At 65.3% G+C, this 47,945-nt stretch carries 50 protein-coding genes, 1 tRNA gene and 1 pseudogene (1 of these 52 only partly in view); 29 read left to right on the forward strand and 23 right to left on the reverse strand.

The features are described from left to right. Positions 1 to 56: the beginning of a rhomboid family intramembrane serine protease gene (locus tag ACFSCT_RS15750; RefSeq protein ID WP_379144282.1), read on the reverse strand. It extends 670 nt beyond the left edge of the window; only the first 56 of its 726 coding nucleotides appear in the window; its start codon is at positions 54 to 56; the stop codon falls past the left edge of the window. A 349-nt stretch (positions 57 to 405) separates the two neighbouring features. Here ACFSCT_RS15750 and ACFSCT_RS15755 point away from each other — a divergent pair, with 349 nt between their 5' ends. Then, a complete protein-coding gene (locus tag ACFSCT_RS15755) occupies positions 406 to 1,674 on the forward strand; it encodes a 4-aminobutyrate--2-oxoglutarate transaminase (protein WP_379144283.1) in 1,269 nt (422 codons plus the stop codon). A gap of 120 nt (positions 1,675 to 1,794) precedes the next feature. Here the strand turns inward: ACFSCT_RS15755 and rocF are convergent, their stop codons facing one another. Then, entirely contained in the window at positions 1,795 to 2,718 is a 924-nt protein-coding gene (rocF, locus tag ACFSCT_RS15760) for an arginase (RefSeq protein WP_379144285.1), read from the reverse strand. A 27-nt stretch (positions 2,719 to 2,745) separates the two neighbouring features. After that, positions 2,746 to 4,464 carry a methionine--tRNA ligase gene (gene metG, locus ACFSCT_RS15765; protein ID WP_379144287.1) on the reverse strand — a complete coding sequence of 573 codons (1,719 nt, stop codon included), beginning with the start codon at positions 4,462 to 4,464 and terminating at the stop codon, positions 2,746 to 2,748. 109 nt (positions 4,465 to 4,573) lie between these two features. Between metG and ACFSCT_RS15770 the strand changes: the two genes are divergently transcribed. Then, positions 4,574 to 4,659 (forward strand) — tRNA-Leu (locus tag ACFSCT_RS15770). Positions 4,660 to 4,675: 16 nt separating this feature from the next. Here ACFSCT_RS15770 and ACFSCT_RS15775 read toward each other — a convergent pair. Then, positions 4,676 to 4,999 (reverse strand): AzlD domain-containing protein, encoded by a 324-nt coding sequence (locus tag ACFSCT_RS15775; RefSeq protein WP_379144288.1) that lies wholly within the window; start codon positions 4,997 to 4,999, stop codon positions 4,676 to 4,678. Further along, on the reverse strand, positions 4,996 to 5,823 hold the full coding sequence (locus tag ACFSCT_RS15780; RefSeq protein ID WP_379144291.1) for an AzlC family ABC transporter permease: 828 nt from the start codon (positions 5,821 to 5,823) through the stop codon (positions 4,996 to 4,998). Before ACFSCT_RS15780 ends, ACFSCT_RS15775 begins: the two co-directional genes overlap by 4 nt. 34 nt (positions 5,824 to 5,857) lie before the next feature. On the opposite strand from ACFSCT_RS15780, the gene ACFSCT_RS15785 reads away from it, so the two are divergent. Next, positions 5,858 to 6,523, forward strand: a complete 666-nt coding sequence (locus ACFSCT_RS15785; RefSeq protein WP_379144293.1) for a GNAT family N-acetyltransferase — start codon at positions 5,858 to 5,860, stop codon at positions 6,521 to 6,523. 33 nt (positions 6,524 to 6,556) lie between these two features. Here ACFSCT_RS15785 and ACFSCT_RS15790 read toward each other — a convergent pair whose 3' ends face one another. Further along, positions 6,557 to 7,549 carry a hypothetical protein gene (locus tag ACFSCT_RS15790; RefSeq protein ID WP_379144296.1) on the reverse strand — a complete coding sequence of 331 codons (993 nt, stop codon included), beginning with the start codon at positions 7,547 to 7,549 and terminating at the stop codon, positions 6,557 to 6,559. A 63-nt stretch (positions 7,550 to 7,612) separates the two neighbouring features. Then, entirely contained in the window at positions 7,613 to 8,083 is a 471-nt protein-coding gene (gene greA / locus ACFSCT_RS15795) for a transcription elongation factor GreA (protein WP_379144297.1), read from the reverse strand. Between the two features lie 267 nt (positions 8,084 to 8,350). On the opposite strand from greA, the gene ACFSCT_RS15800 reads away from it, so the two are divergent. The 12 genes from ACFSCT_RS15800 (at position 8,351) to rarD (ending at position 19,643) form a co-directional block, all read left to right on the forward strand. Then, the gene (locus ACFSCT_RS15800) at positions 8,351 to 9,997 is read left to right on the forward strand and encodes an electron transfer flavoprotein-ubiquinone oxidoreductase (protein WP_379144299.1); all 1,647 of its coding nucleotides are present in this window, start codon (positions 8,351 to 8,353) and stop codon (positions 9,995 to 9,997) included. 99 nt (positions 9,998 to 10,096) lie between these two features. Further along, entirely contained in the window at positions 10,097 to 12,175 is a 2,079-nt protein-coding gene (locus tag ACFSCT_RS15805) for a tetratricopeptide repeat protein (protein ID WP_379144301.1), read from the forward strand. Next, the gene (locus ACFSCT_RS15810) at positions 12,165 to 13,031 is read left to right on the forward strand and encodes a 4-(cytidine 5'-diphospho)-2-C-methyl-D-erythritol kinase (RefSeq protein WP_379144303.1); all 867 of its coding nucleotides are present in this window, start codon (positions 12,165 to 12,167) and stop codon (positions 13,029 to 13,031) included. Before ACFSCT_RS15805 ends, ACFSCT_RS15810 begins: the two co-directional genes overlap by 11 nt. A 37-nt stretch (positions 13,032 to 13,068) precedes the next feature. Beyond that, a complete protein-coding gene (locus tag ACFSCT_RS15815; RefSeq protein WP_379144305.1) occupies positions 13,069 to 13,809 on the forward strand; it encodes a pyridoxine 5'-phosphate synthase in 741 nt (246 codons plus the stop codon). Further along, positions 13,806 to 14,285, forward strand: a complete 480-nt coding sequence (locus tag ACFSCT_RS15820) for a hypothetical protein (RefSeq protein WP_379144307.1) — start codon at positions 13,806 to 13,808, stop codon at positions 14,283 to 14,285. Before ACFSCT_RS15815 ends, ACFSCT_RS15820 begins: the two co-directional genes overlap by 4 nt. Positions 14,286 to 14,298: 13 nt before the next feature. Continuing rightward, positions 14,299 to 14,709, forward strand: a complete 411-nt coding sequence (gene acpS, locus ACFSCT_RS15825) for a holo-ACP synthase (protein ID WP_379144309.1) — start codon at positions 14,299 to 14,301, stop codon at positions 14,707 to 14,709. Between the two features lie 99 nt (positions 14,710 to 14,808). After that, positions 14,809 to 15,612, forward strand: a complete 804-nt coding sequence (gene lepB / locus ACFSCT_RS15830) for a signal peptidase I (protein WP_379144311.1) — start codon at positions 14,809 to 14,811, stop codon at positions 15,610 to 15,612. A 9-nt stretch (positions 15,613 to 15,621) separates the two neighbouring features. Continuing rightward, a complete protein-coding gene (gene lepB / locus ACFSCT_RS15835; RefSeq protein ID WP_379144313.1) occupies positions 15,622 to 16,701 on the forward strand; it encodes a signal peptidase I in 1,080 nt (359 codons plus the stop codon). Continuing rightward, complete coding sequence (gene rnc / locus ACFSCT_RS15840; protein ID WP_379144316.1) at positions 16,701 to 17,402, forward strand: ribonuclease III; 702 nt, start codon at positions 16,701 to 16,703, stop codon at positions 17,400 to 17,402. Before lepB (ACFSCT_RS15835) ends, rnc begins: the two co-directional genes overlap by 1 nt. Then, a complete protein-coding gene (era, locus tag ACFSCT_RS15845; protein WP_379144317.1) occupies positions 17,395 to 18,306 on the forward strand; it encodes a GTPase Era in 912 nt (303 codons plus the stop codon). Before rnc ends, era begins: the two co-directional genes overlap by 8 nt. Next, a complete protein-coding gene (locus ACFSCT_RS15850) occupies positions 18,296 to 18,634 on the forward strand; it encodes a DUF1491 family protein (protein ID WP_379144319.1) in 339 nt (112 codons plus the stop codon). The genes era and ACFSCT_RS15850 overlap by 11 nt, the downstream gene beginning before the upstream one ends. 79 nt (positions 18,635 to 18,713) lie before the next feature. Then, positions 18,714 to 19,643 (forward strand): EamA family transporter RarD, encoded by a 930-nt coding sequence (gene rarD / locus ACFSCT_RS15855; RefSeq protein WP_379144321.1) that lies wholly within the window; start codon positions 18,714 to 18,716, stop codon positions 19,641 to 19,643. On the opposite strand, the gene ACFSCT_RS15860 is transcribed toward rarD, so the two are convergent. Further along, positions 19,640 to 21,433 (reverse strand): adenine deaminase, encoded by a 1,794-nt coding sequence (locus tag ACFSCT_RS15860; RefSeq protein WP_379144324.1) that lies wholly within the window; start codon positions 21,431 to 21,433, stop codon positions 19,640 to 19,642. The genes rarD and ACFSCT_RS15860 overlap by 4 nt on opposite strands. Before the next feature lie 62 nt (positions 21,434 to 21,495). Between ACFSCT_RS15860 and recO the strand changes: the two genes are divergently transcribed. Continuing rightward, complete coding sequence (recO, locus tag ACFSCT_RS15865) at positions 21,496 to 22,224, forward strand: DNA repair protein RecO (RefSeq protein ID WP_379144326.1); 729 nt, start codon at positions 21,496 to 21,498, stop codon at positions 22,222 to 22,224. Positions 22,225 to 22,305: 81 nt separating this feature from the next. On the opposite strand, the gene ACFSCT_RS15870 is transcribed toward recO, so the two are convergent. Beyond that, entirely contained in the window at positions 22,306 to 22,734 is a 429-nt protein-coding gene (locus ACFSCT_RS15870; RefSeq protein WP_379144328.1) for an META domain-containing protein, read from the reverse strand. 136 nt (positions 22,735 to 22,870) lie between these two features. Beyond that, positions 22,871 to 23,290: an META domain-containing protein gene (locus tag ACFSCT_RS15875; protein WP_379144329.1), complete on the reverse strand. Its 420-nt coding sequence runs from the start codon at positions 23,288 to 23,290 to the stop codon at positions 22,871 to 22,873. A gap of 185 nt (positions 23,291 to 23,475) precedes the next feature. On the opposite strand from ACFSCT_RS15875, the gene ACFSCT_RS15880 reads away from it, so the two are divergent. The 5 genes from ACFSCT_RS15880 (at position 23,476) to ACFSCT_RS15900 (ending at position 28,718) form a co-directional block, all read left to right on the forward strand. Further along, entirely contained in the window at positions 23,476 to 24,249 is a 774-nt protein-coding gene (locus ACFSCT_RS15880; protein ID WP_379144330.1) for a sulfite exporter TauE/SafE family protein, read from the forward strand. An 11-nt stretch (positions 24,250 to 24,260) separates the two neighbouring features. Then, a complete protein-coding gene (gene dapE, locus ACFSCT_RS15885) occupies positions 24,261 to 25,403 on the forward strand; it encodes a succinyl-diaminopimelate desuccinylase (protein WP_379144331.1) in 1,143 nt (380 codons plus the stop codon). Further along, positions 25,400 to 25,819, forward strand: coding sequence for a GNAT family N-acetyltransferase (locus ACFSCT_RS15890; RefSeq protein WP_379144333.1), 420 nt, complete (start codon positions 25,400 to 25,402; stop codon positions 25,817 to 25,819). The genes dapE and ACFSCT_RS15890 overlap by 4 nt, the downstream gene beginning before the upstream one ends. A gap of 83 nt (positions 25,820 to 25,902) precedes the next feature. Further along, positions 25,903 to 28,185: a ribonuclease R gene (rnr, locus tag ACFSCT_RS15895; RefSeq protein WP_379144334.1), complete on the forward strand. Its 2,283-nt coding sequence runs from the start codon at positions 25,903 to 25,905 to the stop codon at positions 28,183 to 28,185. 380 nt (positions 28,186 to 28,565) lie between these two features. Next, the gene (locus ACFSCT_RS15900; protein ID WP_379144336.1) at positions 28,566 to 28,718 is read left to right on the forward strand and encodes a hypothetical protein; all 153 of its coding nucleotides are present in this window, start codon (positions 28,566 to 28,568) and stop codon (positions 28,716 to 28,718) included. 94 nt (positions 28,719 to 28,812) lie between these two features. On the opposite strand, the gene ACFSCT_RS15905 is transcribed toward ACFSCT_RS15900, so the two are convergent. Together ACFSCT_RS15905 and ACFSCT_RS15910 are read right to left on the reverse strand one after the other, a co-directional pair. After that, entirely contained in the window at positions 28,813 to 30,120 is a 1,308-nt protein-coding gene (locus ACFSCT_RS15905) for a short-chain fatty acid transporter (protein WP_379144337.1), read from the reverse strand. Positions 30,121 to 30,353: 233 nt separating this feature from the next. Next, the gene (locus ACFSCT_RS15910; protein WP_379144338.1) at positions 30,354 to 31,166 is read right to left on the reverse strand and encodes a hypothetical protein; all 813 of its coding nucleotides are present in this window, start codon (positions 31,164 to 31,166) and stop codon (positions 30,354 to 30,356) included. 237 nt (positions 31,167 to 31,403) lie between these two features. On the opposite strand from ACFSCT_RS15910, the gene kdsA reads away from it, so the two are divergent. Continuing rightward, positions 31,404 to 32,249 (forward strand): 3-deoxy-8-phosphooctulonate synthase, encoded by an 846-nt coding sequence (gene kdsA, locus ACFSCT_RS15915; RefSeq protein ID WP_379144340.1) that lies wholly within the window; start codon positions 31,404 to 31,406, stop codon positions 32,247 to 32,249. A 117-nt stretch (positions 32,250 to 32,366) separates the two neighbouring features. Here the strand turns inward: kdsA and ACFSCT_RS15920 are convergent, their stop codons facing one another. Beyond that, on the reverse strand, positions 32,367 to 33,965 hold the full coding sequence (locus tag ACFSCT_RS15920) for a phosphoenolpyruvate carboxykinase (protein WP_379144341.1): 1,599 nt from the start codon (positions 33,963 to 33,965) through the stop codon (positions 32,367 to 32,369). A 188-nt stretch (positions 33,966 to 34,153) separates the two neighbouring features. On the opposite strand from ACFSCT_RS15920, the gene ACFSCT_RS15925 reads away from it, so the two are divergent. From ACFSCT_RS15925 to ACFSCT_RS15950, 6 genes and pseudogenes are all read left to right on the forward strand, one after another. Further along, a complete protein-coding gene (locus ACFSCT_RS15925) occupies positions 34,154 to 34,738 on the forward strand; it encodes an HPr kinase/phosphorylase (protein WP_379144342.1) in 585 nt (194 codons plus the stop codon). A 33-nt stretch (positions 34,739 to 34,771) separates the two neighbouring features. Continuing rightward, positions 34,772 to 35,743, forward strand: coding sequence for an RNase adapter RapZ (rapZ, locus tag ACFSCT_RS15930; protein ID WP_379144343.1), 972 nt, complete (start codon positions 34,772 to 34,774; stop codon positions 35,741 to 35,743). A gap of 28 nt (positions 35,744 to 35,771) precedes the next feature. After that, positions 35,772 to 36,161, forward strand: a pseudogene (locus ACFSCT_RS15935) (PTS sugar transporter subunit IIA); the annotation flags it as partial. Between the two features lie 89 nt (positions 36,162 to 36,250). After that, positions 36,251 to 36,529: an HPr family phosphocarrier protein gene (locus tag ACFSCT_RS15940; protein WP_379144344.1), complete on the forward strand. Its 279-nt coding sequence runs from the start codon at positions 36,251 to 36,253 to the stop codon at positions 36,527 to 36,529. Between the two features lie 10 nt (positions 36,530 to 36,539). Beyond that, positions 36,540 to 37,163 (forward strand): TetR/AcrR family transcriptional regulator, encoded by a 624-nt coding sequence (locus ACFSCT_RS15945; RefSeq protein WP_379144346.1) that lies wholly within the window; start codon positions 36,540 to 36,542, stop codon positions 37,161 to 37,163. Positions 37,164 to 37,263: 100 nt separating this feature from the next. Further along, positions 37,264 to 37,668 (forward strand): DUF2852 domain-containing protein, encoded by a 405-nt coding sequence (locus ACFSCT_RS15950; protein WP_379144348.1) that lies wholly within the window; start codon positions 37,264 to 37,266, stop codon positions 37,666 to 37,668. Positions 37,669 to 37,712: 44 nt separating this feature from the next. Here ACFSCT_RS15950 and ACFSCT_RS15955 read toward each other — a convergent pair whose 3' ends face one another. The 7 genes from ACFSCT_RS15955 to ACFSCT_RS15985 all read right to left on the reverse strand — a co-directional run bounded on the left by ACFSCT_RS15955 (position 37,713) and on the right by ACFSCT_RS15985 (position 42,878). Further along, positions 37,713 to 38,588 (reverse strand): 3-hydroxybutyryl-CoA dehydrogenase, encoded by an 876-nt coding sequence (locus tag ACFSCT_RS15955; RefSeq protein ID WP_379144349.1) that lies wholly within the window; start codon positions 38,586 to 38,588, stop codon positions 37,713 to 37,715. A gap of 254 nt (positions 38,589 to 38,842) precedes the next feature. Then, entirely contained in the window at positions 38,843 to 39,769 is a 927-nt protein-coding gene (locus ACFSCT_RS15960; protein WP_379144350.1) for an electron transfer flavoprotein subunit alpha/FixB family protein, read from the reverse strand. After that, a complete protein-coding gene (locus ACFSCT_RS15965; RefSeq protein WP_379144351.1) occupies positions 39,769 to 40,527 on the reverse strand; it encodes an electron transfer flavoprotein subunit beta/FixA family protein in 759 nt (252 codons plus the stop codon). The genes ACFSCT_RS15960 and ACFSCT_RS15965 overlap by 1 nt, the downstream gene beginning before the upstream one ends. Before the next feature lie 124 nt (positions 40,528 to 40,651). Next, positions 40,652 to 41,224, reverse strand: a complete 573-nt coding sequence (locus ACFSCT_RS15970) for a cob(I)yrinic acid a,c-diamide adenosyltransferase (RefSeq protein ID WP_379144353.1) — start codon at positions 41,222 to 41,224, stop codon at positions 40,652 to 40,654. Then, positions 41,224 to 41,424: a twin transmembrane helix small protein gene (locus ACFSCT_RS15975; RefSeq protein ID WP_379144414.1), complete on the reverse strand. Its 201-nt coding sequence runs from the start codon at positions 41,422 to 41,424 to the stop codon at positions 41,224 to 41,226. Before ACFSCT_RS15975 ends, ACFSCT_RS15970 begins: the two co-directional genes overlap by 1 nt. Before the next feature lie 33 nt (positions 41,425 to 41,457). Then, on the reverse strand, positions 41,458 to 42,288 hold the full coding sequence (locus ACFSCT_RS15980; RefSeq protein ID WP_379144356.1) for an SDR family NAD(P)-dependent oxidoreductase: 831 nt from the start codon (positions 42,286 to 42,288) through the stop codon (positions 41,458 to 41,460). Further along, the gene (locus tag ACFSCT_RS15985; RefSeq protein WP_379144357.1) at positions 42,285 to 42,878 is read right to left on the reverse strand and encodes an SH3 domain-containing protein; all 594 of its coding nucleotides are present in this window, start codon (positions 42,876 to 42,878) and stop codon (positions 42,285 to 42,287) included. The genes ACFSCT_RS15980 and ACFSCT_RS15985 overlap by 4 nt, the downstream gene beginning before the upstream one ends. A 184-nt stretch (positions 42,879 to 43,062) precedes the next feature. Between ACFSCT_RS15985 and parC the strand changes: the two genes are divergently transcribed. Continuing rightward, positions 43,063 to 45,312, forward strand: a complete 2,250-nt coding sequence (parC, locus tag ACFSCT_RS15990) for a DNA topoisomerase IV subunit A (RefSeq protein ID WP_379144359.1) — start codon at positions 43,063 to 43,065, stop codon at positions 45,310 to 45,312. A gap of 93 nt (positions 45,313 to 45,405) precedes the next feature. Here parC and ACFSCT_RS15995 read toward each other — a convergent pair whose 3' ends face one another. The 3 genes from ACFSCT_RS15995 to ACFSCT_RS16005 form a co-directional block, all read right to left on the reverse strand. Next, positions 45,406 to 45,990: a cytochrome b/b6 domain-containing protein gene (locus ACFSCT_RS15995; RefSeq protein WP_379144360.1), complete on the reverse strand. Its 585-nt coding sequence runs from the start codon at positions 45,988 to 45,990 to the stop codon at positions 45,406 to 45,408. Next, positions 45,990 to 46,457 (reverse strand): c-type cytochrome, encoded by a 468-nt coding sequence (locus ACFSCT_RS16000; RefSeq protein WP_379144362.1) that lies wholly within the window; start codon positions 46,455 to 46,457, stop codon positions 45,990 to 45,992. The genes ACFSCT_RS15995 and ACFSCT_RS16000 overlap by 1 nt, the downstream gene beginning before the upstream one ends. 259 nt (positions 46,458 to 46,716) lie before the next feature. Next, positions 46,717 to 47,655, reverse strand: a complete 939-nt coding sequence (locus ACFSCT_RS16005; protein WP_379144363.1) for a tellurite resistance TerB family protein — start codon at positions 47,653 to 47,655, stop codon at positions 46,717 to 46,719. Between the last annotated feature and the right edge of the window lie 290 nt (positions 47,656 to 47,945).

The raw sequence follows: 47,945 nt of genomic DNA on the forward strand, positions 1-47,945 counted from the left end.
CCGATGGTGACATAGGGCCGCGTTTCGGACGGGTTGTGGTCGCGGATCGGAAACATGCTATGGCGCTTTCTGCTCGATTGATCGGGCCCGGTTGCTGGTCCGCGTCACGAATCCCGCCATGCCGCAGCCGCCGGGTGCGTCACGACGGGGCCCGAGGGGACGGCTCGGGGCGCTGGTCGATCGGTCACCGGCCCGGATGGCCGGCACGCCGACGGACCAAGCGCAGGCCTCTGGCTCAATCGCGCTCGGCTTGATGATCTGGATCATCTGGCGCCCTCCGGTTGGGGCCGGACCGGCCCATGCAATGATATACAAGCCTTTTTCCCCGGAAGCCGGCCATTGTGCAAGCCAATACGACCGCTACTATAGCCGCAATCCCGGCTTTGGACGAATTGGAGAACCGCCATGACCACCCTGACCGACCGCAAGAATGCCGCGATTTCGCGCGGCGTCGGAATGACCACTCAGGTCTATGCAGACCGTGCCGAGAACGCCGAGATCTGGGACAAGGAGGGCAATCGCTATATCGACTTTGCCGCCGGTATCGCGGTGGTCAACACCGGCCATCGTCACCCCAAGGTCATGGCCGCCGTCCGCGATCAACTGGACCGTTTCACCCATACCTGCCATCAGGTCGTGCCCTATGAAAACTATGTCGCGCTCGCGGAACGGCTGAACGCGCTGGTGCCCGGCGATTTTCCGAAAAAGACCATTTTCGCCACCACCGGCGCCGAGGCGGTGGAAAACGCGATCAAGATCGCGCGGCATTATACCGGGCGCCCGGGCATCGTCAGCTTCGCCGGCGGTTTTCACGGCCGCACCTTCATGGGCATGACGCTGACCGGCAAGGTCCAGCCCTACAAGGCCGGGTTCGGGCCGATGATGAACGACGTCTGGCACCTGCCGTTCCCGAACGAGTTGCACGGCGTTTCGGCCGATGATGCGATTCAGGCGCTCGAGACGCTGTTCAAGGCTGATGTCGACCCGGCGCGGGTCGCCGCGATCATCGTCGAGCCGGTGCAGGGCGAGGGCGGCTTCTACGAGGTGCCGGCCGGGTTCATGCGGAAACTGCGCGAGATCTGCGACAAATACGGCATGCTGCTGATCGCGGACGAGGTGCAGACCGGCTTCGCGCGCACCGGAAAGCTGTTCGCGATGGAACATCACGGCGTCGCCGCCGACCTGACCACGATGGCCAAGGGGCTGGGCGGGGGGCTGCCGATCTCGGCCGTCACCGGGCGGGCCGAGGTGATGGACAGCCCCAATCCCGGAGGTCTTGGCGGCACTTACGCCGGCAACCCGCTGGCCGTCGCGGCTGCCCATGCGGTGCTTGACGTGATCGACGAGGAGGAACTCGCCGACCGCGCCACCCGCCTTGGCCAGCGGCTGAAACAGCGCCTTGCGGGCCTGCGCGATTCGGTCCCCGAGATCGCCGATATCCGCGGTCCCGGCTTCATGAACGCGGTCGAGTTCAACGTCGCGGGCGGTGACAAGCCGAATCCCGAGATGACCAACCGGGTGCGGGAAGAGGCGCTGAAACGCGGCCTTATCCTGCTGACCTGCGGGGTTTACGGCAATGTCATCCGTTTCCTCGCGCCGCTGACCGTGCCGGATGCGGTCTTTGACGAGGCGCTGGACATCATCGAGGAATCGATCCGCGCCGCCCGCGCCTGAACCCGAAGCCGGGGGCTGTTTGCCCCCGGACCCCCAAGGATATTTGGACAAGAAAGAAGCAAAGATCCTCTTCCTTGCATCAATATCCCGGGGTCCGGGGCAGAGCCCCGGAGGGTAAAGCTAGAAACTGCGGGTCGGACGGTCAAAGACCTTTCGGCCCATCAGGCTGCCGACCAGATCGACCATCAGCTTGGCGGTGCGGCCGCGATCGTCAAGAAACGGGTTCAGTTCCACCAGATCGAGGCTGGTGACCAGACCGCTTTCGTGCAGAAGCTCCATCACCAGATGCGCTTCGCGAAACGTCGTGCCGCCGGGCACGGTGGTGCCGACGGCGGGCGCGATCGACGGGTCGAGGAAATCGACGTCAAGGCTGACATGCAGCATGCCGTTCACCGCCCGCACCCGGTCCAGAAATTCGCGCAAGGGCGCGACGATGCCGCGTTCGTCCAGCACCCGCATATCGTTGACCTCGACATCGGTGGCCTCGAGTGCGGCATGTTCGGCCGGATCGACGCTGCGGATGCCGAACATGCAGATGTTTCCGGACGGGATCGGCGCGGGGAAGGGCGGGAAGGGATCGAAACCCGGCAGCCCGGCCGCATAGGCCATCGGTGTCCCGTGCAGATTGCCCGATTGCGTCGTGGTCAGGGTGTGGAAATCGCTGTGCGCATCAAGCCAGATCACGAACAGCGGCCGGCCCGTCGCCTTGGCATGGGCCGCGACCCCGGCGACCGACCCGAGCGCCAGCGCGTGGTCGCCGCCCATGATGATCGGAAAGCCGTCCGACATGGCGGCCGAGGTGGCCCCGGCCAAGGCCTCGGTCCAGGCGATCACCTCGGGCAGATGGTGCACGGCATTATTCGCGCAGGTCTCGCCGCGGCCGGGCGCGGGTTTGACATCGCCCCGATCCTCGACCGAATGACCAAGCGCGCCCAGCGTCTCGGCGAGGCCCGCCACGCGATAGGCCGCCGGACCCATCAGGCAACCGGGGCGGCGCTGACCTTCATCGACCGGCGCACCAAGAAGGATGCAATGCTTGGACATGGGGCTTTCCCTCGCTTTACGGCGTGATCAGGCGCGCACGCCCTTGAAACGTTCCTGCCATTCGGCCTGCTGTTCATCGGTGATCTTCTGGAACAGCACTTCGGGCACGGTGAATGCGTGACCGGGCGCCAGCGCCTGAAGGGCGGCGGCGACGTCATCGGGCCAGCGATCATCGCGGGTCTGCATCGCCGCCAGCATCGCGGCCGAGGTGAAGGGGATGAAGGGCGCCGAGAGGACCGCGTAAAGCCGGATCAGGTTCAGACCCAGCCGCACCTGCATCGCCGCCGTCTCGGGGTCGGTCTTGTAGGTCGACCACGGAGCCGCGGATTGCAGATATTCGTTGCCCAGCACCCAGATAGCGCGCAACTCGGCCGCTGATTTGCGGACTTCCATCGCCGCCATATAGCCTTCATAGGCGCGGACCCGGGCGGTCAGCGCCTCGACCAGCGCCTGCTCGGCCGCGCCCCATGCGCCGCCTTCGGGCACCACTTCGCCGAATTTCGAACGGCAGAATTTGGTGATCCGGCTGACGAAATTGCCCAGCACGTCGGCCAGATCCTTGTTCACCGAGCTTTGAAAATTCTCCCAGGTGAATTCGGTGTCCGAGCCCTCGGGCGCGTGGGACAAAAGCCACCAGCGCCAGTAGTCGGCCGGCAGGATCTCCAGCGCCTGATCCATGAACACGCCCCGCCCCTGGCTGGTCGAGAACTGGCCGCCGTCATAATTCAGATAGTTGAAGGATTTGATGTAATCGACCAGCTTCCACGGCTCGCCCGAGCCGATGATCGTGGCCGGGAAGGACAGGGTGTGGAAAGGCACGTTATCCTTGCCCATGAACTGGGTATAGGTGACATCGCCCGCGCCTTCGTCCAGCCGCCACCAGCGCCGCCAGTCGGCCTCGGACCGGGCGTTCGCATCGGCCCATTCGGCGGTCGCGGCGATATATTCGATCGGCGCGTCGAACCAGACATAAAAGACCTTGCCTTCCATCCCCGGCCAGTCCTGATCGCCCTTGCGCACCGGCACGCCCCAGTCCAGATCGCGGGTGATGCCCCGGTCCTGCAAGCCGTCGCCGTCATTCAGCCATTTCTTCGCGATCGAGGTGGTCAGGATCGGCCAGTCGGTCTTGCTGTCGATCCATTCCGCGATCTGCCCCTTCAGCGCCTTCTGCCGAAGGTGGAGGTGCTTGGTTTCGCGCACCTCCAGCCGGGTCGAGCCGGAAATCGCGCTGCGCGGGTTGATCAGGTCGGTCGGGTCAAGCTGCTTGGTGCAATTCTCGCACTGGTCGCCGCGGGCTTTCTCATAGCCGCAGTTGGGACAGGTGCCTTCGATATAGCGGTCGGGCAGGAAACGGCCGTCGTCGATCGAATAGATCTGTCGTTCGGACACTTCGGCGATATAGCCGTTCTCGGCCAGCTTGCCGGCGAAATGCTGGGTCAGCTTGCGGTTACGCTCGGACGAGGAGCGCCCGAAATGGTCGAAGGACAGCCCGAACTGGCGCGCGATGGCGGCCTGCACCTGATGCATTTCGGCGCAATATTCGGCCACCGGCTTGCCGGCTTTCGCGGCCGCAAGCTCGGACGGGGTGCCGTGTTCGTCGGTGGCGCAGATGAACATGACCTCATCGCCGCGGGCGCGGTGATAGCGCGCGAAAAGGTCGGCGGGCAGTTGGCTGCCCACGAGATTGCCCAAATGCTTGATCCCGTTGATATAGGGGATCGCCGAAGTGATCAGATGCCGCGCCATGAATTCGTCCTGCTGGATGCCGCATGGGTTCTAGCCGAGGGGATCGGCGTTGGAAAGGGCGGCAGCGGCTTGAACTTGGTGGCAATTCGGCCTAGCGACAAGGCCTGCTGCGGGCGTGGCGGAATGGTAGACGCATGGGACTTAAAATCCCTGGGCCGAAAGGCCGTGCGGGTTCGAGTCCCGCGGCCCGCACCAGTCCGCCGCGGACGGCCTATCCCAGCACGTACAGCATGGCGTAAAGCGTGACGCCACCGGCGACGATCGCGGCCAGCGTGTTGCGGGTCAGCAGACCGGCCAGCAGCGTGGCGCCTCCGGCCAGCAGGCGTGCGGGGTCGGTCTGACCGCCGGTGGCGGGCGGCCACAGGACCGCCGGAGCGACCAGCGCGGGCAGCACCGCCACCGCCGTATAGCGCAGCATCCGCAGCGCCCACGCCGGCATCTGCCGGCGGCCAAGGACGCCAAGGAAGGAATAGCGCATGAAATAGGTGCCGGCGCCGACCACGATGATGATGACCCAGATCGAAAGATCGCTCATGCCCGGACCTCGCGGCGGCGTTCAAGCCACGCCTCAAGAAACGCGCCGGCCATCATCGCAAAGGGCGCGGCCAGAAGCACGCCAAGCCCGCTGGGCAGTCCGGCGAAGGCCAGCGACAGGATGACGCCGACGGTTGCGGCGGCCACATGCGGCAGGCTGCGCAACATCGGCGCGACCATGGCCAGAAAGGTGATGGGGACCGCAAAATCCAGTGCCAGATCGTCGGGAATGGCATTGCCCACCGTCGCGCCCAGCCAAGTGCTGATGATCCAGAATACGCACATCATCGTTGCCGTGCCGAAGAAATAGCTGGTCCGCTGCTTCAGGCTGAGGGCCGGGTTCTTTTCATAATGCATGATCGACATCGCATAGGTCTGGTCGATCAGCCCGTAGGCGATGGCGGCGCGTGTCGGGCCGTCCGCGCCCCCCAGCCATGGCACCATCGCGGCGGAATACATCGCCATCCGCAGGTTCACCGCAAGCGCCGAGACGATGACCAGAATGACCGGCGCATGCTCGCTGATCAACTGGACGGCGGTGAACTGCGACGCGCCGGCCAGCACCAGTACTGAGAACCCCATGATCTGGAAAATATCCATGCCGGCCTCGGCCGCGACCAGACCGAACAAAAGCCCGAACGGTATGATCACCAAAAGAAACGGCACCGATTGCAGGATGCCGTGCCGATAGCACTGCGCCGGCGTGCGGGCCAGCGCGCGGCGCTGACGATCGCTCAGCGGGACGGATTCGGGCTCGGCGGAGTTTCGCATGTTCAGCGCAGGGGTTGAGAAGGGGCGGTTGCGCAGCCGGGCTGCGCGGCGCACTTTACCCCGCCGAGGGGTAAGCGCAAGGCGGGCCATGACGATTGAAAGAACCGTGCCGGAGGAAAGAAGCCCGGAGTCGGGCCGACCCGTCGGGTTCCGGGTACAGTCCGGTATTCCGCCCAAAGAACGCGGGCGCGCCGCCGCGCTTTACGCCCGGGCGCTGGCGCGCGACATGGCGCCGCTGGTGGGCGGGGGCACGAACGCCCGCCGGGGCGCGACCTGGGTTCGCCATGCGATGCGGCCGGAATCGGCGCTGGTCATTCTGGACAAGCGCGGATCCGTTGCGGCGCTGGCGGGCCTCAGCTTTGGCGAGGGCGGATTTCTGCGTCCCGACCGGCGGCAGATGCGGCGGATCTGGGGGCGCCTGGGCGGTCAGATGCGCTGGTGGCGCTGGCAGGGCTGGCCGGCCGGACCAGAGACCGCGGCACTGGTCATCGACGGCATCGCCGTGGCCGAGCAGCATCGGCGACGGGGCTTTGGCCGGGCGCTGGTGCAGGCGGCCGAGGCTTATGCGCGGGCGACCGGCCGCCCGGCGCTGCGGGCCGAGATCGCCGCCAATAACGATGCGGCGATCCGGTTCTGGTCGCAGCTTGGCTTCCAACCGGTCGCCCGGCTTCATGGCGCGCGATTGCTGTTTCCCCGCATTCCCGCCGATGTCATCGTGATGGAGCGGCCCGTGGGCACCGCGCCGGTGCCATGAAGGCGCGAGCCGGGCGGATACCGGTCGCGCCGGTCAGCCCCGCGCATCGGCGGCGCCGAACATTCCGGTGACCCGCGCCAGAACCATGAATGCGCGCGCCGAGCGGGTCTGCGCCAGCGCCTCGATTTCGGCATCCCGCGCTTCGGGTTCCAGACGCGCGAACACCCGGTCGAACTGACGCAGGAAATGATGGGCGGTGTCGCGAAAGATCGGGTCGCGCATCAGCTCGGTCACGATCTCGATGGTGGCGGGGTCCTCGATGCCGCCGAGCCCGTTGATCGCCCGGCCGCGCTCGCCCTGCGCGAACTTGCGCCAGATTTCGGGGCGGGCGGGGACCGGCGGCAGCTCATCGGTATAAACGCTGTCCTTGGCCAGCAGCGTCACCACATCCTGGGCCGAGCGCAGGAAGCGCGACAGATCCGGGTCGGTCATCGCGCGGCGGGTGGCGCGGATCGCCTCGACATCGCCGGGGCCATCCGGGAAATTCATCGCCAGAACCATATCGGCGACCGAAATATCCAACGGCGCATCGCCGGCGTCGAAGGGCAGTCCCGGCTGGGCGCCTTGCGCGGCGGGGGCGGCAGCGGGGGGGGCGGCCGGGCGCGCGGCGCGCGCGGGCGCGGCGCGATTGGCGGTGCCTTGCGGCATCGGTGCCGATGTCGCGGGGCGCGCGGCGGCGTAGCCGGGTGCGGTCGAAGGGGCCGATTGCTGCGATCCGCCGGCTTCACGCCGCGCGACGGGCAACGGCGGCATCTGGCCCAGTTCGGCGCGCAGCATCGCGGCCTCGGCCCGCAGCGCGGCGATGGCATGGGCGAATCCGACCGCCAGCCAGATCAGCACCAAGGGCAAAAGCGCGGTGATCCAGCCGGCCAGTCTGGCGAAGGTCGAGGCGGGCGCGTCCGAATCGCTGCCGAAAATCCGCACCAGCAACAGGATCAGCAGCCACAGCGCGGTCAGCCCCGCACCGATCAGCGTCGCCGATCGCGGGTTGATGGTAACATTACGGGGGGTCGTAAACTGAAACATCTGATCCTCGGGCATTGCCGTTCACCGGGGTGGATGAACCACCCTGGGGCGGCCGCTCGGGGTTCAGATATACTGGACTGTGACGATTTCGTAAGACTTCTGGCCCCCCGGCGTGGTCACTTCGACGCTATCGCCCGGTTCTTTGCCGATCAGCGCCCGCGCCAGCGGCGAGCGCAGGTTGAGCAGACCACGCTCAAGATCGGCCTCGGCCTCGCCGACCAACTGATAGGTCCGTTCCTCGTCGGTATCCTCGTCGACCAGCGTGACGGTGGCGCCGAACTTGATCGGGCCGGACAGCTTGGACGGGTCAATCACCTCGGCGCGGCCGATAAGCCCCTCAAGCTCCTTGATGCGGCCTTCGACAAAGCTCTGCTTTTCGCGGGCGGCGTGATATTCGGCGTTTTCGGACAGGTCGCCATGGGCGCGCGCCTCGGCGATGGCGGCGATGACCGCCGGACGCTCGACCGAGCGAAGCTGCTTCAGCTCATCATCCAGTTGCGCAAAACCCGCGCGCGTCAAAGGGATCTTTTCCATCGGTGTAATTGTCTTCTCGTTGCGGCTGGTTGCGTCCTGTGTTGACCAAACGCCCCCGCCTTAGGGACGGGGGCGCGAATGGCCGGTCATTTCCGGCCACCACCTGAACCGTTTCGTCGGTTCAATGCAAGCCCCGGATGACATGATACCCGCAAGAGCTGCCCGCAACGGGTCGGGGGCGCAGCGTCAGCGTTGCCCCTTTGACTTCGGTGGGGTAGGGGTCTGATGACATCACGCCAGCCGCACGCGCGCCAGAGGGGAGACGGAATGGATCAGGTCGAACGCGAGTCCATGGAATATGACGTCGTCATCGTGGGCGGCGGTCCCGCAGGGCTTTCCGCAGCGATCCGGCTGAAGCAGATCAACCCCGATCTGTCGGTGGTTCTGCTTGAGAAGGGCTCGGAGATCGGGGCGCATATCCTGTCCGGCGCGGTCCTTGACCCCAGCGGGCTGAACGCGCTGATCCCGGACTGGCGCGAAAAGGGCGCCCCGGTCGAGACCGAGGTGACCTCGGACAATTTCTATGTTCTGGGCCCGAACGGGCAGGTCCGCGTGCCGAACTGGCCGATGCCGCCGCTGATGAACAACCACGGCAATTACATCGTCAGCATGGGCAATGTCTGCCGCTGGCTGGCCGAACAGGCCGAGGCGCTGGGGGTCGAGGTTTTTCCGGGCATGGCGTGCTCGGCCTTGGTGATGGACGGCGATCGGGTGCGCGGTGTCGTCGCGGGCGAGATGGGGCTGAACGCCGATGGCACACCGGGACCCCAATACGAACCGGGAATGGAGCTGCATGGCAAATACGTCATGCTGGCCGAGGGCGCGCGCGGCTCACTTTCAAAGCAGGTGATCAGCCGCTACGGGCTGGCCGATGACCATGATCCGCAGAAATTCGGTCTGGGCATGAAGGAAATCTGGGAAGTCGACCCGGCCAAGGCGCGCCCGGGCACGGTCACCCACACGATGGGCTGGCCCTTGGGCAAGAATGCCGGCGGCGGGTCGTTCATCTATCATCTGGGCGGCAATCAGGTGCTGGTCGGTTTCGTCGTCCATCTGAATTACGAAAACCCCTATCTGTATCCCTATATGGAATTCCAGCGTTTCAAGCATCATCCGATGGTCGCCGAACTGCTTGAGGGCGGCAAGCGCGTGGCTTACGGCGCCCGCGCCATCACCGAAGGCGGCTGGCAGTCGCTGCCGAAGCTGACCTTTCCGGGCGGGGTGCTGCTTGGCTGTTCGGCCGGCATGGTCAACGTCCCGCGCATCAAGGGCAACCACAACGCGATGCTGTCGGGGATCGCGGCCGCCGATGCCGCCGCCGCCGCAATCGCCGCCGGGCGCGAGGGTGACGAGCTGACTGTCTATGAAACCGAGGTGCGCAGCGGCCCGATTGCGGATGACCTGAAAAAAGTCCGCAACGTCAAGCCGATATGGTCGAAACTTGGCCTTTATGCCAGCCTTGTTCTGGGTGGCTTCGACATGTGGGTCGCCAATCTGACCGGCTGGAACCCGCTGGGCACGTGGCACCATGGCAAGACCGACGCCGCCGCCACCGGCAAGGCCGCCGATTTCACGCCGATCGACTATCCGAAGCCGGACGGCAAACTGTCATTCGACCGGCTGACCAATGTGGCGTTTTCCTTTACCAACCACGAGGAAAGCCAGCCCAGCCACCTGAAACTGCGCGATCCCTCGATCCCGATCGAGGTCAACCTGCCGACCTTTGCCGAGCCGGCGCAGCGTTACTGCCCGGCCGGTGTCTACGAGGTGATCGAGGATCAGGACGGCCCGCGCTTTCAGATCAATTTTCAGAACTGTGTCCATTGCAAAACCTGTGATATCAAGGACCCAAGCCAGAATATCATCTGGACGGTCCCGCAGGGCGGGGACGGGCCGAATTATCCCAATATGTGATGCTATCCGCCTGATCACGTTTGGGTGCGTTGCAGCATTCGCCCACAAGGGCTAGGGTCCTGCAACTTTGAACGCTTTGACCGGCAAGGGCCTATCGGCATGAATCATTCGTTGACTGCGCTTTCAGTCGTCCTGACGCTGCTGGCGGCCCCCGGCGCGGGATTCGCGCAATCACCGACGACATCCTCGCCGCCGCCGCCGCGCCCGTCGCAAGGCGTACCGGGCGGAACTCCTGCCGGTGATCAAGGCGGTGCTGAGGGCGGCGCCGAGGGCGATGCGCCCGCCGCCCAGCCGGACGCGGCCGAGCCTGATACGACCGTGCCCGATGCGACCACGCCGGGCGATGCCCCGGAAGGTAATGGGCCGGAAACCAATCCCCCGGAGAACGGCGACAGCGCGCAGACCGGGGACAAGCCTACGAAGGAAAAAACCGTTGTCGCCGGGCCGCCCATGGATCGGCTGGCCGGCCCCTATCTCGCCGCACGGCTTGCGGCGGCGACCAGCGATTTCACCGCCGCTGCCAATTATTTTTCCCGCGCCATCATCTCGGCGCCTGACGATGTGCAGCTTCTGGACGGCGCCTTGGTATCGCTGATCTCGGCCGGCGACATGGTCCGCGCCGTCGCCCTTGCCGACCGGATGGAGGAAGACGGCAACGCGACCGAGCTTTCGGGTCTGGTCAAGATGGCCAAGCTGGTCAAGGCGGGCGACTGGAAGGCCGTGCTGGACATGACCGACGAAACCGACGCGGATCTTGAAACGCTTCAGGGACCGGCGGGCGAGCGGCTGATGGGTGGATTGATCCGCGCTTGGGCCGAACTCGGCGCAGGTCAGATGTCCAACGCCATCAAGAGTTTTGAAGAAACCGCCCGTATCGGCAACGCGCGCCCGATCGTCGAATATGAACAGGCGCTTGCATATGCGCTGGTCGGCGACATGGAATCCGCCTTGCGCCTGTTGGATAAAGCCGACGTCGGCCGCCATCTGGACGGCGCCGTCGCCCGGATCGAAATTCTGTCGCAGCTCGACCGCAAGGCCGATGCGCTGAAGCTGTTCGATGAGCTTGAGGGCGTCGAGGAAGAACCGAAACTGCGCAAGCTCAAGGCCGAGATCGAAGCCGGGCGGAAGCCGGCTTTTGACGTGATCAGCGCGCCCAGCGATGGCGTCGCGCTGGTGTTCCTGACCTTCGCCGGGGCGCTTGCCGATGGCGAGGATACCGATCCGCTGGCGCTGATCCACGCCCGGCTTGCCGCCTATCTGTCACCGCAGAACTCGGATGCGCGGCTGATGAGCGCGCAGCTTTTGCAAAGCTATGGCCAGTTCGATCTGGCCGAAAAGGAATATGCCGCGCTGAATGCCGCGGGTGAGGTCCGCCCGGCGGCCGAACTGGCCCGGATTGATGCGCTGGTACGCGCCGACCGGATGGACGACGCCATCGCCGCGGCCGTCGCGCTGACCGATGCGCAGCCCGATCTGGCCAGCGGCTGGGTCGCTTTGGGCGACCTTTACCGCCGCAGCGAGAAATTCGCCCCCGCCGTCAAGGCTTACGATCGCGCCATCACCCTGTTGAAAGACGCCCCGCCCGCCGCGTTGTGGCTGCCCTATTACGCGCGCGGTATCTCGCTTGAACGGATGGGCCGTTTCGATCAGGCGGTTCCCGATTTTGAACAGGCGCTGAAACTCTCGCCCGATCAGCCGGCGGTGCTGAACTATCTGGGTTATTCCTATGTCGACCAGAACCGCAATCTGGACGCGGCGCTGGCGATGATCAAGAAAGCCGTCGCGTTGCGGCCCGATGACGGCGCGATCCTCGATTCGCTCGGCTGGGCCTATTTCCGCCTTGGCCGCTATGACGAAGCCGTGCTGCCGATGGAAAAAGCCGTCGCGATCCTGCCCAGCGATTCGTTGCTGAACGATCATCTGGGGGATGTCTATTGGGCCGCCGGCCGCCCGCGCGAGGCGGAATTCCAATGGCGCCGGGCCTTGCATCTGAAGCCCGCCACGCCCGAGGCGGCGGCGCGGATCGAGGCCAAGATCGAGCGTGGACTGGACGCCGTTCTGGCCGAGGAAAAGGCGAACGGCGGCAAACTGGCCACGCCCGCCGCCGTGCAGACGCCCGATCAGACCGCGCAAGAGGCCAAGCCCGGCGATACGCCTGCCCCCGCGAATGGCGGCTGACGGCGAGGCGGCATCGGGGCGGGAATTCGCCCCGGCCAAGATCAACCTGTCGCTGCACGTGACGGGGCGACGCGCGGACGGGTATCATCTGCTGGATTCGCTGGTGGTGTTCGCCGGCGTCGGCGACTGGCTGACGCTGGAACCGGGCGCGGGGCTGACCATCTCGGGGCCGTTCGCCGCCGGGCTGAACAGCGATTCCGACAATCTCGTGCAACGCGCGATCGCGATCATGGGCGGCGGCGCGGCCGCGCATCTTGAGAAGAACCTGCCCGTGGCCGCCGGTATCGGCGGCGGTACCTCGGACGCCGCGGCGGTGTTGCGGGCCATGGCGCGCCTGACCGGCCGCGCCATCCCGGCGCCGGCCGCGCTGGCGCCGCTTGGCGCCGATCTTCCGGTCTGCCTGCGGGCGCGACCCTGCCGGATGCAAGGCACGGGCGAGCGGCTGACCGATCTGCCAGCACTTCCCCCCGCATGGCTCGTGCTGGCCAATCCGCGCATTGCCGTTCCGACAGGTTCGGTCTTCAGCGCCATGGAATCGCGAGATAATTCGCCGATGGTCGAGATTCCGCGCTTTGCCGATGCCGCCGATCTGGCCGCATTTCTGCGCACCTGCCGCAACGACATGCAGCATGCCGCGACCACGATCTGCCCCGCGATCGCGCTGGTTCTGGCCGCGCTTAGCGACACCCGGGACTGTCTGCTTGTCCGCATGTCGGGCTCGGGCGCGACCTGTTTCGGCCTTTACGCCAGCCGCGCCGACGCCGAAGCCGCCGCGGCCGCTCTGGCGGGCAGGGGCTGGTGGGTGGCGGCGGCGCCGATGCTGGCGGGGCTGTCGCAACCGGCTGGCTTGCTTTAGTCTTCCGGCAGGCGTCGGGGCGACAGGAGGATACGCGATGAGCAGGCTGCGGCTAGGGGTGAACATCGACCATGTGGCGACCGTGCGCAACGCGCGGGGCACGCCCTGGCCCGACCCGCTGCGCGCGGCACGCATCGCCGAAGACGCGGGCGCCGACGGTATCACCGCCCATCTGCGCGAAGATCGCCGTCATATCACCGATGCCGACATCGACGCGCTTGCGGCCGGTCTGCGCGTGCCTCTGAACCTTGAAATGGCCGCGACCGCCGAGATGCAGGCGATCGCCCTGCGCCATCGCCCGCATGCGGTCTGTCTGGTGCCCGAAAAGCGCGAGGAACGAACCACCGAGGGCGGCTTGGACGTGGCCGGGGACGAGCCCCGGCTGGCCACCTATATTGCGGCCCTCCGCGAGGTCGGTTCGCGGGTGTCGCTGTTCATCGGCCATGACCCCCGTCAGATCGAGGCCGCCGCCCGGATCGGGGCCGCCGTGGTCGAGCTGCACACCGGCGCCTATGCCGATTTCGACACCGAGGGGCACATCACCGCGCGTGACGCCGAATTGGCCGGACTGGCGCGCGGCGCGGAACTTGCGGCGTCGCTGGGGCTCGAGGTGCATGCGGGCCATGGTCTGACCTTTGACAACGTCGGGCCGATCGCCGCGATCCCGCAATTGCGGGAGCTGAACATTGGCCACTTCCTGATCGGCGAGGCGATTTTCGTCGGGCTGGGCGATGCCGTGCGCGAAATGCGCCGCCGCATGGACGAGGCGCGGAAATGACCGGGAAGCTTCGCCGGCAACTCGGGACAGGGGCATTTGCCGCTGTTTTCACCCTTGGCATGGCGGGTGCGGCCGCGGCTGCGGCGGTTCGCGATTGCGGCGACGGTCCCCGCATCGACACGCAGGTCGAGCCGTGGGAACAGAACACCGCCAGCTATGCCGACGGCGCCATACGGGTGGCCCTGATCGACACCGTCGAGCCTGCGGCGGCGGCCGTTCATCTTGTGGTGATCGCGCCGCCGATGGACGAACTTGGATTGCCGGGTTGCAGGCTGATTTCCCAGTCCGAGGACGGAACCGGCTTTTTCGGGTTGGATTTCGCCGGTCGCCGCGCCAGCTATGACCCCGCGACGGGGCTGGAGCTGACCTTTCCGATCCAGACTTATGTGGCCGAGACCGGTCAGGGCAAACCCGCGACACTTCGCGTGACGATCAACCAGCAATCCGGCCAGATCACGGCCCGAACCGATCCTTGAAGGCGCAGCCGGCATGATTCTGGGCATCGGCACCGACCTGGCCAATATCGAGCGGATCGAGGCCGTCCTGCTGCGTCACGGCGACCGCTTTCGCAACCGCGTATTCACCGAAACCGAACTCGCCCGGGCGCGGCGGCGCCAAGGCGCAAAGAGTGGCGAGGCATCGACGCTGGCCAAGCGCTGGGCGGCGAAAGAGGCCTGTTCCAAGGCGCTGGGGACCGGGCTTGCCATGGGGATCGCGTGGCGCGACATGGCGGTGGCCAACCTGCGCTCGGGTCAGCCGGTGATGGCCCTGACCGGCTGGGCGGCGGAACGGCTGGCGCAGATGACGCCCGAAGGTCATCGCGCCGTGGTGCATGTCACGCTGACCGACGATCACCCATGGGCGCAGGCTTTCGTGGTGATCGAGGCTTTGCCCGAGTGACGCGATTTGATCACAAGATAAGGCCGGCTCACCGGGCAGCTTGACTTGCCCGGCGCGCCCGCCCATGAACGCGCCATTCGCGACAGGAAAGGAACCGATATGGCCGACAAGGCGATCCGCAAGGAAGGCGGGATCTGGGAAACCGTCAAGACGGTATTCTGGGCGCTGGTCATTGCGGGTATTTTCCGCACGTTGTTCTTTCAGCCGTTCTGGATCCCCTCGGGCAGCATGAAAGACACGCTGCTGATCGGCGATTTTCTGTTCGTGAACAAGATGGCTTACGGCTATTCGCGTTATTCCTGCCCCTTCTCGATGTGTCCGATCAGCGGCCGCATCCTTGGCTCCGAGCCGAAAGAGGGCGATGTCATCGTCTTTCGTCACCCGACGCTTGGGGTCGATTACGTCAAACGCCTGATCGGCATGCCGGGCGACCGGGTGAAGATGACGGACGGCCGGCTTTTCATCAACGGCCAGCCCGTAAAGACCGAACCCGCCGGCGTGTTCACCGAGCTGAAAGAGCCGCAGGGCCGGGCCGGGACGATGCCGATCTGTTCGAACGACCCGGTGCCGCGCGGCGGCGTCTGCGAAAAAGAACGGTTCACCGAGACCCTGCCGAACGGCGTCAGCCATGACATCCTGAACGCCTTTGACGGCGCGCCGCTGGATGACACGGCCGAGTTCACCGTCCCCGCCGGGAATTACTTCTTCATGGGCGACAACCGCGACAACTCGCTCGACAGCCGGGTCGACAGCACCGGGCGCGGCGGCATGGTCGGCGTCGGCATGGTGCCCGAGGAATACCTGATCGGCCGGGCCGACCGGGTGATCTTCTCGTCGGCGGGCAAATCGCTTCTGTATTTCTGGACCTGGCGTCCCGACCGTTTCTTCCGCGCGATCCGCTGATTTCGGCCGATGATCGTCGAATCGCGGCCCGCCGCGCCGCTGGTTCAGTTCGGACGGGTCTCGGGGCGATTATCGCGACAGGGCTATTGGCCCTATGTGATCTGCGTGTCGGCGCTCGGCGCGCTTGCAGCGGGGCTGGACAGCGCGCGGCTGTGGGTCGCGGTTCTGGTGCTGTCGACAGCGGCGCTTGCCGCCACGGTCCGGCGCTTGCACGACACCGATCGCTCGGGCTGGTGGCTTTTGCTGCTGGCGCTGCCGCCCCTTGGTCTGATCCTGCTTTGGCCGTTGCTGCGCCCCGCGTCGCGCCGCCGCCAGAACCGGTTCGACCATGCCGTCAGCCTGCCGGATCCGTGGCGCTGGCCGGCGATTCTGGGTTTTGCCGCGATCGTCGGCGCCTCGCAGATGCTGGGCCTGACGGTGGAGCGCTCGGGCGAGATGCGGCCCACGCTGCTGGCCGGTGATCTGGTGTTGACCAACCGTCTGGCTTTTGGCGCCGGGCCGGGGTCCTGTGCGCCGGTGACCTGCCCGCCGGACTGGCTGCCGCAGGAGTTGCCGAAAAGGGGCGAGTTGTTCGTGTTTCGCACGCCTGAGGGGCGACCGCGGATCCTGCGCGCCGCGGGGCTGCCCGGTGACCGGGTATCGCTGGCGGGCGGGGTGGTTCATGTGAACCGCGCCGCATTGCCGCAGACCGAGGCCGGGGTTTTCGTCGACCTGAAGCAACCGCAGGGGCCAGCGCGGGTGCTGCCCAAATGCGCCAACGACCCGGTCGGCGCGGGTGGTGATTGCGTGACACCGATGCGCGCGGAAACGCTGCCCAATGGTCGCCGCCATCTGATCCTTGACCTGCGCGCCGGCGCCCCCGGCGACATGATGGCCGAACGGATCGTGCCGCCGGGCCAGATATTCGCGCTGGCCGACAACCGCGACGACGCCATCGACAGCCGCTGGGGCGATGGCGCGGGCGGCGGGATGGTCCCGGCATCGGCGATCTATGCGCGGCCTCTGGCGGTGGTTATATCGGGGCAAGGCGGTTCATTGCTTGATATTTTCGGGTGGCGGCTGAATCGTATCGCAAGGACGGTGGAGTGATGGCAGTCAGAGTATCGGCAGAGCTTGAACAGTTTCAGGACCGCATCGGGCACAGATTCGCGGAACCGGAACTGCTGGTGCGGTCGGTGACGCACGGCTCGCTGGGGACGCCCACGCGGCCCAATAACGAGAGGCTCGAATTTCTGGGCGACCGGGTTCTGGGGCTGGTCATGGCCGAGGCGCTGTTCAAGGCCGACCGCAACGCCTCCGAAGGCCAGCTTGCGCCGCGCTTCAACGCGCTGGTCCGGCGCGAGGCCTGCGCCGATGTCGCGACCCAGATCGCGCTGGGCGAGGTTCTGAAGCTCGGCCGGTCCGAGATGATCTCGGGCGGGCGGCGCAAACAGGCGCTTCTGGCCGACGCGATGGAGGCGGTGATCGCGGCCGTCTATCTGGATGCGGGGTTCGAGGTGGCGCGCGACATGGTGCTTCGGCTGTGGGGCGACCGGGTCGGCGGTGTGGCCCGTGACGCCCGCGACCCGAAATCGGCCTTGCAGGAACTTTTGCAGGCGCAGGGGCTTCCGCCCCCGGAATATGCCGAAATCGAACGGACCGGCCCCGATCACGCGCCGGTCTTTACGGTCGAGCTGCGGACGCAGGCGGGGCATAAGCTGCAGGTGAAGGGCGCCGGTACGAAACGGCAGGTGGAACAGATGGCGGCGCAGCGGCTGCTTGAAAAGCTGGAAGGCGACGACAATGGCTGAAGACACGCGCGCAGGGTTCGTGGCACTGATAGGCGAGCCGAACGCCGGCAAATCGACGCTGCTGAACCAGATGGTCGGGGCCAAGGTCTCGATCGTGACCCACAAGGTCCAGACCACGCGGGCGCGGATCCGGGGCATCGCGATGCGGGGCGACGCGCAGGTCGTGTTCGTCGATACGCCCGGCATCTTCCGGCCGCGCCGACGGCTTGACCGCTCGATGGTCAAGGCGGCCTGGGGCGGGGCGCAGGATGCCGACATCATCGTTCTGCTGGTCGAGGCGCAGCGCGGTTTGACCGAAGGCGTCGAGGCCATTCTGGACACGCTGAAGGAACAGGCCGGCAAGACCCCGGTGGCGCTGGCGATCAACAAGATCGACCGGGTCAAGGCCGAGGTGCTGCTGGGATTGTCGGAAAAGCTGAACGCGGCCTATCCCTTTGCCGCCACGTTCATGATTTCGGCCGAACGCGGGTATGGCTGCGACGACCTGCTGGACTGGCTTGCCGCGCATCTGCCCGAAGGCCCCTGGCTTTACCCCGAGGATCAGATCGCCGACCTGCCCATGCGCATGATCGCGGCCGAGATCACCCGGGAAAAGCTGACCCTGCGCCTGCACGAGGAAATTCCTTATCAACTGACCGTCGAAACCGAGCGGTGGGAGGAAAAGCCCGACGGCTCGGCCCGCGTCGATCAGGTCGTCTATGTCTCGCGCCCCGGTCACAAGGGCATCGTTCTGGGCAAGGGCGGCGAGACGATCAAGGCGGTGGGACAGGCCGCGCGGGCCGAGTTGAGCGAATTCATGGGCCGGCCGGTCCACCTGTTCATTCAGGTCAAGCTGCGTGAAAACTGGCTGGACGAGCGTGAGCGGTTCACCGAGATGGGGCTGGACTACAAGGATGGCGACTGAGGCGCGGCTGGCGGCCGGCATCTGGGTCGCGGCCTATCTTGCCCGGCTGGCCGCCGCCAACATCCCGGCCTATGTCAACCGCCGGGGCGATGCGACGGCCGGTGCCGTGCTGGTGAAATGCGCCACTCTGGACGGGCGGGCCAGCCTTTGGGCGCGTGAATACGATCTGGACAGCGGGCTTCGCCATTGGGTCACCATCGCCGAGGATGGCGAGGCCGCGGTCGATCAGGCGATCGCCCGCCAGACCGGATTCGACCCCGACATATGGGTGATCGAGATCGAAAGCCGCGACGGGCGCACGCTTCTGGATCAGGAAGGTCTGGCCTGACCGGGCCATGCCTGCCCGCACCTTCTGGCGGCTGAACAAGCCCCGTGCATCCGTCCATGCAACGCGATAAGCCATCGGCATGAGCACAGCGCCGCACCCACATCCCGAGACCGGCGATTCGCTGAAAGGCTATGTCCTGGCGGTGCTGACCTATGTGATCTGGGGCTTTCTGCCGCTTTACATGAAAGCCCTGTCCGCGATCAGCCCGGCCGAGGTCGTCGCCCACCGCGTTTTGTGGTCCATCCCCATCGCCGGGGCGATCCTGATGGTCACCCGGCGAACAAGGGACCTGGTGGCGGCGCTGCGCAGCCCGCGCATGCTGGGCATGGCGGCGATGACCGCGACGCTGATCACCGCCAACTGGATGATCTATGTCTATGCCATCATCAGCGGGCAGACGATTCAGGCGGCGCTGGGCTATTATATCAATCCGCTGTTCAGCGTCGCGCTTGGGGCCATCGTGCTGCGCGAAAAGCTGAACCGGGCGCAGCTCGTGGCGATCGGCCTTGCCGCGACCGCGGTGCTGATCCTGACGGTTCAGGAAGGCCGCCTGCCGCTTCTGGGGCTTGGGCTGACCGTGACATGGGGGCTCTATGCGCTGTTAAAGCGGCAATTGCCCATCGGACCAAATCAGGGCTTCATGCTGGAGGTTCTGATCCTGTCGCCGGCGGCGCTGGCCTGTGTCATCTGGCTGGCGGCGCGTGGTGACAGCCATTTCGGGGCCGATCCGCGCATCACGCTGTTGCTGATGGGCTGCGGGGTGATCACCGCCATTCCGCTGATGCTTTATGCCAATGCCGCGAAGCTGTTGCAGCTTACCACCATCGCCGTCCTGCAATATATCGCGCCGACGATGGTGTTCCTGACCGCCGTGCTGATTTTCAAGGAGCCGTTCGGGACCGGCGAAAGGCTGGCTTTTCCGCTGATATGGGCGGCGCTGCTGATCTATTCGATCGCCCTTCTGCAACGCGCCCGGCGCCGCCCACCCCCGACGGCCGAGCCGCTTTAACCCTGCGGATCGACGATCAGCGGCACGATTTCAAAGCTGCGCACATCGACGATCCCCTTGTCCGAGATCCGCAGCTCGGGGATGACCACCAGCGCCAGCAGCGAATGCTGCATATAGGCGTTGTTCAGCGTGCAGCCGCTGTCCAGCATGGCCTGGGTCAGCGCGGTCGCGCCGGCCGCCACATCCGTCGCCGGGCGGTCCGACATCAGCCCCGCGATGGGCAGCGGCACCGTCGCCACTTCATCCCCGTCGCGGAAAAAGGTGACACCGCCGCCGATCGCGCCCAGATGCGCCGCCGCCGCCGCCATCGAGGCGCGGCAGGTCCCGACCACGATCATGTGGTGGCTGTCATGCGCCACGGTCGAGGCCATCGCCATCCGCCCGGTATAGCCAAAGCCCTGCACGAACCCGTTGACCACGCCGCCGGTGCCCTTGTGGCGTTCGACCAGCGCGATATGGCAGACCGCGCCCTCGGGCTCGATCCGGCCGTCGACGACGGGCAACTCCGCGGTCAGCGCCCGGGTGGGTGCCTGATTTTCGACCACGCCGATCACCCGCACGGTGGCGCGATTGGCCCCCGCAGGCGCTTCGGGCGCGAAATCATCGGCGGTCAGATCGCAGCCCAGATGGACCGAGCCGCGGGCGCTGTCCGGCCAGTCGATCAGCGGGCAATCGACAAGGCAGACACCATCCCGCGCGACGACCCGGCCCCGCGCGACGACCAGTTCAATCGGAAGCGTACGCAGGTCGCGGGTCAGGATCAGATCGGCGCGGCGCCCCGGCGTGATCGAGCCAAGCTCACGCTCCAGCCCGAAATGGGTGGCGGTGTTCAGGCTGGCCATCTGAAGCGCCACGACCGGATCGCAGCCGCAGTCGATGGCATGGCGCACCACCCGGTTCATATGCCCGTCGTTGACCAGCGTGCCCGAATGGCTGTCGTCGGTGCAGAGCATATAGGAGCGCGGGTCGAGCCCCTTTTCGGTGATCGCGGTGATCTGCGCCTTCACGTCATACCATGCGCTGCCCAGCCGCATCATCGCGCCCATGCCCTGACGGACGCGCGCGATGCCCTGTGCCTCGGTCACCATCTCATGGTCGTCGGCCGCACCGCCCGCGACATAGGCCGCAAAGGCATCGCCCAGATCGGGGCTGGCATAGTGGCCGCCCACGGTCTTGCCCGCGGCGCGGGTCGCGCGCATCTCGGCCAGCATCTGGTCGTCCCCCGCCGCGACGGCGGGAAAGTTCATCATCTCGCCCAGCCCGATGATGCCCTCCCAATCCATCGCCTGCGCGACCTCGGCGGCCGAGATCGGCTGACCGGTCGTCTCCAGCCCCGGGGCCGAAGGGGCGCAGCTTGGCATCTGGGTAAAGACCGAGATCGGCTGCAACAGCGATTCGTCCCGCATCAGCCGCACCCCGTCCAGACCCATGACGTTGGCGATCTCATGCGGGTCGTGAAAGATCGTCGTGGTGCCATGCGGAATGACGGCCTCGGCGAAGCGGGCCGGGGTGACCATGCCGCTTTCGACATGCATATGCGCGTCGATAAGACCGGGGATCATGAAACGGCCATCGGCCGCAATCACCTCGGTTTCAGGGCCGATGCGGGCGCCCGGATCGCGGCCGATCCACGCGAACCGGCCGTCGGCGATGGCGATATCCGTGTCGGGCAGGATTTCGCGGGTGTGGACATTCACCCATTGGCCGCCGCGGATCACCATATCGGCAGGCGCGCGCCCCGCCGCGACTTCGATCAGGCGGGGTTGGGCTTCGGTCCATGGTTTCAGCATCGCGGTTCCTTTCACTTGCCGGCAATTTGCGGCAGGTTATGGCGAAATGAAAGGGCAAGCGGTTGGAATGGCGGGGTGAGGGAACGGTGATCGGACGGCGCCCGCATGGCGAGTCGGCGCTGATCCTTGATCTGTTCAGCGTCGATGCGGGCCGGGTCAGCGGCCTTTTGCCCGGCGGCGCCTCGGCGCGCAAAGCCCCGATCACGCAGCTTGGCTGCCGGCTGTCGGTGCAGTGGCGGGCGCGGTTGAACGACCAACTTGGCACCTTAAGCGTGGAGCCTGCGGGCGCGCGCCCGGGTCTGCTTGCCAGCGCGGCGGCGCTTGACGGGGTGTCGGCAGTCTCGGCGCTGCTGGTGACTGCGCTCGCCGAACGCGACCCGCATCCGCGCCTTTATGCCCTGACCGAGGATCTGCTGGACGCTATGGACAGTGGCGGGCCCGACTGGGCCACCGATTACGTGCGCTGGGAACTCGCGCTGCTTGAGGAAATGGGGTTCGGGCTTGACCTTGGTTCCTGCGCGGTCAACGGCTCGCGCCGCGCTTTGGCCTATGTCAGCCCCCGCACCGGCCGTGCGGTATCGCGTGAGGGCGCGGGTGAATGGGCGCCCCGGCTTTTGCCGCTTCCACCGATGCTTGGTGGCGAGGGGGAGGGCGGGCTAAGGGCCGCGCTGGCCCTGACCGGCCATTTTCTGGAACAACGTCTGGCCGAGCATACTGCGCGCCCCTTACCCGCCGCGCGCGGCCGGCTGGTGGCGCGGCTGCTGCGACATCCGGGCGCTGAGCCGGCGTGAAAGCTGAGCAGGGGTGAAAAAGGGGCGGCATGAAAAAAGGGGGGCGCCCGCCCCCCTTTGCGTTTCTGCCGTCAGACCCGATCAGGGCGTGATGAAGCTCATCGTGGTGCCGGCGGCGTTGGAAAGCGTCAGCTTGCCGTCGGTGAAGGTCGCGCGGTTGACGACCTGCAGCCCGTCGAGGAACGCCTTTTGCGCCGCAGCGTTCGCGCAAGCGGTCTGCACGCTGGTGATGTTGGTGGCATGGAATTCCGGCAGGGTGCCGGTGCGGGTGCCGGTCCAGGCGCCGCAAGGCGTGACCCCGGCCAGACCCAGACCGTTGCCCGTCGCATTGTCGCCGGTGAACTGGATCGTGGCGTTGCCGGCGAAAGGAATGGCATTGATCGTCATCAGGCGATAGGGCGTGCCGGCGGGCTGGCTGTTGGCGGTGGTGCCGCCGGGCGTTTCACAAGCGGCCAGCGCAGTCAGCGCGACAAGTGCGGCGGCCGGAACGAACATGGCTTTGCGGAACATAACGCAATCCTTTCTTGAACGGGTTGATCATCTGTTTCTGTAATAAGCAACTTGTGATCAAACGCGCGTGAAGCGTTACCGTTCCCGCTAGTACAAAGAAATCTTACGATTTTTTTGTCAGGTCCGATCACGCAACCTAGTTGCCGCGACGGAAAACGACCTGTTGTCCGTTGCCGTCAAAGCTGATCTGGCCGGGTTTGACCGACATGCGCACGACCTGCGACAAGGCGCCAAGATATTGGGTCTCGGCCGGGGTCGGCGTGCAGCGGCTGTCGGTGGTCGCGATATTGGCCACGCGCTGGTTCATCCCGCTGCCCTGATACTCAGCCAGATAGCTGGTGCAGGGGCCGCGGCCCGAGACATAGACCGGCTGGTCGTCCACCGGCGCCGCGTCGGAAAAGCCGAAACTGATCGGTTCGGACGCCGGGGCGCCGTTGACGGAACTGAGCATCCAGACCTCGCGCACCGGGGCGGGGGGCGGCACCGAGGTGCAGGCCGCCAGCGTTGCAGTCAGGGCCAGAAGCAGAGCCGGGGTGTGCGGTTTGAAATGTCTCATGCCGATCAACGCGGCCGCGGGTCGCGGGTTCCCGCCCATAGGCGCGATGCGCGTTCTTCCGCGTTCTTCGCGGCCGCCGGTGCCGTTCTGCCCTGTTCCTTGCCCGGTTGAGCGGATAGCGTGCGCCCGAATAAAGCCGACGAATAAAGACAAATAAAGCCGACGAATAAGGCCGGAGGGACAGTATGTTCGGGTTGGATCCATGGATTTTCTGGATGGCGATCGGGGTCACCGGATTCGCCGGCTTCGTCAAGGGCGCGATCGGCTTTGCCATGCCGATGATCATGATGTCGGTGTTCAGCTCATTTCTTGATGCCACCACGGCGCTGGCGCTTTTGATCATGCCGACGCTGGTCACCAATATCGCGCAGGCCTTTCGTCAGGGCTGGCGCGCGGCCTGGGCCTCGGTGCGCGATTACTGGCCGCATATCTCGATGGTGATCCTGTTCATCTTCATATCGGCCTTTTTCGCGCCTTATCTGCCGCCGTGGCTGATGTATGCGCTGCTCGGCGTGCCGATCGTGGCGTTTGCGGCCTGGCAGCTTGCCGGCCGCAGTCTGGTCCTGCCGATCCATCACCGCCGCCGTGTCGAGGTCATCACCGGGATCATCGGCGGGCTTTACGGCGGTATCTCGGGCATCTGGGGGCCGCCGCTGATCGTCTATCTGCTGTCGATCGGCATCGGCAAGGTCGAACAGGTCCGCGTGCAGGGCGTGGTGTTTCTGATCGGGGCCGTGGTTCTTGTCTTTGCGCATCTGACCTCGGGGGTGCTGAACGCGCAGACGCTGCCCCTGTCGCTGATCATGGTCATTCCGGCGGTGGTCGGCATGATGATCGGTTTCGCGTTGCAGGACCGGCTGGATGTGGTGCAGTTTCGGCGCTGGACGCTGATCCTGCTGGTGATGACCGGGGCCAATCTTGTACGCCGCTCGCTGGAAATCTGGGGTTGGCCGATTTGAAGGAGCCTTTGATGTCAACCGATGCGGCCGAACTGACCGCGCGCCTGATCCGCTGCCCGTCGGTCACCCCGGAAGAGGGCGGCGCGCTGATCCTGCTGTCCGATGTGCTGACCGCCGGCGGGTTTGAATGTCACCGCGTCGACCGCAACGGCGTGCCGAACCTCTTCGCCCGCTGGGGTGCCAAGGGCGCGGCCCGGACCTTCGGCTTCAATGGTCATACCGACGTCGTGCCGCCGGGCGATCTTGGGTCATGGACGCATCCGCCGTTCTCGGGCTTTGTCGCGGACGGGATGATCTGGGGCCGGGGCGCGACCGACATGAAGTCCGGCGTCGCCGCATTCACCGCCGCGGTGCTTGACTTTGTGGCCGCGACCCCGCCCGACGGCGCCATCATCCTGACCATTACCGGGGATGAGGAGGGCCCGGGGCGTGACGGAACCCGCGCCATCCTTGACTGGATGGACCAGAACGGCGAGCGGATGGATGTCTGCATCGTTGGCGAACCGACCAACCCCGAGGTATTCGGCGAGATGATCAAGATCGGGCGCCGCGGCAGCATGAGCCTGAATTTCGTCGCCCATGGGGTGCAGGGGCATGTGGCCTATCCGCACCGCGCCCGCAACCCGCTGCACGCGCTGGTGCGGCTGCTTGACCAACTGACCGGGGCGCCGCTTGATCAGGGGTCCGAACATTTCGATCCCTCGGGTCTGCAGATCACCACGATTGACTGCGGCAACCCGGCCTCGAACGTGATCCCGGAAACCGCGCGCGCGGTCGTCAACATCCGGTTCAACGATCTGCATAGCCCCGACAGTCTTTTCCATGACATCCGCGCCAAAGCCGATCTTGTTCAGGCCGAAACCGGCGTCAGCATCGAGATCACCAGCAACATTTCGGGCGAAAGCTTTCTGACCGCGCCCGGGCCGTTCGTCGACATGGTCGCCGAAGTCGTGGCCGAGCAGACCAACCGCAGGCCGGTTCTGTCGACCAGCGGCGGCACCTCGGACGCGCGGTTTATCAAGAATCACTGTCCGGTGGTCGAATTCGGTCTTGTCGGGCGGTTCATGCATCAGGTTGACGAACGCGTCCCGGTCGAGGAAATACACGCATTAAAAAGGGTGTACGGCGGCATGCTGGAAAAATTCTTCTCATGACGCGGATTGCCGAGACCCGGGATATCGCGACCTGCCGCGCCATCCGCCGCACCGTATTCGTCGAGGAACAGCAGGTCCCCGAGGCCGACGAATGGGACGACAGGGACGAAGACGCGATCCATCTGCTGGCATGGCAGGACGACCGGCCCATCGGCACGGCGCGCCTGCTGACCGAGGCCACGACCGGCAAGATCGGCCGCGTCGCCGTGCTGGCCGAGGCGCGGGGGCTTGGCGTGGGCGCGGCGCTGATCCGTGCCGGTCTGGACCGGTTCCGGAAGATGCCGGGAATTGCTCAGGTAAAACTGGGCGCGCAGACCCATGCGCTCGGCTTTTACGAAAAGCTGGGGTTTCAGGCCCGTGGCCCGGTCTATGACGACGCCGGCATTCCGCATCGCGATATGTACCTGTCGCTGTGACAGCGGCCCAGTGAACAGTGATCCGGCGCGTTCGCCATCGAATGGGCCATGACGATGCAATCGTTGCGTGCTAGCGTGCCGCCATGGACAACATTCCCTCCAAGCAAGACATTCTCGACTGGATCGCCGAGCATCCCGATGCCAGCGCCAAACGCGATATCGCCAAGGCCTTCGGCATCAAGGGCGGGGCCCGAATCGAGCTGAAGAAGATCCTGAAAGACCTTGAATCGGAAGGCCTTCTGGAACGCCGGCGCCGGCATTATCAGGATGCCGAAAAGCTGCCTCCGGTCACCGTGCTGGAGCTGATCGGGCCGGACCGGAACGGCGATCTGTTCGCCCGGCCGATGGAATGGCAGGGTAGCGGCCCCGAACCACGGGTGCTGTTCGCGCCCCGCAAGTCCGACCCCGCCGTCGGCCCGGGTGAGCGGTTTCTGGCCCGGCTGATCCCGGTGCGCGGGCAGGATCACCATTATGAGGCGCGGCTGATCCGGCGCATCGGCCATGCCGCGCACAAGATCGTCGGCATCTTCCGACGGCCGACGGGCGACAAGGAGGCCGAGGGGCGCATCCTGCCGATCGACAAGGGCGTTGATCGCGAATGGCGGGTCCGCGCCGACGCGATCCACGGCGCGCAGGATGGCGAGCTGGTCGAGGCCGAACAGGTCGGCCCCAAGGCGCGCATGGGCCTGCCGCAGGCACGGATCACCGAGCGGCTGGGCGATCCCTCGGCCCCGCGCGCGGTCAGCCTGATCGCCATTCACCAGCACGGCATTCCCGACGATTTACCCGACGCGGTGATCGCCGAGGCCGATGCCGCGAAGCCGGCGACGATGGCCGGCCGGGACGATCTTCGGCAGATACCGCTGATCACCATCGACCCCAGCGACGCGCGCGATCACGATGACGCCGTTGCCGCCGTGGCCGAACCCGACGGCGGTGCCACGATCTGGGTGGCGATCGCCGATGTCGCCTATTACGTGCGGCCCGGTTCGCAACTGGACCACGAGGCGCGTCTGCGCGGCAACTCGACCTATTTCCCCGACCGGGTCGTGCCGATGCTGCCCGATGTGCTGTCGGGCGATCTGTGCAGCCTGCACGAAAACGTCGACCGGCCGGTGATCTCGGTCCGCATGCGGCTGGATGCGCAGGGCAACAAGGTCAGCCACACCTTTCAGCGCGGCATGATGCGCTCGCTTGCCAGCCTGTCCTATGAACAGGCGCAGGCGGCGGCCGATGGCCAGCCCGACGCCGCGACCGAGCCGCTGATGGCGGACGTGATCCGGCCGCTTTGGGCGGCTTATGATCTGCTCAAGTCGGCGCGGGCCCGGCGCCAGCCGCTGGATCTGGATCTGCCCGAGCGCAAGATCGAGCTGACCGCCGACGGCCGGGTGAAGTCGGTCAACTTCCGCGAACGCTTCGATGCCCATCGGCTGATCGAGGAATTCATGGTGCTGGCCAATGTCGCTGCCGCCGAGGAGTTGGAGCGGCTGCGTCGTCCGCTGTTGTATCGCGTCCACGAAGAACCCACCCCGGAAAAACTGGCTGCGCTGCGCGAGGTGGCCGAGGCATCGGGGTTCACGCTGGCCAAGGGGCAGGTGCTGCAAACCAGCCATCTGAACCGGCTGCTCGCCCAGTCCGAGGGCACCGAGTTCGACGAGCTGATCAACATGACCGCGCTGCGGGCGATGACGCAGGCCTATTACTACCCCGAAAACTTCGGCCATTTTGGTCTTGCGTTGAAAAGCTATGCGCATTTCACCAGCCCGATCCGGCGCTATTCGGACCTGATCGTCCATCGGGCGCTGATCACCGGGCATGGTTGGGCGGCAAAGGGCAAGGCGAATGACGGGTTGTCGCAGCACGACATCGAGACGCTGGCCGAGACCGCCAAGCAGATCAGCGAGACCGAGCGGCGCAGCATGGCGGCCGAGCGGGACACGACCGACCGTTATCTTGCCGCCTATCTGTCCGAACGGGTCGGCACCGAGATGACCGGCCGGATCAGCGGCATCCAGCGCTTTGGCGCCTTCGTCAGGCTGGATGAAACCGGCGCGGACGGGCTGCTGCCCATCCGCGAGATCGGGCGCGAGTTCTTTCACTATGACCGTGACGCCCAGACCCTGATGGGGGCGGAGACCGGCATAGAACTCGGCATCGGCCAACGGGTCACGGTGCGTCTGGTTGAAGCTGTGCCGATGACCGGTGGCCTGATGCTGGAACTGGTCGAGCTTGACGGGAAACCGTTACCGCGCGGCGGTGGTGCCGGTCGCGGTCGCGGCGCGGGCCAGCCCCCCCGCAAACGCCCCGCGCAGTCGCGGCTGCGCGAGGCGAAACGGACCCAGAAGCGGAAACGAAAGCGGGACTGAGCCCCCACCGGGGCGCGGTTGGCGCCTTTGCCGAGGGCGTGCGATCAGGCGCGCATGCCGGTCGGGACCGGCTCAACCAGTTCCAGCGCCGGATCCGGGTGGGGCAGGGCGTCGTTCACCGGTGGGAACCGGATCATCGACATCAGCCGCCGGCCTGCTCCTCGGTTGGGGCAGGATAGAACTGCCGCCGATCGCGGGTGCGGGATGGGGTGGCAATGGTGCGCGCGTTGCACCCATGCCGGGACGCCTCGCGCCGTATCGCCGGTGTCGGGCGGATTTTGCGCGCGCGTAAAGCGCCGGAAGCAAATGGCCCCGGCTTGGCCTACAGGGGAAAACGGTGGCGGTGACGGCCCGCGCCCGAAAGCCTTCATCGTCAGGTTGTGAACACCGCCCTTGGCGATGATCTCGTTAGCCGCATCCCGTGGGTGCGTTTCGCGATTATTGTCTTTGCCTTCTTCTATAGGTCGGGCACGCCAGGACTGATGGTCCTGATGCCGATGGCGATTGTGGCGATGATCCGGATCATCCGCTGATCCACAAGCGAACGCGCCAACTGCTGCAGTCGCGGGCCACAAAAAACGGCGGGGCCAAAGGGCCCCGCCGCATCCGTCACACCGGGATTTGCCGTTAAAGGAACAGCAGCCCGCAGCCGATCACGATTCCGGTGACGATCAGCATGACCACGCAGAAGCCCATGATGTCGCGCGCCCGAAGCCCCGCGATGCCCAGCATCGGCAAGGCCCAGAACGGTTGCAACAGGTTGGTCCACGCGTCCCCCCATGCGACCGCCATCGCCACACGCGGAATGTCGGCCCCAAGGGCGGCAGCCGCCGGCAACATGACCGGGGCCTGAACCGCCCATTGACCACCGCCCGAGGGGACGAAGATGTTCACGATCCCGGCGGCGATGAAGCTCCAGAACGGCAGGGTCTCGGCGGTCGAGATCGACACGAACCATTCCGACAGCGTGGTGGCCAGCCCGGTCTGCGTCATGATCGCCATGATCCCGGCATAGAACGGGAACTGAATAACGATGCCCGCGCCGCCCTTCACCGCCTCACCCAGCGCATTCAGCAGGCTGCGCGGCGTGCCGTGGAACAGGATGCCAAGGAACAGGAACAGGAAGTTGACGACGTTCAGGTTCAGCGCGCCGCCGCCGATGAAATGGTAGATCAGCCAGACCACACCGGCCAGACCGATGATCCACATCAGGATCGGGCTGTTTTCCATCCACTCGGCGGGGGTGGTGACGGGCGGCGCCGAAGTTTCGTCGTCGCGCAGCAGGGCCGGGTCGATCAGCACGGTCTCGGCTTCGTCGGGCATCATCATCCGGTTCGCCAGCGGCACCACGATGAATAGTGCCACGACGATGGCGAGGTTCCAGTAGGCGAAAATCGTGTCTGAGGTGGGCACGATGCCGATCTGTGCCTCGGTGAAATGGCCGACGGTGGAAATGGTCAGGGGAATCGAGCCCGACAACCCGCCGTGCCAGATCACAAAGCCCGAATAGGCCGCCGCGACCAGCAGCCGGTAATCGACCCGCACCTTGCGGGCCAGTTCCTTGGCGAAGATGGCGCCGACCACCAGCCCGAAACCCCAGTTCAGCCAGCTTGCCACCAGCGACACCAGCGTGACCAGAATGATCGCCGAGCCCGGCGATTGGGCAATTCCGGCAAGACCCTGCAACAGCTTTCTGATCGGCGGTGACGAGGCGAGGATGAAGCCCGTCACAAGCACCAGCAGCATCTGCATGGAGAAGGACAGCAATTCCCAGAAACCGGCGCCCCAGACCTGAATCACGGCAAGCGGGGTCTGGGCCTGCACCAGCATGGCGGCCACGGCGGCGACCAGCGTCAGGACCAGCACGAAGATGAACGGATCGGGCAGCCACCGCTCCATCAGGCGGGTGGCCGGGCGGGATAAAAATCGTAACATGCTATGCATCTCCTTGAACTGTAAACAGGTTAACCGGCGCCCGTTGGGACGCAACTGCCCGCTGCATCGAAATTGTGCAGACCCGCGTCACTGTGGCGGCTGTGCCGATGTGGGGTCCGGGGGGCGGGGTCATTCGCGCCGGACAAGTGACCCGGGCCGCGCGCGGCGGCGGGCGCGGTGGCCCCGGGGGAATCGGTGGCCGCGGGGGGAAGCGGCCGGGCGGGCATCGCCGGTCAGATCCTCCAAAGCGTTCCTGAAAAGCTCTCGCCCATCTGCGGCGCCAGCGTGACGGCGCCGTTGGTGGTATTGCCGTCCAGCCAGCGCGGCCCCTCGACGTTGCCCAGACATTCCAGATACACCCCGTCGCCCATATCCGGCACATGCGCGCGCCATCTGGTGCCGGTGAAAGGGGCGCCGGTCACCGGTGCCAGGCGTACCGTGCCGTTGACGGTGTTGCCATCAAGCCAGCGCGGCCCCGCAAGATGCCCCTGACACTCGAACGCGACGCTGTCGTTACCCATGTCGTGCACACGCCAGCCCGTGCCGCTATGGCCCGCGAGATTTTCGACCAGCGCCACGCTGCCCTCGACCGTATTGCCGTCAAGCCAGCGCGGGCCCGGGATACGGCCCAGGCATTTCATGCGCCTGTTGTCTCCAAAACGATCGGTCAGCGCGTTCTGCGCGAAAAGGTCAAAGACGAGACGCGCCGCGACGCCGTCATCGGCGGCCTTGACCGATGCCCCGTTGCGCGGCAGCGGAAAGACCGACGTGTTCAGCGTAAACGTGTGTTGGGCAATCTGGTCCGTCGTGCCCCAGAACTCGGGTTCTTCATCCACCGCCCGAAAGGTGATGTTCAGAAGCGTGGCAAGGCGAAACGAGACGTCGCGGTTTAACTGGATGGTTTTGGGATCCTCGACACCGGGGAACCGACCGAGGAACGTCGTCGAGTCGTTGATCGTCAGCCAGAATTGCATGTCGGCCGACCCCCAGTCGTCGCCGTCATCCAGAACCTCGATACGCAAGACACGGCACACTCCGATAGGCATGGCGGCTCTCCTGATGTGGAACCCGTTGGATGCAGGACAGGGATTTGCGGCGGACGCCAATGGGTTGGCGCCGAACCCGCCTGTTCAACCATATCACATCGCGGGGGATTTTTGCGGGGACGCGGAAAAAAAGCCGACGTCCCGAAACCGTACCGATCAGTCCGGCCCGGCCACGCCGCCGTTGCCTGTCCCGGGCAGCCGCGATACCCCTTGGCAAGGTCACGGAAAGGGGCATTCATGAAAACTGTCAAAGTCGGGGCGCTGTCGATCGCCAATGATCGGCCAATGACGCTGATCGGCGGCATCAATGTCATCGAATCCCGGGATCTGGCCCTGCGCGTCGCGGAAGAGTTCGTCAGGATCACGGGCGAGCTTGGCATGCCCTATATCTTCAAGGGCTCGTTCGACAAGGCGAACCGTTCCTCGATCCACTCTTATCGGGGGCCGGGTCTTGATGCTGGTCTCAAGGTCCTGCGCGAGGTGCGTGAGACCTTCGGCATTCCCGTCATTACCGACATCCACGAGCCGGCGCAGGCCGCCCCGGTCGCCGAAGTCTGTGATATCTTGCAGATCCCGGCTTTTCTGGCGCGGCAGACCGACCTTATCGCGGCGGCGGCTGCGACCGGTGCGGTCATCAACGTGAAAAAGCCCCAGTTCATGAGCCCCGGGCAGGTTCGCAATCTTGTCGAAAAGCTGCACGAATGCGGCAATGACCAGATTATGCTGTGCGAGCGTGGATCATGTTTCGGTTACGACAACCTTGTCGTCGATATGCTGGGCATCGGGGTGATGCGGGGTGCCAGCGGTGATGCGCCGATCATCTTTGACGTGACGCACGCCCTTCAGATCCGGGATGCCGCTGCCGGCGCGTCCGGCGGCCGGCGCAGTCAGGTGGCCGAGCTTGGCCGCGCCGGGTTGGCTGTCGGGCTGGCGGGGCTGTTTCTGGAAACCCATCCCGACCCCGATCAGGCCAGATGCGACGGGCCAAGCGCCCTGCCTCTGGATCAGTTGCGCCCTTTCCTGATGCAGATGAAAGCCGTCGACGATCTGGTCAAAAGCCTGCCCAAGCTGGACATCCGATAAGCCGGACCGCCGGGGCCGGCCAGTCGCCACGGATCAAAGACGACCGGCGTGGCTTGGCAGCACGCCATAAAAAAGGAGCGGCCCAAACGGCCGCCCCTGATGCTGATAGCGGAACGCTCAGCCGATCGCGGCGGCGCGCACGTCGTCGTCGATGTGGTCGGCGTATTGTGCAAAGTTCTCGCTGAACATCTGCACCAGCTTTTTCGCCTGCGCGTCATAGGCCGCACCATCGGCCCAGGTCTTGCGCGGGTCCAGCAGCCGGTCGTCGACACCGGGGACCGACACCGGCACCTCGAAGCCGAAATTCGGATCCTTGCGGAACTGCACGTTGTTCAGCGAGCCGTCCAGCGCCGCCGTCAGCAGCGCGCGGGTCGCCTTGATCGGCATGCGCGTGCCGGTGCCGAAGGCGCCGCCGGTCCAGCCCGTGTTGACCAGCCAGCAATCGGCCCCGCTTGCCGCGATCCGCGCCTGAAGCAGTTTGCCGTATTCCTCCGGACGGCGGGGCATGAAGGGCGCGCCGAAGCAGGTCGAGAAGGTCGGCGTCGGTTCGGTCACGCCACGCTCGGTCCCGGGGGTTTTCGAGGTGAAGCCGGACAGGAAGTGATACATCGCCTGTGCCGGCGTCAGCCGTGCGATCGGCGGCAGCACACCGAAGGCGTCGCAGGTCAGCATGATGACGTTGCGCGGCTCGCCGCCCAGCGAATCCGCCGATGCGTTCGAGATCGCGTCCAGCGGATAGGCGCAGCGCATGTTTTCGGTGATCGAGCTGTCCTCGAAATCCAGCTCCATCGTGTCGGGGTCAAAGACCATGTTCTCGATCACGGTGCCGAAACGGGTGGTGGTGGCATAGATCTCGGGTTCGGCCTCGGCCGACAGGTTGATCGTCTTGGCGTAGCAGCCGCCCTCAAAGTTGAACGTGCCCCGGTCGGACCAGCCATGTTCGTCATCGCCGATCAGTATCCGCGACGGGTCGGCGGACAGCGTGGTCTTGCCGGTGCCCGACAGCCCGAAGAAGATTGCCACGTCGTTGCTGTCGCCACGGGCATGGTTGGCCGAGCAGTGCATCGGCATCACGCCGCTTTCGGGCAGGATGTAGTTCAGCAGCGTGAAGACCGACTTCTTGTTCTCGCCGGCATATTCGGTGCCGCCGATCAGGATCAGCTTGCGGTCGAAGTTCATGGCGATCACCGTGTCGGTGCGGGTGCCGTGCCGCGCCGGATCGGCCTTGAAGCTGGGGCAGTTGATGATCGTATAATCGGCGGTGAAATCGGCAAGCTCGGCGCGTTCTGGGCGGCGCAGCAGATGGCGGATGAACAGGCCGTGCCAGGCCAGTTCGGTCACCAGCCGCACGTCAAGCCGCAGCGCGGGATCGGCGCCGGCGTAAAGATCCTGCACGAAATAGTCGCGCCCCTTCATGTGTTCCAGCATGTCCGCATAAAGCTGGTCGAAAGCGGCGGGCTCCATCGGGCGGTTGTTTTCCCACCAGATTTGCGGATCGACCGTGGGCGTGCGGACGATATGTTTATCCTTGGGCGAGCGGCCGGTATAGATGCCGGTGGTGACCAGCACCGCGCCCCCCTTGCCCAGCTTGCCCTCGCCGCGAGCGATCGCAGCTTCGACCAGCGCCGGTTCGGTGAGATTATAGTAGACCTGACCAAGCCCGGTGATGCCCTGATCCTCAACGGTGAACTTGGGATTTACGTTACCGATAGTCATGCGCGCTGCCTCCTGCCTCGATTTGCTGCCTGACCCGCCTATAACATGACAGAAAAGCGAAGATAGACGCCTGCGCGCCGCGCTAGCGCAAACATAAAATGTTAGCGCCGAAAGCGATAATAATATTCCGTGTGAACGGTTTATTAAGTTGGGTGAGGGCATGATGCCACGGATGGATGATTCGTAGTATGGCAGATATCGGGGGCGATGCGATCAGCGCAGAAAACCGGCTGGACGTGCCCGACAGCGGCATCGTTCACGCCACCGCCGTCGACTGGCGGGGCAGGGGGGCGCTGATTCTGGGCCCCTCGGGGTCGGGCAAGTCGACGCTTGCGCTGTGGCTGATGGCATGGGGCGCGCGGCTGGTTTCCGATGATGGGGTGATGTTGCGCCGTGACGGCACGGCGATGGGGGACACGACGGGTGACAAGCGCGGTGAAACGGGCGGTGACAGCGGGGGGGACAACTGCGAGGATAAGGCCGAGAATGGTTTTTTACCGGGGGGAAAGGACGATGGACGGATCGTCATGACCGCGCCCGGGTCCATTGCCGGACGGATCGAGGCGCGGGGCCTTGGCCTGCTCGCGGCGAAGGCGGCGGCCGAATCCGTCCTTGTGCTGGTCGTTGACCTGTCGCGCGCCGAACCGGACCGGTTGCCGCCGCAGCGCAGAATCGTGGTGTTGGGGCAACGATATCCCCTTGTTCTTGGTGCGGGAAACGACCATCTTGCACCTGCATTGCTTCAGATGCTGCGATGCGGCAGGGTTGCGTGACGCACCCGAGGGGGAATCAGGACCAGCCAATCCATGCACGGAACGGAACGCCCGACCCAGGAACAGCCGCCGGCCCTTGCACGCAGACGTGCCGAGGAGGGGCAGCGGGTCGTTCTGGTGACCGGCCCGTCCGGGGCGGGGCGGTCGACCGCGATCCGGGTGCTGGAGGATCTGGGTTACGAGGCCATCGACAACCTGCCGATACGCCTTGTCCCGCGCCTGCTTGAGGGTGAGGCGCAGCCGGGTCCGCTCGCGCTGGGGCTGGATGTCCGCAACCGCGACTTTTCGGCGTCGGCCCTGATCGAGCTTATCGACCGGATGACCCGCCACCCCGGTGTGGCGGTCGAGGTGCTTTATCTGGATTGCAGCTCGGACCAGCTTGTCCGGCGCTATAACGAGACCCGCCGCCGCCATCCGCTTGCCCCGCACGAGAACCCGATCCTCGGGATCGAGGCGGAACGCGATCTGCTGGCGCCGATCCGGGTGCGCGCCGATATGCTGGTCGATACGACCGGGCTTTCGCCGCATGATCTTCGGGCGGAATTGGCGCGGGTCTATGATCTGGATCCGGCCGGGCGGTTGTCGGTCTCGGTGCAAAGCTTTTCCTACAAGCGCGGCGTGCCGCGCGGCATCGACGTGATGTTCGACTGCCGGTTTCTGGATAATCCGCACTGGCAACCCGAATTGCGCGCGCTGGACGGCCGCGACAGCCGGGTCGCGAATTACGTTGCGAAAGATGAGCGATTCGCACCCTTCCTGAATCGGGTACTCGACCTTATCTTGTTTACGCTGCCGGCCCATCTTGCCGAAGGTAAGACACATCTTGCCATCGGCTTCGGGTGTACCGGCGGGCAACACCGATCTGTCACAATGGCGGAAAAAGTGGCAGATTCGCTTGCGCAGGCAGGCTGGCAGGTGTCTAAACGACATAGAGAACTTGAAAGACGTAGCGCTGGTACGCCGTCCGTTCCAGCAGATGCGGCAACTGACCGTGGAGCAAATTGAAAGCCATGTCTCTGAATAGAGGCTGCCATTGATTGGAATCGTTATCGTCGCGCACGGCGGTCTGGCGCGTGAATATCTTTCGGCGGTCGAGCATGTCGTCGGCCCACAGCCCGGCATCCGGGCCGTGACGATTGAGGAAGACCACGACCGTACGCGTAAGCAAGCCGAAATATGTTCCGCGGCGGATGCCGTGGACGAAGGTGACGGCGTGGTCGTCGTGACCGATCTGTTCGGCGGCTCGCCCTCGAACCTCTCGCTCTTGGCCTGCGCGGTGCGCAACCGGACCATCCTTTACGGCGCCAATCTTCCGATGCTGGTAAAGCTGGCCAAGTCGCGCCACATGCCGGTGGACGATGCCGTCGAGCATGCCAAGGACGCCGGCCGCAAATACATCAACAGCTATCATGTCGAAGAAGACGAGGCCCGGGCAAGTTCCGGGCCCAAACGTTCCGCGCAACCCGTTGCCGCGCGTCCGTTGGCGGCTGTCGCGCCCAGGAAAACCGCCGTTTGAACGCCCCGGTCGTACAGGAACTGCGGATCATCAACGAAAAGGGCCTGCACGCACGGGCCTCGGCGAAATTTGTCGAAACGGTCGAGAAATTCGACGCCGAGGCGACGGTTGAAAAGGACGGCATGGCCGTATCGGGCGATTCCATCATGGGCTTGCTGATGCTGGCGGCGGCGCGCGGCTCGTCGATCCGGGTATCGGTGAACGGACCTCAGGCGCAGGAACTGTCCGAGGCGCTGCGCGCGCTGTTGGCGGATTACTTCGGCGAAGGCATGTGATCCGGCGGCGATGGCAGAGGAATCCGGCCGTCAAAGCTATCATCACGGCAGGCTGCGGCAGGCGCTGGTCGATGCGACCGCGCGGCTGATCGAAGAAATGGGCCCGCGCGCCTTCACGCTGGCCGAGGCTGCGCGGCAGGTCGGCGTATCTCCGGCCGCGCCATACCGGCATTTTCGGGGCCGCGATGATCTGGTGGATGAGGTCGCGCGGCAGGGGTATCTGGAATTCGCCGACCGGTTGGAAAAGGCGTTCGACGGCGGCCGGCCCAGCCCGCTTTCGGCCTTTCTGCGCATGGGCCGGGCCTATCTGGATTTCGCCCGCGAACGCCCCGGCTTTTACATCGCGATGTTCGAATCCGGCATATCGGTCGCCGGCAATCCCGAACTGTCTCTGGCCGCCGACCGGGCCGAAAGCATGCTTCTGAAGGCCGCCGAGCAACTGTTTCTGCGCGTCCCGCCCGATCGTCGCCCGCCGGCGCGGATGGTCGCCAATCACATCTGGGCGATGAGCCATGGCGTGGTCGAACTGTTCGGGCGCGGCAAACCCGGCGGCCGGGCGCCGTTTTCGGCCGAGGAAATGCTGGAAAGCGCCGCGATCATCTATCTGCGCGGGCTGGGCATCGTTCCCGAGTAAATCTCCCCTCCGAACGAATATTTTCGCCGTGGACACTTGACCGTGGGGCCGCGCTGCCCAATTATGTGAATGTGATTAACATTCACATCAGGAGCAACGGATGCAAAGCACCTACTATACTGACTATGACCGACGGCCGGGCTTTGGCCGGCAAGTCGCGAATACCGCCGCCTATGCGCGCGACTGGCTGGACCGGCGCGGCAAAGTCGGTTGGATCGGCGCGATAATCGTTGGTTTCTTTATCGCCCCACCCGTGGGTGTGGCCCTGCTTGTCTATACGATTTGGAGCAAACGCATGTTCAGAGGCTGTAGCCACCGCCGTGACCGGATGCAGTTCCGCAACTTCGACGCGACCGGCAACTCGGCTTTCGACGCCTACCGCGAGGAAACGCTGAAGCGGCTGGAAGAGGAACGCGATGAATTCCTGACCTTCCTGACCCGGCTGCGCGAAGCCAAGGACAAGGCCGAATTCGATCAGTTCATGAACGAACGCCGCGCAAGCTGATAACATGGCCGGGGGCCCCAAGGGTTCCCGGCCAAGCCTTGGGATCAGCGGGTCGGAACCGGGGTTTCACCGCGATAGTCGTAAAAGCCGCGACCGGTCTTGCGACCCAGCCATCCGGCCTCGACATATTTCGTCAGCAGCGGGCAGGGGCGATATTTGGTATCGGCCAGCCCTTCATGCAGGACGTTCATGATCGCCAGACAGGTATCCAGCCCGATGAAATCGGCAAGCTCCAGCGGACCCATGGGATGGTTGGTCCCAAGCTTCATGGCGCTGTCGATCGACTGGACGTTCCCGACACCTTCGTAAAGCGTATAGACCGCCTCATTGATCATCGGCATCAGGATGCGGTTGACGATGAACGCCGGGAAATCCTCGGCGCTGGCGGCGGTCTTGCCGATGCGCTCGACGACGTCCAGCAGCGTCTGATAGGTTTCGTCATCGGTGGCGATGCCACGGATAAGCTCGACCAGCTGCATGACCGGAACCGGGTTCATGAAATGGAACCCCATGAATTTTTCCGGCCGGTCGGTGCGGCTGGCCAGCCGCGTGATCGAGATCGACGAGGTGTTCGAGGTCAGGATCGTGTTCGGCTTCAGATGCGGCAGCAGGTCCTCGAAAATGGCCTGTTTGACGGTTTCACGCTCGGTCGCGGCCTCGATGATCAGGTCGGTCTGACCCAGATCGGCAAGGTTCAGCGTGGTCTTGATCCGCCCCATGGCCGCCTTGCGGTCGTCCTCGGAGATCTTGCCCCGGCTCGCCTGACGTTCAAGGTTCTTGTCGATCAGCGTGACGGCATTGTCCAGCGCGTCCTGACTGATGTCGCTGATCAGGACGTCGTAACCGGCCAGCGCGAATACATGCGCGATACCGTTGCCCATCTGCCCGGCGCCGACCACGCCCACTGAATTGATCGCCATCCGTACAAATCCCCGTTCGCAATTCCGCGCGACGATAGGGGTGTGCCGAAGGGGGATCAATGGAAATCAACCGGCCTTTCTTACCCCCGACAGAAAAGGCGCGACCTCAGCCGCGCCCGGTTTCTTTCTTGCCTAAATATCCCGGGGTGAATTGGCCGGCACGGCCAAGAGGGGCAGCGCCCCTCCGTCTGTTTTTCAACGACAAACGAAAGGGCCGCACCGATTGCCCGGGGATTGCGCCCCGGGCAAGGGCCTTACAGCTTTTCGGTCAGTTCCGGCACCACGGTGAACAGGTCACCGACAAGGCCGTAATCCGCGATCTGAAAGATCGGGGCTTCTTCGTCCTTGTTGATCGCGACGATGACTTTCGAATCCTTCATGCCCGCCAGATGCTGGATTGCGCCCGAGATGCCGACGGCGACGTAAAGCTCGGGTGCCACCACCTTGCCGGTCTGGCCGACCTGCCAGTCGTTCGGCGCATAGCCCGAATCGACCGCGGCCCGCGATGCGCCGACGGCGGCGCCCAGCTTGTCGGCCAGCTTCTCGATGATCGCGAAGTTTTCTTTGGACGCCACACCGCGCCCGCCCGAGACCACGCGCCCGGCCGAGGTCAGTTCGGGCCGGTCCGAGGCCGCAACCTCGTCCGCGACCCATGACGACAGCCCCGGATCCGCGGCGGCGGCCTGATCGGTCACCGTGGCCGCGCCGCCATCGCCCGCTGCGTCAAAGCTGGCGGTGCGGATGGTCAGGACTTTCTTGGGGTCGCGCGACTTGACCGTCTGGATCGCGTTGCCGGCGTAGACCGGCCGTTCAAACGTGTCGGCGGCAACGACCTTGGACACATCCGGGATCACCATCACGTCCAGAAGTGCTGCGACGCGCGGCATGACGTTCTTGGCATCGGTGGTCGAAGGCGCCACGATGTGATCATAGTCACCCGCCAGCGACACCAGCAGCGCGGCGGTCGGTTCCGCCAGACGGTGGCCGTAAAGCGCATCCTCGGCAACCAGCACCTTGGCCACGCCCGCGATCTTCGCGGCTTCGGCACCGGCGTCCTTGGCGTGGGCGCCGGCGCAAAGCACCGTCACCTCGCCCAGTTCCTTGACCGCATTCACGGCCTTGGCGGTCGCGTCGCGGTTCAACTCGCCGTCGGTGACCTCTCCCAGCAGCAGAACAGCCATCAGATAACCCCCGCTTCTTTCAGTTTCGTGACCAGTTCATCGACCGAGGCCACCTTGATGCCGGCCTTGCGGCCCTCAGGCTCGCGGGTCGAGACGATTTCCAGACGCGGACTGACATCGACGCCGTAATCGGCGGCGGTCTTTTCCTCCAGCGGCTTTTTCTTGGCCTTCATGATGTTCGGCAGCGAAGCATAGCGCGGCTCGTTCAGGCGCAGGTCGGCGGTGACGATCGCCGGCAGCTTGACGCTGATCGTCTGCAATCCGCCGTCAACCTCGCGCGTGACCTTCGCCGCATCGCCGTCGATCTCAAGCTTGCTGGCGAAAGCGGCCTGACCCCAGCCGAGAAGTGCGGCCAGCATCTGGCCGGTGGCGTTCATGTCGTTATCGATGGCCTGCTTGCCCGCGATCACCAGCCCCGGCTGTTCGGCCTCGACGACCTTGGCGAGGATCTTGGCCACGGCCAGCGGCTCGATGTCCTGCTGCACGTCATCGGCGGCCACCACCAGAATGGCCCGGTCGGCCCCCATGGCCAGCGCGGTGCGCAGGGTTTCGGCGGCCTGCTTGACGCCGACCGAAACCACGATCACTTCCTCGGCGGCGCCTTTTTCCTTCAGTCGGATCGCCTCTTCCACGGCGATTTCGTCAAACGGGTTCATCGACATCTTGACGTTCGCCAGATCGACACCCGATCCATCCGCCTTCACGCGCGCCTTCACGTTATAGTCGATAACCCGCTTTACCGGCACGAGTACCTTCATCGGCATCTCTCCCTAGATTGCGTCGTCGTTCTCCGCGGTGTTGTTAGCCTTGGGCAGGGTCCAGATTCCAGCGCAAAAACGACAAAACCGGCGGCCGAACGTCGCGTTTCGAAGCTGTCATGCGCTAACGGCCCGCACCCGGCACCCAAAGCACATCCGCCGCCCCTGCATCGTTCGCGACACGGGCGGCAACGAACAGCCAGTCGGACAGCCGGTTCAGATACCGAAGCGCGGCCGGATTGACGCCGGAGCCGCCGGCAAGCGTGATGGCGCGGCGTTCGGCCCGGCGGGCGACGGTGCGCGACACATGCAGATGCGCGGCCAGCGCCGCACCCCCGGGCAGCACAAAACTGCGCAACGGCTGCAAAAGTGCGTTCATCGCGTCGATTTCCGCTTCCAGCCTGTCGATCTGGCTGTCGGCAATGCGCAGCACCGGATAGGGGGCGCTCGCGTCGCCGGCCATATCCGGGCGGGACAGATCGGCGCCCAGATCGAAAAGATCGTTCTGGATGGTGCCGAGCTGTTCCGCCATCACCCCCGCGGCATGCAGCCGACACAGGCCCAGAGTCGCGTTCAGCTCATCCACGGTGCCATAGGCCTCGACCCGGGCGTCGTCCTTGGGCACGCGCGCACCGTCGGACAGCGCCGTGGTGCCGTCATCCCCGGTTCGCGTGTAGATCCGGTTCAGAACGACCATCAGCCACGGCGCATCCAGATGAACACCATGATCGCGACAATCGCCACGGCCTGCATGATGATGCGCCAGCGCATGATGCGGTTGGCATTGCGGCGGTTGAATTCACCACCGCGCGCAAAGCTGCCAAGGCCGAACATCAGCACGACGACCACCGCCAGCACCGCGACGACGACAAGAAAGAAAAGAGGATCGCTGCGCAGCATGTGGGACCTTTCGCGGGGAAGGCCACAACCCTACGCCTGCCGGGCCAGCCAGTCCAGCGCCCTTGTCGGCAATATCCTGCGCGCCGCGCCCATAAACCAGGTCGGCGTGGTCACGAAATAGCGCCGGCTGGGGTTGCGGCTTTCCAACGCATGGATCAGCCGGCGGGTCACGGCATCGGCGGGAAGCTCGAACCGGTCCGGGCCCTGTGATTCGTAAAGCCGGCGCAGCAGGCTGTCGCGGTACTGATCAGCGCGCGCCGAGTTCTGCCAGTCGATCCAGCGTTCAAAATGCGGGATTGAATTCTGCCGGATTTTTGAGGTGATCGGCCCGGGCTCGATCAGGATCACCCTGATGCCGGTGCCCTCCATCTCCAGCCGCAACACGTCGCTTAGCCCTTCGAGCGCGAATTTGGTCGATACATAGGCGCCGCGCCAGCGGATGCCGACCAGTCCCAGCACCGACGAGATATTCACGATGCGCCCGGTTCCCGCCGCCCGCATCGCCGGGATGACGGCGCGGGTCAGGTCGTGGGTGCCGAAAAGGTTCGTCTCGAATATCTCGCGCAGGGCGTCGCGCGGCAGATCCTCGACCGCGCCCGGAACCGCGAATGCGGCATTGTTGACCAGGGCGTCAATTTTTCCGTCGGTCAGCGCCAGCGCCTGCCGCGCGCCCTCGGCGACACTTGCCGGATCCGAGATGTCCAGCGGGAAACTGTCCATGCCCTCGGCGCGGCGGGCGGCGACGTCCGCCGTTGCCCGGCAGGTGGCGATCACCCGCCAACCGCGCGCGTGCAGGCCGCGCGCGGCATCCAGCCCGATACCGGACGAACATCCGGTGATGAGAACCGTTTTCTGCGTCAAGGTGCGTTTGCCGACAGGTATTGCGATGAGGCGTATCCCGTCGCACCGCTAACCGGATCCTGTACCTGCGTCCAGCCGTCGCTTGACGGGCCAAGCGGGGTTACTGCCGTCCCCTGCGGCAATCGCGTCACGACGTCCGCCCCGCCATCGGGACCAGAGCGGAGGTTCAGGTTGTTCGCGGTGACATAAAGCGCCTCGGCATCGGCCGGCGCCGCGGCCGCAACCGTGGCCGGGGTGGCTGTGGAGGATGGCGCCCCGGGCGTAGGTCCGCCACCGTATTCGGGCGAGGGGACCAGCGGCGGTCCGGCGAAATTCGGTCTTGGCCGGGTGGCGGCGGCCGGCGCGGGTGCGGGATCGGCGGCCTCGGCGGTGCTCCCTTCGATCAACGCCCGTTCCGCAGCCGGGCCTGACTCGGGCGCGGCCGCATCGGCAGGGGACGGGTCCGCAGCCGGTGGCGCGACGGCGTCGACGATGGGGGCGGGCGCCGGCGTGGCGATCTCGGGGCGATAGCGGCTGCCGCTTCCGAAAATTGCCATTGCGGCCAACATGATGGCCAATGTGGCCAGGATGAGGATCGGCAGACGCAGCATGCATTCGTCCCACGTTTTGGTGACTGCACAGTGAACGCAGCCCTGCGATGGCGGTTCCGTCGAAGCCGCGTCGCGCGATGCCGATCCGGCCAAGCCGTTGATATGCCGCCCGGAAAAACGCGGCAGCTCAAAAGGTGCCAAAATCGTGCTGGACCGGCGCAGGCGCTGCGCCTAGAACCGGGCCATGTCAGACGAACCGCCCCATAATCCGCCCGACGCGCCCGACCCCGCCAAGGGGCCGCAGGATCAGACCCTTTCCGAGCCGCTTTCGCGCGCCATCGGCGAGCGTTATCTGACCTATGCGCTGTCCACGATCATGAACCGCGCGCTGCCGGATGCCCGTGACGGGCTGAAGCCGGTGCATCGGCGGATCCTTTACGCGATGCGTGAACTGCGGCTTTCGCCGACCGGGGGTTTTCGCAAATCGGCCAAGATTTCGGGCGATGTGATGGGGAACTACCACCCCCATGGCGACGCCGCGATCTACGATGCCATGGCGCGTCTGGCCCAGCCTTTTGTGATGCGCTATCCGCTGGTCGACGGGCAAGGCAATTTCGGCAATATCGATGGCGATAACCCGGCCGCCAGCCGCTATACCGAGGCGCGCCTGACCAGTGCCGCCGAGGCGCTTATGGAGGGGCTGGCCGAAAACGCGGTCGATTTCCGGCCGAATTACGACGGCACGCTGACCGAACCCGAAGTGCTGCCGGCCGCTTTCCCGAACCTGCTGGCCAACGGCGCCTCGGGGATCGCGGTCGGGATGGCCACCAACATCCCGCCCCATAACCTGCACGAGCTGATCGACGCCTGCCTGCATCTGATCGACAGCCCGAATGCGCGCGACGACACGCTGGTGTCGATCGTGCCGGGACCGGATTTTCCGACCGGCGGCATTCTGGTCGAAAGCGCCGAATCCATCGCCGAGGCCTATCGCACCGGACGCGGCAGTTTCCGGCTGCGGGCACGGTGGGCGGTCGAGGATCTGGGGCGCGGCACCTGGCAGATCGTCGTCACCGAAATCCCCTATCAGGTGCAGAAATCGCGCCTGATCGAGCGTCTGGCCGAGTTGATCGACCAGAAGAAGGTGCCGATTCTGGCCGATGTCCGCGACGAATCCGCCGAAGACATCCGCATCGTGCTGGAGCCGCGCACCCGCGCCGTCGACCCCGAGGCGCTGATGGGGGCGCTTTACCGCAACTCGGACCTTGAAACCCGGTTCAGTCTGAACATGAACGTGCTGATCGACGGCCGGGTGCCCAAGGTCTGTTCGCTCAAGGAAGTGCTGCGGGCGTTTCTGGATCACCGGCGCGAGGTGCTGCTGCGCCGCGCCAACTATCGGCTTGACCGCATCGCCGCGCGGCTGGAGGTGCTGGAGGGCTATATCATCGCCTTCCTGAACCTCGACCGGGTGATCGAGATCATCCGGCACGAGGATGACCCCAAGGCGGTCATGATGGCCGAGTTCAAGCTGACCGAGGTACAGGTCGAGGCGATCCTGAACATGCGCCTGCGCGCCTTGCGCAAGCTGGAAGAGATGGAACTACGGACCGAGCGCGACAACCTGCTGGCCGAGCGCGAGGGGCTGACCGCCATGCTGGCGGACGAACGCAGCCAGTGGAAGCGCATCGCCGAACAGTTGCGCGAGGTCCGGGCGACCTTCGGCAAATCCGCCCCCGGCGGTCAGCGCCGAACCACGATCGCCGAGGCCGCCGAAGCCCCCGTCATCGACTATGACGCGATGATCGAACGCGAGCCGGTGACGGTGATCCTGTCCAAGATGGGCTGGATCCGGGCGATGAAGGGGCATCAGCCGCTGGATGCCGAACTGAAATTCAAGGACGGCGACGGCCCGGGCTTTGCGCTTCATGCCGAGACCACCGACAAGCTGATGATCATGGGCTCGAACGGGCGGTTCTATACCCTGTCGGTCGCAAATCTTCCGGGCGGGCGGGGCATGGGCGAACCGCTGCGCCTGATGATCGACCTGCCGAACGAGGCCGAAGCGGTGACCGTGTTCCCGTGGCGCGCCGATACCCGCTGGCTGGTCGCCTCGACCGAGGGGGACGGATTTATCGTCAAGGCCGACGACATGCTGGGGCAGACCCGCTCGGGCAAGCAGGTGCTGAATGGCACGGCGCTGCTGTGCCGGCCGATCGCGGGCGATCACGTGGTGACCGTCGGCAAGAACCGCAAGATGCTGGTGTTCCCGCTGGACGAGTTGCCCGAGATGGCGCGCGGCAAGGGCGTGCGGTTGCAGAAGTTCAAGGATGGCGGCCTTTCGGACGCGACCCTGATCACGCTGGCGGCCGGTCTGTCATGGCTGGATCCCGCCGGCAGGACCCGGACGGAAACCGATCTGAGCGAATGGCTGGGCAAGCGGGCCACCGCCGGGCGCATGGCGCCGCGCGGCTTTCCACGCGACAACAAGTTCTGACGCGGCGGCGCGGTGGCGGATTTGCGGTCCGGGATTTGCGGGCGGGGATTTGCAGGCAGGGATTGCGGGGGGCGATTTGCGGGCGGCGGTGGCTTAGCGCCGCCGCACCTGTTTCCAGCCGGTGATCATCGGGCGGATCAGATCCTCGCGCTTCCAGATGCGGTAGAACAAAATGATCCCGATATGCAGCAGCACAAGGATCAGCACCAGCGTGCCGCCCAGATGGTGCAGCCCGACGGCCTTTTTGCTGGTCGCGCGGCTGACCATATCGGCCAGCGGTCCCACGTTGATATAATCCTCGGGGTCCGAGATCAGCCCGGTTCCGACCTGAAAGGCCAGCACCGCCAGCATCGCGATCACCGACAACGCGCCCAGCGGGTTGTGACCGCTCCAATAGCTCGGCTCGCGCCGGAAGAAGTGGCGAAGGTATCCGCCGACCGCCCCTGGCCCGCGCAGGAAATGCGCGAACCGGGCCTCGGGCGGCCCGACGAAGCCCCAGATGACGCGAAACACCAAGAGGGCAAGGATCGTATAGCCCAGCCAGAAATGCAGCTTCATCGAGTTGGGTCCGTACTGGCCCAAAAGCCAGTTGGCGATGACCAGTGTCGCCAGAGTCCAGTGAAATATCCGCAGAAGCGGATCCCAGACCCTGACGGTCTGTGTCCCCTGATCCGCCATTACTCGGGTTTGCGGAAGGTGTCGTGGCACGCCTTGCAGGTGGCGCCGAGCTTTTGCACCACCGGACCTACCGCCTCTTGCCCGCCCTTCACGGCCTCACCCGCACCGGCGGCGGCGTTGGTGAAATCGGCAAAGCGGGTGGTGAAGGTGGCGTTGTCCTTCCATACCGCCGGCAAGGCCGCGGTGTCATCCGGCAGATCGTCGGTGGAGGTGCCTTCAAGGAACAGACCCGGCAGCGCATAACGGCTCAGCGCCTCGATGTTGGCGCCGGCGGTGGCGGCGGCGGCCTCATCATAGGGCGTATCGCCTTTGGCCATGCCAGCCAAAACCCCCATGTTGATGCCGAGCATCTCCATAAAGCCCTGACGCGCCTCGAGGGCGGTTTCGGCGGCATCATCCTGCGCCAACAGGGGAAGCGGGCTCAGCAGGGCAGCGATCGCAAAGGCGGTGGTGGGAAGCAGTCTCATCTCCGTCTCCTTCGGTAGGGTGGGGTCGGGGTAAGCAGTGATAAAGCGATAAGTGGTATGCTGCGATGGATTTTTCTTTCGCGCAAGCGACGGTTTTCTGTCACCCGGCTGACTGAGCGGAAAGTGATCACGGATTTCGATACCGTGAGCGAATCCACCGGGCGCCCGAAGCCGGAACGAAAAAATAACCGGCCTGATCATATGATTAAGCCGGTTATCTCGAAATTACATCAGCATTGTGAACGCTGCGCGCCGTAGGTCAGGCGTAAAGGTTCTGCACCCCGACCTGAGTATGGATCGCGTTCACTTCCTGCTGGTTAAGGCCCATCGCCTGCGCCAGATCGTTCAGATATTGCGCCTCGGCCTTGCTGTCGAAATCAATCGCCATCAGTGACATCATATAGACCTGCTGCTCCAGCCCCGGCGGCACTTCGCGCGCCAGCGCCTGAACGTCCACCGGCGCCTGCATCTGTTCGCGGATGAAGGCGCGTTCCTTGTCGTCCAGATCGCCGACTTCGCCCATCAGACGCTGCTTTTCGCCTTCGTCGATCTTGCCGTCCGACTTCGCGGCCTGAATCATCGCCTTCAGCATCAGCCCGGCGACGGCATTCTGTTCGGGGGTCGGGGCGACGCTGGGTTCGTCCTGCTTTTGCAGCGAGTCGTTGAACACCTCGCCGAACGAGCGGTTGTTCTCGGGCTGCGAATCCTTGGCGGCAAGGTTGTTGCCCAGAAGGCCGCCCAGCAATCCGCCAAGACCACCCGCTGCCGCACCCGTCGCGGCCGCGCCGCCGGTGCCGCCAAGAATGGCATCAAGGATGTTGCCGGAGCCTTGCGATTGCGCCTGCGCACTGCGGTTGCGCGCCGATTGCGAACCGGAAAGCTGGTCCAATGCGCCGCCAAGACCGCCCGAGGCACCGCCGTTCGGCGAATAGGTGCCGCCATAGGAACTGCCGCTGCCGGCCCCTTGGCCCGCGCGGGTCTGGGTTCCGCCGCCCAGCACTTGCCCAAGGATATCGCCCAGACCGCCGCCGCCGCTGCGGGTCGAGCCGGCTTGCTGTCCTTGCGGACCGAAGAGATCGCCCAGGATCCCGCCGCCCGTGGTGCGGTTGCTTTGCTGCCCGCGGCGCATCATCGCCCCGACGCCTTTGGCCACCATGACCCCGGCGGCCACACGGGCCAAGGTCTTCATCAAGCTCATAACTTCCTCCGATTGACTTACGCCCGCTGATCGGCAGCAGGGCAAAATGCTGATCGAAAACGCTTTTTGAAGGGCATTGGTTCCACCCTTCGGGATAAGCGCCAACTTAACCCCGCAAGAGGCCATGCCGCCCTTGATTTTTCTCGAATCAGCTTTTAAGTCGCGGCGGATGCAAGAACCGGGGCTGCTGCCCAAGCCCTTACCGGGCACCCCGTCGATCAGGAGGCCACTCATGGCAAAGGCAAAGTTTGAACGGACGAAACCGCACGTCAACATCGGCACGATTGGCC

The organism is Paracoccus pacificus (assembly GCF_042680785.1).
Classification (GTDB): domain Bacteria; phylum Pseudomonadota; class Alphaproteobacteria; order Rhodobacterales; family Rhodobacteraceae; genus Paracoccus; species Paracoccus pacificus.

Coding starts and splice junctions, on each gene's coding strand:
- ACFSCT_RS15755 (WP_379144283.1), top strand. CDS start 406: ATGACCACCCTGACCGACCGCAAGAATGCCGCGATTTCGCGCGGCGTC.
- rocF (WP_379144285.1), bottom strand. CDS start 2,718: ATGTCCAAGCATTGCATCCTTCTTGGTGCGCCGGTCGATGAAGGTCAG.
- metG (WP_379144287.1), bottom strand. CDS start 4,464: ATGGCGCGGCATCTGATCACTTCGGCGATCCCCTATATCAACGGGATC.
- ACFSCT_RS15775 (WP_379144288.1), bottom strand. CDS start 4,999: ATGAGCGATCTTTCGATCTGGGTCATCATCATCGTGGTCGGCGCCGGC.
- ACFSCT_RS15785 (WP_379144293.1), top strand. CDS start 5,858: ATGACGATTGAAAGAACCGTGCCGGAGGAAAGAAGCCCGGAGTCGGGC.
- ACFSCT_RS15790 (WP_379144296.1), bottom strand. CDS start 7,549: ATGTTTCAGTTTACGACCCCCCGTAATGTTACCATCAACCCGCGATCG.
- greA (WP_379144297.1), bottom strand. CDS start 8,083: ATGGAAAAGATCCCTTTGACGCGCGCGGGTTTTGCGCAACTGGATGAT.
- ACFSCT_RS15800 (WP_379144299.1), top strand. CDS start 8,351: ATGGATCAGGTCGAACGCGAGTCCATGGAATATGACGTCGTCATCGTG.
- ACFSCT_RS15805 (WP_379144301.1), top strand. CDS start 10,097: ATGAATCATTCGTTGACTGCGCTTTCAGTCGTCCTGACGCTGCTGGCG.
- ACFSCT_RS15810 (WP_379144303.1), top strand. CDS start 12,165: ATGGCGGCTGACGGCGAGGCGGCATCGGGGCGGGAATTCGCCCCGGCC.
- ACFSCT_RS15815 (WP_379144305.1), top strand. CDS start 13,069: ATGAGCAGGCTGCGGCTAGGGGTGAACATCGACCATGTGGCGACCGTG.
- ACFSCT_RS15820 (WP_379144307.1), top strand. CDS start 13,806: ATGACCGGGAAGCTTCGCCGGCAACTCGGGACAGGGGCATTTGCCGCT.
- acpS (WP_379144309.1), top strand. CDS start 14,299: ATGATTCTGGGCATCGGCACCGACCTGGCCAATATCGAGCGGATCGAG.
- lepB (WP_379144311.1), top strand. CDS start 14,809: ATGGCCGACAAGGCGATCCGCAAGGAAGGCGGGATCTGGGAAACCGTC.
- lepB (WP_379144313.1), top strand. CDS start 15,622: ATGATCGTCGAATCGCGGCCCGCCGCGCCGCTGGTTCAGTTCGGACGG.
- rnc (WP_379144316.1), top strand. CDS start 16,701: ATGGCAGTCAGAGTATCGGCAGAGCTTGAACAGTTTCAGGACCGCATC.
- era (WP_379144317.1), top strand. CDS start 17,395: ATGGCTGAAGACACGCGCGCAGGGTTCGTGGCACTGATAGGCGAGCCG.
- ACFSCT_RS15850 (WP_379144319.1), top strand. CDS start 18,296: ATGGCGACTGAGGCGCGGCTGGCGGCCGGCATCTGGGTCGCGGCCTAT.
- rarD (WP_379144321.1), top strand. CDS start 18,714: ATGAGCACAGCGCCGCACCCACATCCCGAGACCGGCGATTCGCTGAAA.
- ACFSCT_RS15860 (WP_379144324.1), bottom strand. CDS start 21,433: ATGCTGAAACCATGGACCGAAGCCCAACCCCGCCTGATCGAAGTCGCG.
- ACFSCT_RS15870 (WP_379144328.1), bottom strand. CDS start 22,734: ATGTTCCGCAAAGCCATGTTCGTTCCGGCCGCCGCACTTGTCGCGCTG.
- ACFSCT_RS15875 (WP_379144329.1), bottom strand. CDS start 23,290: ATGAGACATTTCAAACCGCACACCCCGGCTCTGCTTCTGGCCCTGACT.
- ACFSCT_RS15880 (WP_379144330.1), top strand. CDS start 23,476: ATGTTCGGGTTGGATCCATGGATTTTCTGGATGGCGATCGGGGTCACC.
- dapE (WP_379144331.1), top strand. CDS start 24,261: ATGTCAACCGATGCGGCCGAACTGACCGCGCGCCTGATCCGCTGCCCG.
- ACFSCT_RS15890 (WP_379144333.1), top strand. CDS start 25,400: ATGACGCGGATTGCCGAGACCCGGGATATCGCGACCTGCCGCGCCATC.
- rnr (WP_379144334.1), top strand. CDS start 25,903: ATGGACAACATTCCCTCCAAGCAAGACATTCTCGACTGGATCGCCGAG.
- ACFSCT_RS15905 (WP_379144337.1), bottom strand. CDS start 30,120: ATGTTACGATTTTTATCCCGCCCGGCCACCCGCCTGATGGAGCGGTGG.
- ACFSCT_RS15910 (WP_379144338.1), bottom strand. CDS start 31,166: ATGCCTATCGGAGTGTGCCGTGTCTTGCGTATCGAGGTTCTGGATGAC.
- kdsA (WP_379144340.1), top strand. CDS start 31,404: ATGAAAACTGTCAAAGTCGGGGCGCTGTCGATCGCCAATGATCGGCCA.
- ACFSCT_RS15920 (WP_379144341.1), bottom strand. CDS start 33,965: ATGACTATCGGTAACGTAAATCCCAAGTTCACCGTTGAGGATCAGGGC.
- ACFSCT_RS15925 (WP_379144342.1), top strand. CDS start 34,154: ATGGCAGATATCGGGGGCGATGCGATCAGCGCAGAAAACCGGCTGGAC.
- rapZ (WP_379144343.1), top strand. CDS start 34,772: ATGCACGGAACGGAACGCCCGACCCAGGAACAGCCGCCGGCCCTTGCA.
- ACFSCT_RS15945 (WP_379144346.1), top strand. CDS start 36,540: ATGGCAGAGGAATCCGGCCGTCAAAGCTATCATCACGGCAGGCTGCGG.
- ACFSCT_RS15950 (WP_379144348.1), top strand. CDS start 37,264: ATGCAAAGCACCTACTATACTGACTATGACCGACGGCCGGGCTTTGGC.
- ACFSCT_RS15955 (WP_379144349.1), bottom strand. CDS start 38,588: ATGGCGATCAATTCAGTGGGCGTGGTCGGCGCCGGGCAGATGGGCAAC.
- ACFSCT_RS15960 (WP_379144350.1), bottom strand. CDS start 39,769: ATGGCTGTTCTGCTGCTGGGAGAGGTCACCGACGGCGAGTTGAACCGC.
- ACFSCT_RS15965 (WP_379144351.1), bottom strand. CDS start 40,527: ATGAAGGTACTCGTGCCGGTAAAGCGGGTTATCGACTATAACGTGAAG.
- ACFSCT_RS15970 (WP_379144353.1), bottom strand. CDS start 41,224: ATGGTCGTTCTGAACCGGATCTACACGCGAACCGGGGATGACGGCACC.
- ACFSCT_RS15985 (WP_379144357.1), bottom strand. CDS start 42,878: ATGCTGCGTCTGCCGATCCTCATCCTGGCCACATTGGCCATCATGTTG.
- parC (WP_379144359.1), top strand. CDS start 43,063: ATGTCAGACGAACCGCCCCATAATCCGCCCGACGCGCCCGACCCCGCC.
- ACFSCT_RS15995 (WP_379144360.1), bottom strand. CDS start 45,990: ATGGCGGATCAGGGGACACAGACCGTCAGGGTCTGGGATCCGCTTCTG.
- ACFSCT_RS16000 (WP_379144362.1), bottom strand. CDS start 46,457: ATGAGACTGCTTCCCACCACCGCCTTTGCGATCGCTGCCCTGCTGAGC.
- ACFSCT_RS16005 (WP_379144363.1), bottom strand. CDS start 47,655: ATGAGCTTGATGAAGACCTTGGCCCGTGTGGCCGCCGGGGTCATGGTG.